General features: G+C 38.3%; 56 protein-coding genes. 52 read left to right on the top strand and 4 right to left on the bottom strand.

All coding sequences use genetic code 11. The features are described from left to right. Positions 1–429: 429 nt before the first annotated feature. Entirely contained in the window at positions 430–1,893 is a 1,464-nt protein-coding gene (locus ACIGXW_RS33510) for a recombinase family protein (RefSeq protein WP_377922773.1), read from the top strand. Between the two features lie 148 nt (positions 1,894–2,041). Here ACIGXW_RS33510 and ACIGXW_RS33505 read toward each other — a convergent pair whose 3' ends face one another. Further along, positions 2,042–2,386 (bottom strand): helix-turn-helix domain-containing protein, encoded by a 345-nt coding sequence (locus ACIGXW_RS33505; protein ID WP_217613554.1) that lies wholly within the window; start codon positions 2,384–2,386, stop codon positions 2,042–2,044. 433 nt (positions 2,387–2,819) lie between these two features. Here ACIGXW_RS33505 and ACIGXW_RS33500 point away from each other — a divergent pair, with 433 nt between their 5' ends. Next, a complete protein-coding gene (locus tag ACIGXW_RS33500) occupies positions 2,820–3,917 on the top strand; it encodes an AimR family lysis-lysogeny pheromone receptor (RefSeq protein WP_399576641.1) in 1,098 nt (365 codons plus the stop codon). A 21-nt stretch (positions 3,918–3,938) separates the two neighbouring features. Further along, entirely contained in the window at positions 3,939–4,112 is a 174-nt protein-coding gene (locus ACIGXW_RS33495; RefSeq protein WP_217613555.1) for a hypothetical protein, read from the top strand. A 22-nt stretch (positions 4,113–4,134) separates the two neighbouring features. Here ACIGXW_RS33495 and ACIGXW_RS33490 read toward each other — a convergent pair whose 3' ends face one another. Further along, positions 4,135–4,473, bottom strand: a complete 339-nt coding sequence (locus ACIGXW_RS33490) for a helix-turn-helix domain-containing protein (RefSeq protein WP_217613556.1) — start codon at positions 4,471–4,473, stop codon at positions 4,135–4,137. 309 nt (positions 4,474–4,782) lie between these two features. Here ACIGXW_RS33490 and ACIGXW_RS33485 point away from each other — a divergent pair, with 309 nt between their 5' ends. The 18 genes from ACIGXW_RS33485 (at position 4,783) to ACIGXW_RS33400 (ending at position 21,982) form a co-directional block, all read left to right on the top strand. Next, a complete protein-coding gene (locus tag ACIGXW_RS33485) occupies positions 4,783–5,070 on the top strand; it encodes a helix-turn-helix transcriptional regulator (RefSeq protein WP_399576640.1) in 288 nt (95 codons plus the stop codon). A 346-nt stretch (positions 5,071–5,416) separates the two neighbouring features. Further along, complete coding sequence (locus tag ACIGXW_RS33480; RefSeq protein WP_377921445.1) at positions 5,417–6,970, top strand: AAA family ATPase; 1,554 nt, start codon at positions 5,417–5,419, stop codon at positions 6,968–6,970. Positions 6,971–6,980: 10 nt separating this feature from the next. Next, positions 6,981–7,286: a hypothetical protein gene (locus ACIGXW_RS33475; protein ID WP_399576639.1), complete on the top strand. Its 306-nt coding sequence runs from the start codon at positions 6,981–6,983 to the stop codon at positions 7,284–7,286. Beyond that, positions 7,286–7,519 (top strand): hypothetical protein, encoded by a 234-nt coding sequence (locus tag ACIGXW_RS33470; RefSeq protein ID WP_000421150.1) that lies wholly within the window; start codon positions 7,286–7,288, stop codon positions 7,517–7,519. The genes ACIGXW_RS33475 and ACIGXW_RS33470 overlap by 1 nt, the downstream gene beginning before the upstream one ends. A 13-nt stretch (positions 7,520–7,532) precedes the next feature. Next, the gene (locus tag ACIGXW_RS33465; RefSeq protein WP_377921442.1) at positions 7,533–8,168 is read left to right on the top strand and encodes a chromosome partitioning protein ParA; all 636 of its coding nucleotides are present in this window, start codon (positions 7,533–7,535) and stop codon (positions 8,166–8,168) included. Between the two features lie 22 nt (positions 8,169–8,190). Then, on the top strand, positions 8,191–8,562 hold the full coding sequence (locus ACIGXW_RS33460) for a hypothetical protein (RefSeq protein WP_399576638.1): 372 nt from the start codon (positions 8,191–8,193) through the stop codon (positions 8,560–8,562). After that, complete coding sequence (locus ACIGXW_RS33455; protein WP_377921439.1) at positions 8,562–9,620, top strand: exonuclease SbcCD subunit D; 1,059 nt, start codon at positions 8,562–8,564, stop codon at positions 9,618–9,620. Before ACIGXW_RS33460 ends, ACIGXW_RS33455 begins: the two co-directional genes overlap by 1 nt. Further along, positions 9,617–9,919, top strand: coding sequence for a hypothetical protein (locus tag ACIGXW_RS33450; RefSeq protein WP_217613564.1), 303 nt, complete (start codon positions 9,617–9,619; stop codon positions 9,917–9,919). The genes ACIGXW_RS33455 and ACIGXW_RS33450 overlap by 4 nt, the downstream gene beginning before the upstream one ends. Further along, the gene (locus ACIGXW_RS33445) at positions 9,912–10,463 is read left to right on the top strand and encodes a hypothetical protein (protein ID WP_377921437.1); all 552 of its coding nucleotides are present in this window, start codon (positions 9,912–9,914) and stop codon (positions 10,461–10,463) included. The genes ACIGXW_RS33450 and ACIGXW_RS33445 overlap by 8 nt, the downstream gene beginning before the upstream one ends. A gap of 9 nt (positions 10,464–10,472) precedes the next feature. Beyond that, entirely contained in the window at positions 10,473–10,991 is a 519-nt protein-coding gene (locus ACIGXW_RS33440; RefSeq protein ID WP_377921436.1) for a hypothetical protein, read from the top strand. Beyond that, positions 10,973–12,652, top strand: a complete 1,680-nt coding sequence (locus ACIGXW_RS33435) for a DEAD/DEAH box helicase (protein WP_377921435.1) — start codon at positions 10,973–10,975, stop codon at positions 12,650–12,652. The genes ACIGXW_RS33440 and ACIGXW_RS33435 overlap by 19 nt, the downstream gene beginning before the upstream one ends. 330 nt (positions 12,653–12,982) lie before the next feature. Continuing rightward, a complete protein-coding gene (locus tag ACIGXW_RS33430) occupies positions 12,983–13,726 on the top strand; it encodes a hypothetical protein (protein ID WP_377921434.1) in 744 nt (247 codons plus the stop codon). Between the two features lie 19 nt (positions 13,727–13,745). Then, positions 13,746–16,832 carry a DNA primase small subunit domain-containing protein gene (locus tag ACIGXW_RS33425; RefSeq protein ID WP_377921433.1) on the top strand — a complete coding sequence of 1,029 codons (3,087 nt, stop codon included), beginning with the start codon at positions 13,746–13,748 and terminating at the stop codon, positions 16,830–16,832. 23 nt (positions 16,833–16,855) lie between these two features. Continuing rightward, a complete protein-coding gene (locus tag ACIGXW_RS33420) occupies positions 16,856–19,282 on the top strand; it encodes a bifunctional 3'-5' exonuclease/DNA polymerase (protein ID WP_377921432.1) in 2,427 nt (808 codons plus the stop codon). Between the two features lie 238 nt (positions 19,283–19,520). Then, complete coding sequence (locus tag ACIGXW_RS33415) at positions 19,521–19,781, top strand: hypothetical protein (protein WP_377921430.1); 261 nt, start codon at positions 19,521–19,523, stop codon at positions 19,779–19,781. A 24-nt stretch (positions 19,782–19,805) separates the two neighbouring features. Next, positions 19,806–20,171, top strand: coding sequence for a hypothetical protein (locus ACIGXW_RS33410; protein WP_377921429.1), 366 nt, complete (start codon positions 19,806–19,808; stop codon positions 20,169–20,171). Positions 20,172–20,644: 473 nt separating this feature from the next. Next, a complete protein-coding gene (locus tag ACIGXW_RS33405) occupies positions 20,645–21,184 on the top strand; it encodes a dUTP diphosphatase (protein WP_377921427.1) in 540 nt (179 codons plus the stop codon). A gap of 12 nt (positions 21,185–21,196) precedes the next feature. Then, positions 21,197–21,982 carry a hypothetical protein gene (locus ACIGXW_RS33400; RefSeq protein WP_377921426.1) on the top strand — a complete coding sequence of 262 codons (786 nt, stop codon included), beginning with the start codon at positions 21,197–21,199 and terminating at the stop codon, positions 21,980–21,982. 320 nt (positions 21,983–22,302) lie between these two features. Here the strand turns inward: ACIGXW_RS33400 and ACIGXW_RS33395 are convergent, their stop codons facing one another. Beyond that, complete coding sequence (locus ACIGXW_RS33395; RefSeq protein ID WP_399576637.1) at positions 22,303–23,919, bottom strand: beta-propeller fold lactonase family protein; 1,617 nt, start codon at positions 23,917–23,919, stop codon at positions 22,303–22,305. Between the two features lie 445 nt (positions 23,920–24,364). On the opposite strand from ACIGXW_RS33395, the gene ACIGXW_RS33390 reads away from it, so the two are divergent. From ACIGXW_RS33390 to ACIGXW_RS33375, 4 genes are all read left to right on the top strand, one after another. Continuing rightward, positions 24,365–25,210: a hypothetical protein gene (locus ACIGXW_RS33390; protein ID WP_399576636.1), complete on the top strand. Its 846-nt coding sequence runs from the start codon at positions 24,365–24,367 to the stop codon at positions 25,208–25,210. 84 nt (positions 25,211–25,294) lie between these two features. Next, complete coding sequence (locus ACIGXW_RS33385) at positions 25,295–25,441, top strand: BC1881 family protein (protein WP_399576635.1); 147 nt, start codon at positions 25,295–25,297, stop codon at positions 25,439–25,441. A 126-nt stretch (positions 25,442–25,567) separates the two neighbouring features. Then, positions 25,568–25,849: an AbrB/MazE/SpoVT family DNA-binding domain-containing protein gene (locus ACIGXW_RS33380; protein WP_377921424.1), complete on the top strand. Its 282-nt coding sequence runs from the start codon at positions 25,568–25,570 to the stop codon at positions 25,847–25,849. A 1-nt stretch (position 25,850) separates the two neighbouring features. Next, positions 25,851–26,048, top strand: coding sequence for a hypothetical protein (locus tag ACIGXW_RS33375; RefSeq protein ID WP_377921423.1), 198 nt, complete (start codon positions 25,851–25,853; stop codon positions 26,046–26,048). A gap of 198 nt (positions 26,049–26,246) precedes the next feature. Here ACIGXW_RS33375 and ACIGXW_RS33370 read toward each other — a convergent pair whose 3' ends face one another. Next, positions 26,247–26,975, bottom strand: coding sequence for a hypothetical protein (locus ACIGXW_RS33370; protein WP_392665803.1), 729 nt, complete (start codon positions 26,973–26,975; stop codon positions 26,247–26,249). Between the two features lie 208 nt (positions 26,976–27,183). Here ACIGXW_RS33370 and ACIGXW_RS33365 point away from each other — a divergent pair, with 208 nt between their 5' ends. The 27 genes from ACIGXW_RS33365 to ACIGXW_RS33235 all read left to right on the top strand — a co-directional run. After that, positions 27,184–28,422, top strand: coding sequence for a hypothetical protein (locus ACIGXW_RS33365; protein ID WP_377921420.1), 1,239 nt, complete (start codon positions 27,184–27,186; stop codon positions 28,420–28,422). Between the two features lie 493 nt (positions 28,423–28,915). Further along, positions 28,916–29,305, top strand: a complete 390-nt coding sequence (locus tag ACIGXW_RS33360; RefSeq protein ID WP_377922676.1) for a hypothetical protein — start codon at positions 28,916–28,918, stop codon at positions 29,303–29,305. Positions 29,306–29,790: 485 nt separating this feature from the next. Then, positions 29,791–30,567: a hypothetical protein gene (locus tag ACIGXW_RS33355; protein WP_377974568.1), complete on the top strand. Its 777-nt coding sequence runs from the start codon at positions 29,791–29,793 to the stop codon at positions 30,565–30,567. A gap of 175 nt (positions 30,568–30,742) precedes the next feature. Next, complete coding sequence (locus tag ACIGXW_RS33350) at positions 30,743–31,303, top strand: recombinase family protein (RefSeq protein WP_377922679.1); 561 nt, start codon at positions 30,743–30,745, stop codon at positions 31,301–31,303. 214 nt (positions 31,304–31,517) lie between these two features. Further along, a complete protein-coding gene (locus tag ACIGXW_RS33345) occupies positions 31,518–32,246 on the top strand; it encodes a serine/threonine protein kinase (RefSeq protein WP_377922680.1) in 729 nt (242 codons plus the stop codon). Between the two features lie 90 nt (positions 32,247–32,336). Then, on the top strand, positions 32,337–32,765 hold the full coding sequence (locus tag ACIGXW_RS33340) for a phBC6A51 family helix-turn-helix protein (protein WP_001086031.1): 429 nt from the start codon (positions 32,337–32,339) through the stop codon (positions 32,763–32,765). Between the two features lie 16 nt (positions 32,766–32,781). Beyond that, positions 32,782–34,497: a phage terminase large subunit gene (gene terL / locus ACIGXW_RS33335; RefSeq protein WP_377922681.1), complete on the top strand. Its 1,716-nt coding sequence runs from the start codon at positions 32,782–32,784 to the stop codon at positions 34,495–34,497. A gap of 43 nt (positions 34,498–34,540) precedes the next feature. After that, the gene (locus ACIGXW_RS33330; protein WP_399576634.1) at positions 34,541–36,031 is read left to right on the top strand and encodes a phage portal protein; all 1,491 of its coding nucleotides are present in this window, start codon (positions 34,541–34,543) and stop codon (positions 36,029–36,031) included. Positions 36,032–36,104: 73 nt separating this feature from the next. Beyond that, positions 36,105–36,872 (top strand): phage scaffolding protein, encoded by a 768-nt coding sequence (locus ACIGXW_RS33325; RefSeq protein ID WP_377922683.1) that lies wholly within the window; start codon positions 36,105–36,107, stop codon positions 36,870–36,872. Positions 36,873–36,931: 59 nt separating this feature from the next. Further along, the gene (locus tag ACIGXW_RS33320; protein ID WP_377922684.1) at positions 36,932–38,056 is read left to right on the top strand and encodes a DUF5309 family protein; all 1,125 of its coding nucleotides are present in this window, start codon (positions 36,932–36,934) and stop codon (positions 38,054–38,056) included. 49 nt (positions 38,057–38,105) lie between these two features. Next, positions 38,106–38,330 (top strand): head fiber protein, encoded by a 225-nt coding sequence (locus ACIGXW_RS33315; RefSeq protein WP_377922685.1) that lies wholly within the window; start codon positions 38,106–38,108, stop codon positions 38,328–38,330. Between the two features lie 29 nt (positions 38,331–38,359). After that, on the top strand, positions 38,360–38,701 hold the full coding sequence (locus ACIGXW_RS33310; RefSeq protein WP_377922687.1) for a hypothetical protein: 342 nt from the start codon (positions 38,360–38,362) through the stop codon (positions 38,699–38,701). A 4-nt stretch (positions 38,702–38,705) separates the two neighbouring features. Beyond that, positions 38,706–39,512 (top strand): hypothetical protein, encoded by an 807-nt coding sequence (locus ACIGXW_RS33305; protein ID WP_377922688.1) that lies wholly within the window; start codon positions 38,706–38,708, stop codon positions 39,510–39,512. Between the two features lie 3 nt (positions 39,513–39,515). After that, positions 39,516–39,890, top strand: a complete 375-nt coding sequence (locus ACIGXW_RS33300; protein WP_377922689.1) for a hypothetical protein — start codon at positions 39,516–39,518, stop codon at positions 39,888–39,890. Beyond that, positions 39,890–40,249 carry a hypothetical protein gene (locus tag ACIGXW_RS33295; protein WP_377922690.1) on the top strand — a complete coding sequence of 120 codons (360 nt, stop codon included), beginning with the start codon at positions 39,890–39,892 and terminating at the stop codon, positions 40,247–40,249. Before ACIGXW_RS33300 ends, ACIGXW_RS33295 begins: the two co-directional genes overlap by 1 nt. 2 nt (positions 40,250–40,251) lie before the next feature. After that, positions 40,252–40,659 carry a hypothetical protein gene (locus ACIGXW_RS33290; protein WP_377922691.1) on the top strand — a complete coding sequence of 136 codons (408 nt, stop codon included), beginning with the start codon at positions 40,252–40,254 and terminating at the stop codon, positions 40,657–40,659. Positions 40,660–40,672: 13 nt separating this feature from the next. Then, entirely contained in the window at positions 40,673–41,188 is a 516-nt protein-coding gene (locus ACIGXW_RS33285; protein ID WP_262787371.1) for a phage major tail protein, TP901-1 family, read from the top strand. A gap of 51 nt (positions 41,189–41,239) precedes the next feature. Continuing rightward, positions 41,240–41,617 carry a tail assembly chaperone gene (locus tag ACIGXW_RS33280; protein ID WP_042512732.1) on the top strand — a complete coding sequence of 126 codons (378 nt, stop codon included), beginning with the start codon at positions 41,240–41,242 and terminating at the stop codon, positions 41,615–41,617. Between the two features lie 41 nt (positions 41,618–41,658). Beyond that, on the top strand, positions 41,659–41,961 hold the full coding sequence (locus ACIGXW_RS33275; RefSeq protein WP_399576633.1) for a hypothetical protein: 303 nt from the start codon (positions 41,659–41,661) through the stop codon (positions 41,959–41,961). A gap of 9 nt (positions 41,962–41,970) precedes the next feature. Beyond that, entirely contained in the window at positions 41,971–45,786 is a 3,816-nt protein-coding gene (locus ACIGXW_RS33270; RefSeq protein WP_399576632.1) for a phage tail tape measure protein, read from the top strand. 14 nt (positions 45,787–45,800) lie between these two features. After that, positions 45,801–47,315 carry a distal tail protein Dit gene (locus ACIGXW_RS33265; protein WP_377922692.1) on the top strand — a complete coding sequence of 505 codons (1,515 nt, stop codon included), beginning with the start codon at positions 45,801–45,803 and terminating at the stop codon, positions 47,313–47,315. Beyond that, positions 47,312–49,237 (top strand): phage tail spike protein, encoded by a 1,926-nt coding sequence (locus ACIGXW_RS33260; protein ID WP_399576631.1) that lies wholly within the window; start codon positions 47,312–47,314, stop codon positions 49,235–49,237. Before ACIGXW_RS33265 ends, ACIGXW_RS33260 begins: the two co-directional genes overlap by 4 nt. Before the next feature lie 23 nt (positions 49,238–49,260). Continuing rightward, entirely contained in the window at positions 49,261–49,536 is a 276-nt protein-coding gene (locus tag ACIGXW_RS33255; protein WP_377922693.1) for an AbrB/MazE/SpoVT family DNA-binding domain-containing protein, read from the top strand. Positions 49,537–49,621: 85 nt separating this feature from the next. Beyond that, entirely contained in the window at positions 49,622–49,915 is a 294-nt protein-coding gene (locus ACIGXW_RS33250; RefSeq protein ID WP_399576630.1) for a hypothetical protein, read from the top strand. A gap of 12 nt (positions 49,916–49,927) precedes the next feature. Then, on the top strand, positions 49,928–50,158 hold the full coding sequence (locus ACIGXW_RS33245) for a phage holin (protein ID WP_377922695.1): 231 nt from the start codon (positions 49,928–49,930) through the stop codon (positions 50,156–50,158). A 17-nt stretch (positions 50,159–50,175) separates the two neighbouring features. Continuing rightward, positions 50,176–51,240, top strand: a complete 1,065-nt coding sequence (locus tag ACIGXW_RS33240; RefSeq protein WP_377922696.1) for an N-acetylmuramoyl-L-alanine amidase — start codon at positions 50,176–50,178, stop codon at positions 51,238–51,240. A gap of 205 nt (positions 51,241–51,445) precedes the next feature. Next, a partial coding sequence (locus tag ACIGXW_RS33235) for a P-loop NTPase fold protein (RefSeq protein WP_399576629.1) occupies positions 51,446–52,104 on the top strand: 659 nt, incomplete at its 3' end.

Raw genomic sequence — 52,104 nt, 5'->3', positions numbered from 1 at the left:
CGTTAGAAAAACATACGAGTTTGCAAGCAGACTTAGATGAGTATGCATGGGAGGTATTAACAGGACTTATTGATGCTTCTAAATAAACTGCAAAACATACAGTATTAAAACCTTAGAACCCTATAGTAATAATACTTATATATTACTACTAATAATATAATATATATAATATATATTTATAAGTTATATAATTTATATTATATATATAAGGTATATTTTTTATAGAGGGGGTTCTTTTTTCTTTTTGTTTTTATTAGTTATTGTTGTGTATTGTTTACCCCCTCCTAAATTTTTGAGATTTATATATTTTTATTTTGACGACTGTAGAAAGTCGTCTTTTTGTATTGGTAATAGATTGCCAGTTTACTCTTGGAGTTATATAATGCAGACATAATATACGTTAGGATACTAATAGAAGGAGTGGTAATTGTGGCGTATGCTGTTTATGTACGTGTATCAAGTGATAAGGATGAACAGGTTTCTTCTGTAGAAAATCAGATTGATATTTGTAGATATTGGTTAGAAAATAATGGTTTTGAATGGGACGAGCATGCTGTGTACTTTGATGATGGTATATCTGGGACGGCCTGGTTAGAGCGGCATGCAATGCAGAGGATCTTAAATAAAGCTAGAAAAAAAGAACTCGACACAGTTATATTTAAATCTATACATCGATTAGCACGTGATTTAAAGGACGCGCTGGAGATTAAGGAGATCCTTTTAGGCCACGGAGTAAGACTAATAACCATTGAGGAGGGTTATGACAGTCATTACGAAGGTAAGAATGATATGAAGTTTGAGATGTATGCGATGTTTGCATCGCAGTTACCTAAGACATTATCTGTTTCTGTAACAGCTGCTTTAGCGGCGAAAGTGCGTAGGGGTGGTTATACTGGTGGGTTTGTCCCATATGGTTATGAAATTGTAGATGATAAATACGCAATTCATGACGAGGAAGCCGCTCTTGTCAGGGAAATATTTGAATTATATTCACAAGGATTTGGCTATATCAAGATTGCAAATACCATAAATGATAAGGGTGCGCGCACAAGGAAAGGGGCGCCTTGGACATTCTCTACATTATGCAAGATGATTAAAAACCCGGCTTACAAAGGCACCTATACAATGCAGAAATATGGGACAGTAAAAGTAAATGGTAGGAAGAAGAAAGTTATAAATCCTAAAGAGAAGTGGGTGATTTTTGAAAATCATCACCCTGCAATAATTAATTATGAATTATGGGATATGGTTAATGATAAGGATCCTAATAAATTCAAAAAAAAACGCCGCGTATCAACATCTAATGAATTAAGGGGTATAACGGTTTGTGCACATTGTGGTACAGCGATGAGTAAGAGAAATAGCATAAACGTAAGTAAGAACGGAAAAGCCACAGAATATTCATATATGATTTGTAATTGGAGCAGAACTACAGCACGTCGAGAATGTGTAAAACATGTGCCGATACACTATAAGGATTTAAGAGCATTAGTGCTGGATAAATTGAAAGAAAAAGAAAGTGTTTTAGAAAAAGAGTTTTATTCGGATGAAAATCGACTACATGTTAAATTGAAAAAACTTAACAAAGATATTAAAGATTTGAAAGTTAAGAAAGAGCGTTTATTAGACTTATATTTAGAAGGCGAAAGAATTGATAAAGATACTTTTACTGTTCGTAACAAAAAACTGGAAAAAGAAATAGAATTAAAAGAACTGGAGATACAGAAAGCAAACAATATCGAAACTCAAATGAAAGAGAAACAAGAAGTAAGGGACGCATTCGCCTTGTTAGAAGAGTCGAAAGACTTAAATAGTGTATTTAAAAAATTAATCAAAAGAATAGAAGTGGCGCAAGATGGGGCTATAGATATCCATTATAGATTCGCAGAATAAATTTATACGCCTTATTGACATACCGCAAGTGCGGTGTATAATTAGGGCATAAAAATAAAAACCGTGAGGACAAGCTATCCTCTCGGTTTTTAGGTTATAGTAGAAAACATTACTGTTGAATATGGAAATGGTTTCTACTACAATCGACTCATAACAACTCTTTTTTCTCATTCAGAAATTGTGTGTAGAAAAGGAGCTGTTTACAGAATTGTTCTCGTTGAGATTCATCCAGGCCTGCGAAAACCGTTTGAATCTCCTCGAGAATGATTTTTAATTGTTCTTCAGATTCTGGGATAGATCTTCCCACAAGTGCATCGATTGATGTGTTAAAGAAATTGGCGATACGATCTAAAGATTTTAAGTCGGGTTCATTAAAGTTGGTCTCTAAGTTACTAACTTGACTACGACTTAATTGGACCATATCTCCAAACTCCGCTTGCGTTAAAGAACGATTTGATCTAAATTTTTTTAAATTTTCTCCAAATGTGCTCATGCCTATATTATAAATAAGGCATTATTTTTAAACTATAAATACCAAGAAATTTGGCTAAAATACAATTCTTGAGAAGTTTTATGGATAAAACTAGAATAACAACTAGAACATTCGTTCTGTTGGTGGTAAAATATTCTTGTGGGGATTCTGGAAGATTTAGAAAAAACTTTCTCAACCTGATTTGAGAAAGACTGAAACGAATGTTCTAAATTTTATGATAAGATGAAAATAATAAAATGAAAGAGCGAAAAGACCCACGGCGTTACAACAGTGCTGCAACACTGTTGTAACGTTTTACCCTAGTGCGCGTAGGTAAAACTTTCCATGAGTCAACATCAAGTATAGCATACTTCAAAAGGTTAAATATCCGTATGGTACGTTTTCTTGTTGAGAAAATATAGGGGCTGTGTCTTGTGTTCTGGGGAGGATGCAGATGGAAGCTTTGATGAATGAAGTGAATAGTACGATTCAATCCAAAAATATAAGTACAAGAAAGTTAGCTAAAGATACAGGTATTAGTAGAACGACTATTACTAATGGTCTTTCATTTGTTACTGGAGAAATGAAATTCGATGTTTTTGAAAAGCTAATTCATTACGTCTACAAAAATCCTTTAGAGCAAACGGGAAGGATCAAAGATTTTATCTTACAGTGTAAAACTAGTCTGAATGTAAGAAAAGCATTGAGTTATTGCCAGGTAGCAGGAGAATATGACCTTATGGATACTCTAATTGAAAAATTTGAAGCGGTGACTAAAGACGAAGAGTTACTAAAGGTTCAAAAAGATGTGCGTAAATATTTGAGTGTATATTCTCTATATAACCATCGAAATATGAATAGAAAAAAGGGACAGATTTTGTTGGAAGAAATCTACGAGACTCGTGTTTCATCAGACTCGGAGTGTCAGGTGTTATTAAATACCTTACTAATGGCAGCTGAATATGATAACCAAAGGTATAGTGCTATGGCATCGTATGCTGAAGTTGCTGATGTACATATCGGTAAGATGGATGATGGTTATATCAAAGACTGTTTACGCATGCAACATATGGAGCGAATCGCGTACACACAGTTACATGCTAATGAAATTGATAACTGTAGAAATACCTGCCTTGCGATTATAGATTCTGAGCTGAATTTCACAGTTGTGAAGGCTACGGCATATTGTTGTTTGGGAGAAAGCTATATCTTTGAAAATCCATTAATGGCAGAGAAATACATTTTAGAAGCTATTAAATGTCTTGAAGGAATAAGCTCACCTAAAGGCACTCAAAAATATAGTTCTTTTAAAACAACACTAGCTTTCTTGTATATTGAATTCGGCTTTAACTTAGAAAAAATAGATTTTGCTTGTATTAGTGATGGTGATTTAGCTTATTATGAATGTTTATACGGGGATAAGAAAAAAGGGTATGAAATTTTGGGTAGGCTGAGGGAAAAAGGTTTATCAGCTTTTCAAATGTACTATCTTTCCAGAATTGAGAATGATACAATATTGTCGAGGGAATCTTTAGAAAAATTCGAAAAATAAAGATGAAGGGGAGAAACTACGTTGAAAAAAGAGACTGCAAAACAAGAAACAAAACGTTTAATTGGGGAATTATTCGGTGCTGAAAAAGTAAGTTGTGATATGAATTACCTGTTGGAAGAGCTGTATAACCAAGGACAAATTACGCCAGAACAGTACAAACAATTTACAGCTATATTGCAACAAAAAAAGGAATAGCATCTGGCTAATCCTTTTTTGTTTATTGCTTTTTTATTTGTATAAGCTGCTTAAATAACGTATTAAAAACCTCTGCTTGCTCTTCTGTAATTTCAACACCGTTAGAATGTAACTTACCCTTGTCTAGAAAATCGGTAACATTAAAGTCCATACTATTTGGGTTATCTGTTCTTCCTAAAATAAAGTCTGTAGTGGAATCCATAATATCTGCTATCTGAACAAGAACTTCGTATTTAGGTCTACGGTAGTTTGTTTCGTAGCCGCCGTATGCTGACTTAGACATGTTTAGTCGTTCTGCAGTTTCTTCTATGATCCAACCTCTTCGGTCACGTAAGAATTTTAAACGTGCTCCAACATCCATTTTGTATCCCCCAAATTCTATTTATATTTTTCAATACTTTTGTTTTATATAAGATAACAAGAAAATATATAGCTTTTTATATTTTTTAATGATTTTGTTTAATTTAAAATTCAAAGAAAATATAAAACTTTTTATATTTTCTTTGATTGTGTTACTTATAAGATACCACTAACTATAGTAAATACGCAATCCGCGGATAAAAAAAGTATAAATAAATTTTCAGAAAGTTATTTACTTTTCCGCGAAGTGCGGATATAATTGAAATCAATTACAAGATTGTGGGGGTGCAACATGAGAAGGTATTGGCTTGTGCAAATTCGAGAAAATCTCGGTCTAATACAGGGAGAAGCCGCTAAGTTGGCGGACATGAGCCGAACTCATTATGCTGACATTGAGACAGGTAGAAGGACACCTAGCCCACGTTTAGCACTGCGTATTGCGATGGTATTAAACTTTCCTTTTGAGTGGTTTTTTATGCCTTCATATCTGCATAACGCGGAAAAAGAAGTGGTAGAAGCGGCTTTACAATTAGATTTTCCTGAAAAGGATATTTTTTTAACTAAATTTCCGCATTTCGCGGAAAAGATAAAAGAGTAGGTTTTTCATTCTAAAGGGGTGTTAAACAATGGGGAAAAAGAAATCTGGCTTATATGTCCGTAACGAGTACTACGGTACAGAGAAAAAAGAAGAGCTGTTTCAAGAAGTATACGAGAAATATCTAGGTGTTAAAGTAACTGTCACAAGAAAGAAGAAAGCGAAAGCAAAGGCAAGCTAATTGATTGAAAGGAGGTGATACACATGCAACGATACGTGTCTTATGCGACTCGTTTAGTAAAAGCAAAAGACGTCAAAGCTGTCTGTTGCGAAAGTAAAAAACACTTCAAGAATGGATCAGAAGAACAAGCGATAAGCACCATGTTAAAGCTAACAGAAAGGAGTGGACGTGTTGGCCATTAATGAAATTTTCGTAGAAGGCTTCCAGTCACATACAAATAGTCATTTCAATTTAGGAACTGGATTGAATGTAATTACAGGACCATCAGATAGTGGTAAAACCTCTATCATACGAGCTGTTCGCTGGGTAGCATTTAATGAACCTCAAGGCGAGGCTTTCGTGAACGAATCAGTCGGACATGCTACGGTAGCAATCCATTTAGATAATGGAATTATTATTTCAAAGCACCGTAGAAAAGGAAAAACATCATACAGAATCCAATCGGATCCAGGTGATGAAGGTAGTGTATTTGAAAAGTCAGAAGTACCAGAGGAAGTAAAACAGTTACTCGGAATCACAAAACAAACATTCGGAGATTTCGTTACAGCTTTAAACTTTGCATTTCAGCTGGAGGCTCCGTTCTTAATAAGTGAAACACCATCATCGGGTGCGAAAGTATTAGGTAAGTTAGCAGGAACAGAAGCTGTAGATCTCGCTGTAAAAAGTGTTTCAAAAGATACATACGCAGCAAGGCAAGAGAGGTTACTAGCTGAAAAAGAAATTGAGAGATTAGCAGGTAGCTTACTCGAGTACTTGAATGTGGATGATAAAGTACAGCAGTTAAAAACAGCTGAAAGCCTAATGGAGCACGTAGAGGAATTGCATAAAAAGAAAGAGGTATTAAAAGAAATATCTCACATGTACACAAGTTGTAAACAAAAGTACATAGCAGCTTGGGAAATTGAAAAACGGCTTGAGGAAGTACCAGTTCTAATACTAATACTTGAGCAAACAGAAAAAGACCAGCAGCGTCTCCAAACACTACTGGACTTACAAAAAAGCTACGAGTCACTGTCCACCGCCAAGAAGACATTGACTGAAACATTAAAACAATTTGATGGATTAGTAGAAGTAAGTAACTTGTTACAAGATTCTACTAAATTTCAAGAAAGATATTCTTTGCTTTCTATCTTATCACAAAACTATGAAAAGTATAGTCAAGCATTACAAGATGTTCGTTTACAGCTAGATAGACTAACTGTAATAGAGACCATGGATGTTGCTGTGGTTGAGGAGGAAGTGAAGAAAACGGATGAGTTAAAGAAGCTCTTTGTACAACATAGCGTGGTTAAGCAGCGTTATGAAAAAGTAAGTAGTGATGTAGAACAATTGTCTGTACCTGCTGCTACGTCGGATCAACTACAAGAATATGAAACAAGTATTACACGTCTAAATCAAATGAGTCTGTTGCTTCAAAAATATGAAATTACGCATACGCAATATACGAAGTATGTGAGTCGTCTGGATCGTTTACATGTTCCAGAGGAAGCAGAAATAAAGGTAACAGAAGCTAAGAACAACGTATCTCGTTTAGCTGAATTAAAAGAGCTACTACGAAAATATATGATCTGGCATCAAAGAGTTCGTCAAAGTACAAGCACATTGGAACTATATGAAAAGCACATTGAAAATTACAAAAAGGAATTGGAAGAGACATGGAACGAGGCTGGTGGAGTTTGTCCGCTATGCGAATCGCCGATGTCTTTTGAACATTCTCATTGAGGGGTGATTCGTGGTGATTGATACAGATAAAGTTAGTGACTTTTTACAAACAGCTGAGAGGCTGAATAATTCGTTAATGGAAGTCAATGAAATTATTGAAGCTTTTGAAGATACATCTAATATTTTAAAAGTCTCACTATTTCATAAAAAATTTAATGAGAATTTACAAGTAAGTGAATCAGAAAGTATAGGAGAAAAGAGTATTGATTTTGCTATCCGACCAACTGTGTTGGCTTGTTTAAGAGATCAAAAGAAGTTTCTTGAATCAGAACTACAAAATTTACTATCAAAACAACTTGAAGGGGGAAATGAGTAATGGAATTAAAACAACGTATTGAAATTGCTAAAGCAAATTTAAAGAAAGCAGAAACAGCAAAAATCCAAGCAGAGGCGGAAAAGTCTTCAGCTGAAAAGCAATTAACGGAAATCGCTGAACAAATGGCGCAGTATGGGGTAACGCCTGAAACAATCCAGGAAGAAATCAATAAGCTTGATACATCAGTTAAAGAAAACCTGGAGCATGTAGAACGACTCATCCCGCAGGTTTAAGGAGGCTATTTTTATGTATGAGCTTCTAAAAGCAAGAGCGGATATTCGTCAGGCAAACGATAAACTGAAAATGAAAATCGGTCAACGTGATTTGTTAGTTAAGCAACAAAAAAGCGCAGAAGCAAGAAAAACAAAAGCTGAGGAGCAACTTGGAGAGTTTGATTTAGTACAAATTCTTCTACAAAAAACAAGTGATTATGCAAGGCAGCAAGCAAAACGTCGTATAGAAGAAATTGTTACGTCAGCTCTTACAGTTGTATTCGATAAAGACTACAGATTCGAAATTGAAATTGCAGTAAAAGGTAATCAACCGGTAGCGGAATACTGGCTCCAGTCTGAAGATGTACGAACGCAATTAAAGCCACCTGATTATGACCGAGGCGGTGGTGTAGCGGACGTAGTTAGTTTAGCGCTCAGATTGGCTGTAGGAGAGATTAGTGGTGTAAGAGGACCATTATTCCTAGATGAAGTTGGAAAGCACGTGAGTCAAGAATACGCACCGAATGTGGCGTACTTTTTGAAGGAATACAGCACGAAATTTAAACGTCAAATCATTTTAGTTACGCACAGTACTCATTTAGCTGAGATAGCTGACGTAGCAATTGGTGTGACTCAAAAACAAGGAAAAAGCATAGTAACTGCTTTATAGAAAGGGAGATTTGGATATGTGTATGAAATGCGAAATTAAAAATGCGTTAAAAGGTGCGTTAGCGAATGCTGCAGGTTTAAAAATTACTGAGGAAGTTATAGGGAAAGCAACAGAAGATCAGTTAAAGGAATTGCAAGTCACAGATGAGGCAGAGAAAGCTATTAAAAAACAACTACAAGCTGAATATAAAGCTGAAATTGCTCCTATTCGTGAAAAGTATATAAAACAAACTGAGGAGCTATTAAAACCAATTTTTGACCGACATGATGCGGCTTGTATAGAAATTCAAAATGCTTTAGGTATCAAAGAAGAAGACGATGTATCAATAGATCTCAAAACAGGTGAAGTTACAAAGGAAGTTATCAGAGAAAAACAATCCAGCACCCCTCACTAATGCGCCATATTGTTGATGGCGGTATTACCTTAGATACAACGTTACGAAGAACACGAAAAAGCAGAGGTGAGAGTATGAGGTTTCTATATTTCGGTGATCCACATATACGAGGTACGAACCCTCGTAACCGTAAGGATAACTACAAAGAGGCATTAATTGCAAAATTACGTGAGATTTTTGCTTTAGCTAAATACAAAGGTGTGACAGCACTTATTCAACCTGGGGATACGTTTGATAGGCCTGAGGTTACGACAAGTGTGTTACTAGAGTTCGCAAGGGTACTGAAAGAGAGTCCAGTTCCAATTTATACAACAGCTGGTAATCATGATATTTACGGATATAATCTTGTAACGTATGAACGGACAAGCCTTAGAGTACTTGAGTTAATTGTTCCGCAACTTACAGTCATTAATGATCCTGGACGAGCTCAAATGTTTCATCAGGATGGGAACCACGTACAGTTAACATTTACACCGTACAGTGATCAAATCGATAAAGCTGGATACGGTTATTCACCAGAAATTATTGAAGATTATGATTCAACCAAAATACACGTATCACACGGGATGTTACTTGATCATGATCCACCTTTTGACCGGTACACAAAAGTACAGGATGTAAAAACGGAGGCGGATCTGGTTTTGTGCGGCCATGACCATACAGGATTCGGTATTTATAACCGGTCGGATGGTAAAGTGTTTGCGAATATCGGTAGTATCACACGTTTATCAGCTTCAGAAGCTGAGATTAATAGACCGATACAAGTACTTCTTATCGATGTGAAGTCACCAGGTGTTTTTGATTTAGAACGTATACCACTTCAAAGTGCAAAGCCCGGTGATGAAGTACTTGACCGTAGTCGGATTGAAGCTGAAAAGAAACGAGCGTATGCAATGGAAGAATTTGCTTCCTTAATTCAAACAGAAACAGGAGAAGATGTGCTGGTTGATATTAATACGATTGTTGAGAGTATCGCTAAAACAGAGAGTATTAATTCTGACGTGGTCGAAATAGCTCTTACGAAAATCGCAGAAGCGAAGGAGGGATTACGAGCATGATTGTAAACAAACCGCAGTTTGATGAGAACGAACTAGGAGAAGGTACGGCGGTACAGGTCACAAGTGGTAACCCGTTTGGACGCCCTAACTATAGTAATAATAAACATAATTGGAATGCTGTAGTAGTAGAGTTTTCACCGCTGATGATAAGTGTAGCTGGTTACAACAAAGAGGAACATGATCGAGTAGAAACGATGAACATAACAATTGAGTCAATTGTTAAAGAGCACGTGACGCTTAAAAAGTTAGTAGTAGAACTACCAAAAATTCAATGTGAGGTGGGACTAGAAAATGACTGAATTAAATAATGAAATTCGTAGTTTACAAGAGGAGCATGGGGAAGAAAAGCTACTTGCAGCGGCAACAAAGATTTTAGGTAAGAAAGTACCGACTGACTATGTTCGAGTATTAGATCCACTTGAATTACAAGCATCCTTACAACAAATTGATGCTGCAGTACAGGATGTTCTTGAAAAAGGTAAAGCACGTGAAGAAGCTTATGGGAAAAAAGCAGATCTAATTAAGCAAAAAGTGAAGCTGAAAACTGCAGTAGAGCTAAAAGAAGCAGAGGCATTTATGCAAATTCAAGGTGAGGGACGTAACCAATACGCTTATGTGAATGATCAAAAAGTAGCTCTCACGAATGATACATTACGTGATGCGTATCGTCAGCACTATAGCAAAGAAGAGCGTCAACAACTTACAGAAGTAGAGCAAGAACTCTCAGCAATTGATATTAAAATTTATCAAACAAAAGATGCTTGGGAAACGGCGAAAGAGTCGGCTGATCTTGTAAAAGCAAAGACTTATGTACAAGCAAATCTATTGAAGTTTTTGGCGTAGGAGGTACCAATGGATCCAAAACAAACGGCACTGAGAAATAAACAACGCGAACGTCAGCAACGTGGGGATGATTTCCAAGCTGAAATTAGAAGGAGCTGGAGAGAAACCCCGAGTGTATGGCGTATGAGAATAGCAGATGGTGCAGGTGCAACTCGTCCAGGTGACGAGATTGTACTAACACCGGAAGTAAATATATTAGCTGAGATGAAGCGTACAGAGAGTAGTAGATTTTCACTAGATTATATGAGACCGAATCAGATTCTCGGATTACGAGACTTTGATCAAGTTATTGATAGAAATTTAGGCTTAGTGTTTATCAGTTTTCTAAATGAGAGTAAAGGACTTGATGAAGCATATGCCTTTAGACTCCTTACAGCTCTTATTCATATGAAAAAACGAAATGTGAACCATATAAAACTTGAAGAGTTTCAAAATCAGACGGTTCCCTGTGTACCACTTCCAAGACTTACATACCGCGAACCTTCTTATGATTTATCGGGGGTGCTTACTTGCTACAAATCTTTGTAAAACACAACATCCGAATAAGAGGCGCTAGTACACCTCTTAAGGCAGCGATTACTAAGGAACTGACATTTGATAATCCAGCGTATGCGAAGGCGAAAAAACAGCGTAGACCTACATGGGGTGTACAGGCAAAGCTTGAGTTATTTGTATATGACAGAGGTGATATTGTTACGCCTCGCGGTTTCTTGTCAAAGCTGGAAGAAGTGTTGAAAAACTTAGGGTACGACCCAAGTAAAGTGATTACGTCACAGGTTTCATGCGGACGTGACGTGAGTTTTGGAGAATGGAATACTGACTTTGTTTTAAAAGAAGACCAGACACCAATGGTACAAGTGCTTATGAAAGAAAACGGAATAGGTGTAGCGCCGGCAGGGTCAGGTAAAACAGTTATGGGTATGCGCTACATTTATGAAAAAGGGAAAGCCGCATTATGGCTTACACACACAAAGGACTTGATGTATCAATCTTCAAATCGAGCTAAGGCTACAATACCTGGTATCGGTCGTATCGGCTTTTTCGGTGACGGTGTACATGATTGGGGAGACGGTAAACTAATCGTTGCTACAGTGCAAACCTTACAGAGAAACCCGCATTTAATCGATGCTCTAAACGATTTTATCGGGACGGTAGTAGTAGATGAAGCCCATCATTTTCCCGCGATACAATTCATTGAAACAGCTGGAAAATTAACAGCTGAGAATATGATTGGTCTCACAGCAACACCTTCTCGAAAAGATGGATTGGAAATATATATGTACAACGGTGTAGGTCCAAAAGTGTACGAGATTAGCAGAGATGGAATGTACGAGGCTGGAAGATTAATAAAACCGACAGTGAAATTCGTATATACAGAGTTTAATTACGAAACGGCAAGTAACCGTAACGAGATTGATAGTGTGGATGCGGGTGGAGAAGATCTCGATTATACAGATTTAATCCGTCACCTTATTTCAGATAAGAAACGAGCGAAGTTAGTTGCTGAGAACATCGTTGATTCTGCTAGTTTAGGACCATCTATCGTTATTACAGAATCCGTTCGTTACTGTTTTGTACTCGAGGAACTTGTAAAACAAATGGCTAAAAAGAAGTTCGGTATCGATGTAAGAACAGCTGTAGTGCACGGCGGAATCAGTCGTTACACCTGGAGAAAAGCGAAAAATGAAAACCATGCACAGCAGCTTATCGATAGTGGTCATGCAGTAGATAAAAAGCAAGGTAAATATGGTTGGCAAGTAAAGGTTGCCCAGTATTCAGAAAAAGAAATTCGTGAATGGCAGGTTACTAAACAACAACGTAAAGACATTTTAGAAGCTTGTGACCGAAAAGAAGTAGACATTTTATTTGCTACTCAGTTAGCACGTGAAGGACTGGACATGCAGCATTTAGCAGTTGGTCACATGGTAATGCCGAAACGCGGTGACTCTCGTGAGAGTAATAGTGGTTCATCGGTAGAGCAAGAAATTGGACGTATTATGCGTCCTGATCGGAACAATCCAAATAAAGAAGCGCACTGGTTCGATTACGTTGACTACAACGTTGGAGTGTTTAAGGACCAATATCACAGTCGCAGGAAAGTATACAGTCGCATCGGATTAACTGTACCGAGAAAGCCGAAAACAGAGCGCGATACAGTAGCTAGTTTCTTAAATGATATGCCTTGGTGAAAGGGGTGATAACGATGGAAAAGTTCGAATTTGTAGGTGCACTTTATGAAATCACGGAACTAATTGCTTCAGCGAAAGAGGTGAAGTAAGTGGGTTTGAAAGACGCAGGGCAAAAATAGTGAGAAAAGTAATAAGGATATTTGCAAGAGGATCCGGTAAAAGTTTATATCTTCAACGAGGAATACCGATGTTGGTCGAAATTCCCGAATATGATTCGAAAGATTACAAGAGTTCGTATAACAGAAAAGTAACCTATCGAAAAAAGAAAAGCCAAGCAAAACGAAAAGCTTGGAAAAAACATGGCCTACAAGGGCGCAGGAGGAAAAAATAATGACACAAGATACAAATCAAAATGAAGTAGTGGTACAAAATAACGCGGTGGCAAAAACAAATAGTGGAAGCAATTATATTTCAGCTATTTTAGAAGAAACAAAGCAAGGATTCGTTGAGGCGAATAACGGTCTTGACATGGATTTCGTTCGTATGGGCGAGTGGTTAACAGTTAACAAGAAAGGTAACTTCGTAGAAAAAGATGATGAAAATGTAATGTACGGTGACAATATCGATGTAGTAATCGGATACGGTGAGCAACGTTGGTCTGTATGGGGTAAACAAGATTCGCCTGAAGATGGTCAGTTGATCGTAGCGGAAAAAACAAAAGAAGAAGCGGAAGTGGTATTCAATCAATGGTTAGCTGAAAATCCACAGGCTGAGGAACGTTATGAATTAGATGATATTCAGCTTCGCTATATGGCATCTGTAGTACCTGTATCAACGTTAAGCCCGGACGATTTCCCGCGTATCTACTTAATGAGCTTCAGTCCAACAGACACTATCATCTTTGGTCGTTTTGCGATGAGTGTATATACAGGTAAATATAAAGCTCTTGGTGTTCCATCTAAATTAGGTGTCAATAAAATTGTTACGCGTTTAGTAACAACAGAACGTAAGAGTCGTACAAATGCGAGTCAACAATGGATTGGTATCGACTTCCAGCCGGTAGGTGTATTTAAACCGGAAGATTACGGAATTAACGTAGAAGAAACAGAACAAGCAGAAAAAGCTTCAGAATAAATAAGGAGGGCGTCTACAAATGGCAAAAAAGAAAGATAAAACAAGTGAGTATCAATATGTAGACGCATGGTACAGCAATCAGAACGGTAGAAGCATTCCGTGGAAACGAATTCCATCTTCTGAAGTGAAGCAATTCCAAACGGGAGAGGCATTCAATTTCAATTGCTTTGCTACAGTTCAACGATTTGCGAACGACACAAAAGTAAAGGGGGAGGCATTTATTGCTCCCCTATATTTTGACCTTGACCATGCGGAAGATCCATCAGTCAGCCAAAAAGATGCGGTAAAACTGGTGGAGTTTTTTACAAAAGAAATGGACATTCGTGAATCGGATATGTGGATTTACTTTTCTGGATCAAAAGGATTCCACATCTTAATAAGCTCCGATGCGCTCGGTATTGAACCGAGAAACGACCTTCATAAAATCTTCAAACATATGGCTGGGTACTTAGTCCATCGATTAGGTCTCACGTCACTAGATCTTGTGGTGTATACAGAAAAACGGATGATTCGTTTGCCGAACAGTATGCATCAAAAAACGAATCTTTTTAAAACAGAAATTAGTGTAAATGAATTAAATAAATTAACGCTGGAAGAAATAAAAGATTTAGCAAAATCGCCAAGACATCCTGATGATTTACCTTATACGGCAGAAGAACGTAAAAAGGCAATGAAATATAGACCCCGTACAGGGTACTTATTAATAAATAAGACAGAAGAATATGAGCAAGCTGCAGCAACAAGTGCTCGTAAATATTCGAAAGAGGAATTCCAATTCAAGAAAGACAAACCACCAGCATGTGTAGTCGATATTTTAAATGGTGGATGGAAAAAAGACGGTGACCGAAACCAAGCAACAGTACAGCTCGCATGCTATTTCAAAGACGCGGGTTACACACGAGAAGAAACAATGAAAGAGCTGGAAGAATGGGTACTAAAATTCACTTCTGAAAGTAATGAATATGGTAAACAACAACGTGTGGCAAATACGCGAAGTGTGGTTGATGCGGTATACAGCGGTGATAATACATACAAATTTGGTTGTGCGTTTATCCGCTCATTACACGGTGAAAAGAAACCAGGTAGCAAAGATTATGAACGTGTAGCATGTGCCGGCGATATGTGTCACTGCATTAAGAGAAATGCTGAGGAAGAGGAAAATGCGAAGCTACTCCATTTAGCAGAGACAGGTAATGCAGATCTCACTGGAAAGCTTGTAAAAACTCGTGTCATGGTTGCAGGTAAAAAACATACGCCTTACATCATTCCGAAAAACATTGAGTACCATTGCTGGGGCAGAGAAAGTTGTAAAAAAGTACATTGTCCTCTATATGACATCCATACGCATACAGGATACAAAGACCTGGGCGTAAGTGATCGTGAAGTCATTCAAATGACTGGTGTAGGTGACGATAACATCAAAGGTATTTTACGAGAAATATCAGGCATTCCAAATTGCCCGAAATATAATACCGACATTTTAGAAAATATGAACGTGGAAGAATTACTTGTCATCCCGATGGCTGAAGAAGACGACGAAAAACAAGAGCAGCATAAAGGGAATTATGTACTACGAAAAGTGTACGCCGTAAATGGATTAAACGTAAGTGAGAACAAGTACTACGAATTAACTGGTTATGTATACCCGCATCCAAAGAATCAGGAGTCCACATTACTTGTTAAGAGTGCGACACCGCTTCAAGATGTGGTTGAAAGCTTTGAGCTGAATGAACAAGTAAAAGAGGATTTAGCAACATTTCAGCCGGCAGATTATACAGCAGAATCGATTGAACAGAAATTAGGAGCAATTTGTAACGATTTAACGTACAACGTAACACACATCGTAGAACGTGATGAAACATTGCTTGCAGTATTGCTAACACTTCATAGTGTTTTACGTTTTAAAGTACCGTGGGATTTGAACCCGTTACGTGGTTGGGTGGAATTAAAAATAGTAGGTGATACAGGTACTGGTAAGTCGGCGCTCATTGAAAAGGTAATGAAATATGCAGGACTTGGAACACGAGTGAATGCGGAAAGTACTTCTCGTACAGGTCTAACGTACAAGATGGAACAATCAGGTGCTCAAGGTGCATGGTACATCGTTTGGGGTGCATGGCCACTCGCTGATAAAGAAATGATTTGGATTGATGAGGATACAGGTATTACGAAAGATGATTATGGTGAAATGACACTTGCTCGCTCTGACGGGAAGTTAGAAGTAAAACGAGCTGTAACAGCTGAAACACCTTGCCGTGTACGTGCCATCATGTCAGGGAACGTACCGAAAGGGAAACGACTTGCTGATTACTCTCAAGGTGCTGAAAGCTTAAAAGATATTTTCAATAACGAAGATATACGCCGCTTTGACTTTGCAGTCTTTATGAGAGCGAGTGACGTGGATCCTGAATTGTACAACCAAACACTTGCTACGTATCCGTCAATTATTCAGAAAGATACATTGAAAAATAATATCTTATACGCTTGGTCACGTAAGCCGGAGGACGTGCTGTTTACAGACGGTACGATTGACAAAGTGCTGGAAGTTGCGACAGACCTTGCAAAAGTATACGGGAATGCAAATGACATACCGCTTGTTTCTCCTTCAGATCAACGGAATAAAGTGGCGCGGTTAGCAGTAGCACTTGCAGCTCTTACACATTCAGTTGATGAATCAGGGGAAAGAATTCAAGTTTGGCCAGGACACGTTGAATTTATTGGGGAGTATTTAAAAGCGTTATACAACGCTCCAGGTTGCGGCTTAAATTACTATGCTCGTTTAGCAATAAAAGAGGAAGAAATGACTGAAGAAAGATATCAGAAGTTTACAGCAGACCTTAAAAAAATCGATACGTTAACAGGTGAAATGAAATTCTATGAATTTATCAAGCTATTCGCTCAGCAGAAGTACTTGCGACTTGGTGATGTGGAAGCCATGCTTTCCATCGATAAAGAAGAAGCGAAAGCAATCGTAAATCAATTAGCGAAAATGAGGATGATCCTTTTAACAAGTGGCGGCTATCGAAAAACACCACGCTTTAATGCATACATTTCGTACTGCATGAAGAAAGGTCTCTTTGATCATATACAAGATGAGTACTACTAATTATATGGACAAGCATTATAAATATGACTGGAAGTGAAAATATGAAACTCGGAAGTTTATTCGGAAGACCGAAAACGTTAGCTAGTAGTAAAAAACAGGTACCGGTAAAAGAATCAAAACTAGCAGTAGAAATGGAGAAAAAGAAGAAGCCGGGACAATTCGATATTGTTTGGCCAAAAGTAGAACCGCAGCAAGTGAAAGACTATCAAGCTATTCTTACAGTCTCAGATTTAAAGGAATACTTAGAGCGTTGTATGCAAACAGGTAAAGTGGGATTCGACTGGGAGACCGCAGCAAGTGAAGAAATTAGAGCTCATTATAAAAAGGCATTTGAAGATATAGAAGAAGCATGTGCTACAGGTATTATCGATGAGGAAGTAGCGGAAAAACGAAGAGAGAGTCTAGAAAAAGCGTATTTAAAAACACCGCTTGATCCGTGGAAAGGTGAAATTTGTACGGTGTCATTATCAGCAGCAGCTCATGAATCTCGCGTTGTTCCCATCTCACATAAAGTTGGCCAAGTATTCGAACCAAGTATGGATAGGGATGAAGCTAGAAAAGTTGTACTAGATTTACTTGATGAGTACTTATTCAAAAATGAAAATGTATTAAAAATCGCGGTTAATTTATCTTTTGAAACGAAATACGCGGCAAAGTACGGTAAGTACATTTTAGGAAAAGTAGCAGATCCACTGATTATGTGGGTGCGATGCTTACAAATTGTGGCGCCTCAAAAGATTAATAATCCGAAAAAGCCTACAAGTGGATGGGGATTAAAACCTGCTACAAAACACTTATTTGGTGTAACAATGAACGACTTTACAGCTCTTTTAAAGAAGTACAAGGTTGATTTCTTTGATGAGATTGACGCAAGTAAAGGTGAAGGTTTACTGTATTCGGCTGAAGATGCGGATTACGCTGTGCAGCACTACGAATACTGGTCTCAAATTGCGTCCCAGATTCCGCGATACGAGGAATGGCTGCATAAAATTGAAATGCCATTTACACGTGTTATCGGTCTTATGGAGTACTGGGGAATGAATTGGGATCCAAACCTTGCAACTCAAAAGAAGCAAGAAGCTGAAATTATGCAGGAACAAGCTGCTGAACGTATTAAACAAATCGCAAAAGAAACGTTCAACGTGGACATAAACACTGGGAAGTCAGGTAAGACGAACGAAGTAAAAAGTTTAATGTTTGATTACTTAAAAATACCGGTGGCTAAGTACGGAAAAACGGGTGCAAGTCTTGATCAAGAGGCACTTATCGATATGGCATTTATGCTCGAGAACAAGCTGAATGACATCGATGAGGAAAAGTACCTCAGCATTCCATTACCTGAAAATTGGGAAAGTATTAATCCGGAAACGGATCCTACATTAGACAAGTTAGAGCGCGGAGCAATTCGTATAGCGAAACGTGAGTCGCACCCCTATAAAGAACAAGCACTGGAAGTTATCGATCAGCTGAAGAAAATACAAAAATACACGACACTACTTTCTTCACACATCGTAGGTCGTGAAAAGTACTTGAATTTTATGAGCGGACGGATTCATGCAGGGTACAGCCCATTTACGGAAACAGGACGTTTGAATAGTTTTAATCCGAATGGACAAAACGTACCAAGACCTGATAATGACGAATTTAAGATAAGGAATTTCTTTGTACCTAAACCAGGAAAGATATTGTTCTTCATTGACTTCTCAGGTTTCGAGCTTCGCTTAATGGCATGGAAATCAGGCGACGAAGTCATGACGGAGTTATTCAATACAGGCGGGGATATGCACCGTAGAACAGCATCTGTAATGACTGGGAAACCTGAAGATGAAATTGTAAAGAAAGAACGTACAGATGCCAAAGCGGGCAACTTCGGTATTTCATATGGAGGTACAGAACACGCTTTACAGTTCACATTTAAAACAAAGTACTTGATTCGTAAAACGTTAGACGAATGTGCACAGATTGTAAATGCCGTTAAAACAGCCTACAAACGTATACCGGAATATCAACGCAAAATTGTATTAGAAGCACGTGAGCAAGGATACGTACAAACAATCTATGGATATATGAGATTACTACCTGGCATTAACAGTGCAAATAGAAGGGACCGTGGCTCAGCTGAAAGACAAGCAGCGAATACACCGGTACAAGGTAGTGCAGCGGACATTATGAAGAAAGTACAAAATGAAATTTACGAATCTATCGGTAAACAAGAAGGGGTACTTGCTCATGGTAGTGCTGATATGATCGCACAAATTCACGATGAGATTATTTTTGAGATAGATGATGACCCGGAAATTGTAGCGGCAGTAGAAAAACAAATTAAACAAGTTATGGAGCAACCTCCAGTACCAGGATTTCCAGTTCCGATTGAAGCAGAAGGAAGCGTAGGGTATCGATGGGGCGAGAAAATGAGCGTTGAGTCCTGGCTTAAACAAAGGGAGGAATAGCATGTGGGAAGAGGAGAGGGACCACGTAAATCGATGTTTTCAAAGCGTCATGCAACGGCATTACCACGTGTAAAGCCAGCGAGAATTGTAGGTAGCATTGCTGGAGAACCGTACAACATGGTTTGGGTAGTAAGTTCATTAAGAAAAGATAAAAAGACTGGAGTAGTAGATCCAGTACCACAGGATCCATACGCAGAATCGTTATTCAAAAGTTGTTTTAAAAAATGGAGGGAAAACGATGGACGAGAATTTAAATCGTCAACAGCGCCGCGCGAGTGAACGTGAACGAAAGAAGACAAGGGAGAGACAAAGCTTTCATCGCGGAGAAGTACAGCAAGTCTCCCTTTTATCTTATAAAGATGGACAGACATTAGCCTTACGAGCAGTAAAAGAAGTATTGGGACTAGGTTCAGTTCGGTTAGAGCGTGTACAGAAGCGCTTGGAAGAACTAGAAAACGAGAATTTCAATGAACTATTTTTAGAACATTTAAGAAAATAAAACTAAGAGAAAGGGAGTGTAATTGTGGGTGGTAGACAACAAGGAAAGGGGTACGAGAATCGAAAAAGTGATCGGAAGATGGAAAGATTAAAACGTGAAATGATGAAACAAAAAAGAACAGTAGCAAAAGGTGAACCACGAAAGGCGGTAATTCATTTGAACAATTCGGAGCAACAGTTAAAAGATGTGATGCAAGAAAATCGTGATTTGCAGTTAGAAGTTGATTTGTACAAGTCTCGTGTACGTATAAATGAAAACTTTGTTGAGCGTGTTACGAAAGAGAATACAAAGTTACGTTTAAAAGTTAAAAATCTACGAAAGAAATTCCTTGCATTAGTAGTTTCTTATATGGTTGTGGCGGTAATTGTAAGCCTCGTAGTAGTTGGATAAGAAAGGAGCGATTGATATGTCTGTAGTAAAGGACAACGAGTTCTGGAAAGAAGTGTATTACTACATGGAAGAGCACAATTGCTATAAGAGCGAGGCTGTAGAAGTAGTTAGTAAAAGATACATGGATAAGGAGTGGAACCATGCGATGTGACCATTGTGGTTTACAAAATGATAAAGTTTACAATCAACTTTTAACGGGTGTACTAAACGCGTTACAGGAAATAAAGAAAGAGATACAACGTCTTGATGTAGAAAACTCAGTGACGTTTAAAAAAATGTATAAAGACCGTTTCGACGGTAAGATTTACGCGATTGTACATTACATGGATACAACAAAAACCCTGTATAACGCAAAGTTTGATACAAGTAACGAATTCTTCTTTGAGAATTTTAAACATAGCCATATAGATTATCAGAATTTGGACGGGTATATCAAATTATTAAAAAATGTTATTAGATAGGAGGGAAAAATAATGAACATCGTCCATTTATTCCAGCTTCAAAAAAACCTTGATAACAAAGTTGTGCAAAAACATGGTTTACAAAACGTGCCATTGTTTCAAGAAAAGAAATTATCATTTCGTGATGAATTAAGCGAGTTACTTCATGTGTGGCGTGGTCATAAGTTCTGGAGCGAAAATGATAAACCGATTACGAAAGCTGTACGTAATGAGGGTCAAATGATGGAAGAGGATAAGGAGTACTACAATCCGTTGTTAGAGGAATTTGTAGACGCACTCCACTTTGCATTATCGATTGGATTAGAACGTGAATGGAACAAATATATCGATGTGTTTGTAGTACGTACAGACAAAGGGCACTCGAAAGCAGAAATTATCGATGTATTTAACGATTTATATGAAAACAAATTGTGGACTGCAGCACACTATATGACGTTGATGAATGACTTAGCATACTTAGGTGCAGCACTTGGATTTTCGGCTACTGAAATCCACAACGCGTATATCGAAAAGAATAAAATCAATCATGATCGTCAGGCATCTGGGTACTAAAAGGGAGGCGAAATGGTGGCAAGATACACGTTATGGAAGACAGAAGAATTGGCGTATTTGGAACAATATTGGGGAATGTACAGCATCAAGCATATGGCTAAAAAGTTTGGACGGTCGGTTGATGCTGTCAAATTAAAAGCGCAACGTATAGGTTTAGGTGATGCTCGATTGCATTTTGATGGTATTACTATTGTGCAGCTTTCTGAGGTTATAGGTGTCGATTATAACTGTATTAAAGGCTGGAGCAATCGCTTCGGTTTCCCTATAAAGCTTAAGTTGTTTTCAACAGAACAAAAAGTAAAAGTTGTGTATTACCGTGATTTGTGGAAGTGGTTAAAAACACATAAACATGTAGTGGATTTTTCTAGAATTGAACCAGGAATTTTTGGCCCCGAACCCGATTGGATGACAGAGAAACGTAATGCGGATTTAGTGGCCAAAAAGAAACGCGGGAAACCATGGAGCGAAGACGATGATTTGTTGCTTAAAAGCTTAGTAAATGCATACTGCTATACTTATCCAGAAATCGCAGCACGCTTACAACGTACCGAGGGTTCTGTGAAACGTAGATTAATGGAATTGAAAATTAAAGCTAGACCTGTACGTATAGGGAACCATACAAAATATACACAGGAAGAAGTGAAAAAAATTGTGGACTTGTATGACCGTGGCTACAGTATAGATGTGATTGCAGAAAGGTTAGGGAAAAGTGCGCTAGGTGTTCGAGGGAAGATGGAAAGAATGGGATATCGGTTTAAAGGAAAGGTCCCTATACCACCTAAAGAGATTTTAGTTTGAAAACATAAAAAAAGGCTAGGATGATTTCTCCTAGCACTCAAGCATAAGTCGCATGGAAAGCAAGTATTGTGCAAATCGGGTGTTTGCAAGTTCATTATATAACGTTTATCGGGTGTATAGGTTGAATCACCGTAATCTTTACGTAGGTTTTACATGATATTGAAGTTTTTGATAAAGACCAAATTTGAATTTTATTAGAAAGAATGAGAGATGGGGGGGTGGGGATTTAAAAAGGTTCAATTCATCAATTAGAAAAGAACCTTTTAGATAAATGTATTATGGATAATAAAGCATTAATTTTAAGGGGTTTATAAATACATTCAAATGAAATCAGGTGTAATCGCTATACCAAAAGGCACATTTCCGACAGATATAGGAGCTCCAATGATAATGTTAGTAGAAGTGTTGATAACGGATACTGTATTGTCATTTGAATTTGTAACATAAGCTCGGGTACCAACAGGTGTAATGGCTATACCCAAAGGGTCATTTCCGACAGATATAGGAGCTCCAATGACAGTGTTAGTAGAAGTGTTGATAACAGATACTGTATTGTCACTTGAATTTGTAATATAAGCAAAACTACCATTAGGTGTAAAGGCTATAGCAAAAGGGTCATTTCCGACAGATATAGGAGCTCCAATGATAGTGTTAGTAGAAGTGTCGATAACGAATACTGTATTGCCTCCTGAACTTGGAACATAAGCAAAACCACCATTAGGTGTAATGGCTATACCCAAAGGGTTAAATCCGAGAAATATGGGAGCTCCAATGGTAGTGTTAGTAGAAGTGTCGATAACGGATACTGTTTTGCCAAGAAAATTTGCAACATAAGCCCGAGTACCATCAGGTGTAATGGCTATAGCAAAAGGTTCAGTTCCGACAGATATAGGAGCCCCAATGATAGTGTTAGTAGAAGTGTCGATAACGGATACCGTATCGCTGCTTCGATTTGCAACATAAGCCCGAGTACCATCAGGTGTAATCGCTATGCTAGAAGGGCCACCTTCGACAGGTATAGGAGTTCCAGTGATAGTATTAGTAGCGGTGTTAATAACGGATACTGTACCGTCTCCACGATTCGCAACATAAGCCCGAGTACCATCAGGTGTAATCGCTATGGAAATAGGGTTATTTCCGACAGGTATAGGAGTTCCAGTGATAGTATTAGTAGCGGTGTTAATAATGGATACTGTATTGTCATTTAAATTTGTAATATAAGCAAGAAAAATGGAAGTAATTGAAGCGATATTACATATAGCAATAACACGTGTTCCATTTTCAGAACTAAAACGAATGCTTCCATTACCTACATTCAAAACTTGACCTTGGATAGGATCGCAGCAACCGGAGAGCAGTAGGGAAACCATACGCCCTATACAATGCTGGAGTGTGGTTTCAATGTCTTGGAAACAAGGTTCTGATGTTTGATTTCCGGTAGGCCCAGTGGGGCCAGTAATTCCTTGTAATCCGGTAGGTCCAGTAGATCCTTGAACACCAGAGGGTCCTTGCAATCCAGTAGGTCCTAGAGCACCCGTATTACCTTGAGTTCCAGTAGCGCCAGTAGGCCCTTGAATACCCGCTGGTCCTTGCAGCCCGGTAGGTCCTTGCAGCCCGGTAGGTCCTTGCAGCCCGGTAGGTCCTTGCAGCCCGGTAGGTCCTTGCAGCCCGGTAGGTCCTTGCAGCCCGGTAGGTCCTTGAATACCTGCTGGTCCTTGTAATCCAGAGGATCCTTGCAACCCAGTAGGTCCTTGAGCGCCCGTGTTACCTTGAGGTCCGGTAGCACCAGTAGGTCCGGTGGGCCCAGTAAGTATTTGTGCGGAAGGAATCGGTGAAAATGTAGGACCAATGGAATTTGGATCCAGTGCTGCACCGTATAAAATCTCAGGTGAATTCCATTCTTCTTTAGACATATGTTCACCTCCAAAAAAATCCATTCTTATTTAATAGATGCATAGTATGTGTTGAATATGAAATGATTTTGATTTTAAAAAGTGGTTATAAAACTTAATACAATAGTCCTTTGAAAGAAAGGAGTATTTAATACTATGAAACCCGTAAAAGCGAAATGTGAGGCATGTGAGCGCGTGTTTCGTGTCCAGATGCTCACAGCACGATTACCGAACCGTGTGGACAAGCATTACTTTATCTGTCCAGGCTGTAAAACGGAATTTGTAAGTTATTATTCGAATCGTGAAATGAGACAGCTGCAGAAAGAAATTTCGAAATTGCACCGAGAATTCAATAAATGTTATACGAAGAAGCAATTTGAGGCGAACCAGGAAAAAATCGATAAAAAAGAATTAGAGTTTAAGTGGCTACGAGATAAATTGCAAATGGAGATTGAAAATGATTTACCAAACTAAAGGAGGACAATGTTATATGAGTATACCGAAACAATTGATGATTGGTAGTGTTCCGTACGATGTAGAAGTGGTGAACGGCTGGATTGATGAAAGGGAAAATGGCGAAGTAAGAATTGCTGAAGTAACGTATCAAGAACAACATATCAAGGTTTCGGATAACGTAACAAAGCATGAAGGAAAAATGAAAAACGTACTCCATGAAGCGATTCACGCGATGCTGTATGAATATGGGTTCGACCGTTTAAATAAAGAAGCTAATGTCGATGCGTTAACTACAGTCTTTTTCGATTTTATTGAAAATAACATCCGTGGCGGTACTTCCAGCTTTGTAGGGTATGAATATCTAGTGCTTACATCTTCTGAAAAGAAAGTGGAGAAAGAGGATAATCTATTATTTATCAATACAGCAGCTGAACTTGTAGAAACTATTAATCGACATGAACCAAAAGTGGACGTGTCAGCATTAGGAACTGCAATGGCGCAAGCCGAGGTTCACAAAACTATTGATTTACAGGCAGTTACGCCTGAGAAAATTCGTGATGCTGTTAAAGATACCGTGAAAAATCGAAATCGTAAACTACCAATCGTAGACGTAAATCGTATCTCGTTCCCTATGGAAGACGTTGTTAAGATTACTAAGCAAAAGGTTAGACCTTGTACACCAGATTCAGTGAAAAAAGAAGAGGCGGATCCAATTTATTGGAGAACAGGTATTAAGTATGACGATGAGGGGAAACCGAAATACCGTACACGTTACGAGTGCTGTATGTGTGGGAATCGCGGGAATCAATATGAATACAAGGAGTACAAATTCACAAAATGCCATAAATGTAGCACAAAAAAGGATAGAACATGCAACTAAAAAAGGATTCCCTGAACGTGATTCATTCGGTAATTTTTACGTAGCTAATAATGAATACAGTGTTATTTTGGAAGGAGAATGAATATGAAGAATGTACCTACAAAAGTCATCAGTGAAGAGCTGGAAACACGTGAAGGTGTTACAAAAGTACAAGTAAGCCCTCATGAGAAAATTGAAGTAGCTGGTGTTACGGTTGAGGGTCCAGCAGTGATTCTGATTAATAAGGATTAGGACTGATTGGATGGAACTTATATACGAATATCCGATTTGGACAACTTGGTTTATCTGCGTAATATTCTTTGGTTTAGCGAATGTGATAGAAACAATTAAAAAGTAAGAAAAAGGAGCTGGAGAGAAATGAAATCAACAGGTATCATTCGTAACATTGATCCATTAGGACGAATTGTAGTTCCAATGGAATTACGTCGTACATTAGGTATTCAGGAAAAAGATCCAATGGAGATTTTTGTAGATGGTGAATCTATTATTCTAAAAAAATATAATGCTAATGGTTCTTGCCAAATTACAGGTGAAGTTTCTGACCAAAATATCGAATTAGCTGGTGGGAAACTCGTACTGAGTCCTGAGGGAGTCGACCAAGTTTTAACGGAACTCGAATCACATTTGAAGGGGCGATAAGATGAGCGAACCGAATAAGCAATATACAAATATCGAACTGGAAATGATTTTGGACAATTTCGTAAAGGCATTGCCGATACAAATACGAATGCAGCGTGAAATGTCTAAATTGATTAAAGCACGTTTTGACGCACTCGTTTCAGAAGGTTTTACGGAGCAACAAGCACTGGAAATCGTAAAATCACGAGGTATTGAGTGAAAGGTTCGGAAGCAATTTTACGAGCGATGCACCAGGTAGGAGGAGAAATCCCAGCTACGCAGTTTGATACGTGGCTGGGACAACTCTCTCAGTTAGGACTACTGGAGCAAGTCACGAAAGATGATAAGCATGTTTATTACTACCAGCTTACGGTTAACGCAAGACGGTTTTTAGTGAAGAAGGGAGTGAAGTAGTTGATCACTTTGTGAATATTATTTCTGCACCATCTTGTTGAGGCTCAATGTTATACAAAGTACCATCACTTTCTAAAAAGTAAAACGCAGAAGAAAGTTTACTTTCCAAAGTGGATAAGTGCACACAATAAAGTTTGTCGTTAATACCGTTATAATGGACCGCTTGCTCTCTAAAAATTTTCTGACATTCTTCTGCAATATATTCGTGTAAGTTAGGATGATTTAGTGTTTGTTCGTTTATAATATCTAAAATGTTTTGAATTTTGGGTCTGACAGACTCTCTTACTGCAGTGTTAGCACCAATTAACACAACATTTCTAACCTCGTTATGTACGGTGAACTCTTCAAAACAATCTTCTGCAAGGTTAGATAGTAAGGTGTATTTATTCTGTATACAGTCGAGCTCACCTATAAGAATATGGCCTACTGGCTCTGGAATGTCCCGTCTGGCAAGATGAAGAAGATTAACATGTTTATATAAATCTAAAATACAATCACGTTTATCATATATTGTAAATTTATTGTCTTTATTATACAAAGTCCGTCTTAAAATTTGTGAAGCGTAAAACGTAGATTCAAATCCGGATATACCTAAAATATTTGTAGGTGTAACCATTGTGATTTTACGTCGGTATTCATTATTAACGTCATCTGTGTTTTCGATTTGTGCCCTTGTATCACTTGCCATTAAGATGCTATTAGGTAATAGAATGCCTGCACCCTCTCCAATCAATTTAATTTTATAAGCCTATTTTATATTATAACAGGATTGAAGCAATTGAATGTGGAGCGAGCCTTTATAAGCATTAATGAATAAGGTGCTTAATCGGTTAATGAGTGGAATGATTGATTTTAATATAAATCAAGAAAGAGGGTACTATATGCAGGAATATATTTGCTTAAGTTAGAGGGTAGAAAACGTATTTTAGGAGGTATTTAATATGGATTTTGGAATTAATGAAGAGCTACGTCTCATTGGTGGTGGTAATTGGCCACCAAGACAGGAATTCGAGGGTGACAACGTTTTACACGTTATGTGTCCTGTGTATTTAGAGCGTGGTGTTAATGGAATTCGAGGCTCAACCTATATTGGGACTGGCGTGGTTGGTGATGGTAAAACTGGTGTTGTTGGTAATGGTGAAATTGGTGTTGTTGGAAATACTACTGACACCAATGGTAATACGCCTCTTGCAGGAGTTGTTGGTAATGGTCCAAGCGGTGTTGTTGGAAATAGTGTAGGGGCAAGTCCGAATTCAATGACCCTTAATGCCGGTGTTGTTGGTAATGGTGACATAGGGGTTGCTGGGAATGGAGAATCCATGGGAGTTTACGCTAGCGGTAACATTGGGGTTAAGGGTGAGAGTGAAACTTTTGTAGGAGTTCAGGGTGCAGGTAAACAAATTGGAGTTCAGGGTGTAGGAGAAACTGGCTTATGGGGTGCTGGCGGACCGACGGGAGTATATGGACTTGGTGGAGAAGTAGGAATTTTTGGGGAAATTGGAGGAAGTGGAGATCAAGTAGACGGAATTGGAGTCAAAGGTAAAGGTGGTGGTAGTACTAAAGGTATAGGAGTCGAAGGTACAGCAGGTGGTATAGGAGTACAGGGTACTGGAGATACTGGTGTTTCTGGATTTGGTGGTATAGGTGTATTGGGTAAGGCAAATGGATCGATGCGTGCTATAGGACATGATTCCCCAGCTATAGGAGTAAAGGGTTCTGCGATAATGGGAATTGGTATATATGGAGAAGCTAGTTTTGGATTTGGATATGGGGTTTTTTGCAATGGGAAATTTGCTGCAACGGGTACGAAATCGGCATTAGTTCCACATCCAGATGGCTCACATCGTACACTGTACTGTATGGAAAGTCCTGAAAGCTGGTTCGAAGACTTTGGAACAGGAGAATTGGTGAAAGGAGAAGCTACGATTCATCTTGATCAGGATTTTGTACCACTTATTCAGAATGGTCATTATCATGTCTTTTTAACGCCTGAGGGCGATTCGAATGGATTATATATTAGTCATAAATCACTGACAAGTTTTGAAGTTCGAGAGCAGCAAAATGGGAGTAATACTATACGCTTTAGTTATCGCATAGTTTCTAAGAGAAAAGACGTAACATCACCTCGTTTGGAAAAAGTAAAGCTTCATGAAGAGCTATTAAATGCTCCTAAGTCTTAAAAGCTGGATTTTTTTGACGACTTGTAATAAAGGATTCGTATAAAGATTTATAAGAACCTGTTTTTAAGAATAGAACTAATTAAAAACAGGTTCTTGATAGAAGAAAAAATAATGTGAGATTCATGTAACCTAAGGTGAGCGGGTAAACAAAGACCAGATTCTCCTAGCTGGAAAGTCAGTGTTACGTGGATATGAGACAACAGTGGCGTGGCACGCGTTTCGGGATTGCAGTCAATTAAGCGGAAATAAAAATATATAAAAGAAAAAGTTTTAGGAGGGGGTCTAATACACTACAGTACTTAAAAAAGAAAAACAAAATAAAAAAGAACCCCCCCTTAAAAAAATATACCTTATATATATAATATAAATATATAACTAATAATTATATATTATATATATAGTATTATTTATTAATAGTTATATAGTATGTAATACTATTAATGGTTTAAGGTTTTGTTTAGGGGTTTGATTTTCTGAGTCAGGAGGTTCGGAGATGACCAGAATTGATGGCTATGTTTCAAAGAAGACAATACGACTATGGCTGGAGAATTACGAATCACTGGCTGTAGGTGACCGTTTTCCTGAGGCCCCGCCTAGTTTTACGGGTCCTAATGCACAGGACGGGAAAAGTGATGGGAGACTGAATAAGATTGTGCTGGATCAGGCGATTAAACAATTACCGAAGAACATGCGGTATATTGTTATAGCGCGGTACGTGGTGAAGATTCCGAGGAAACGCATACTGCATAAGCTGAACATACATGCCAATGAATACTATAAGTACTGTGATAAAGCTGTAGATACGCTCTATCGGATTATCAATGGTGATATGGTCGGCATGAACCAGCTAATAAAAAAAGTTGAACAGGACTTGACAAAGTAGGGTTTTTCTAGGTACAATTTATGCTAGGATAGGTATTCTGTGTACATATCCTCCATATATTCATAATGTCAAAAGCCAGGGACCACGTCATAGGTATCCTGGCTTTTTCTATGCCCGTTGGATTGAACTGACTGTGGCGTATATAGTAGGTAGAAACTAAGGTGACTACTGTAATAGTTATCTAACTATCGGCAACACGAAAGGTGAAACCGATAGGTATTTTTATCAGCCGAGCTCGCTGAGGGAGAAGGGCCTTTGAAACTCAGGGGGCTTTCTTCATCCTCATTGATTTTGTAAAAATAAAAAATTTGTGATTAATTGACGAATGAAAAGCTAATACGTATTCATACGAAATTAATTTGTGCATATATTATAAACAATAGCATAGTAAATCGCGGGCGAGAGGGCTCTTAATCAAAAGATTGGAGCCCTTCGAGCTCCTCCTTTTGGTTAAGGCCTTTTTGTTAATCAAAAGGAGGCTTATCATGATGGAAGAAGTAAATCTTGAATCATCGGTAACAGGTAGAATGTTGAGAATTAGTGGGGATGACATAGTAGAATATGCGTGTCCTTTAAATGATTGCATCAAAGAGTGGGAAATAAAAGCGGTACAACGTGGGAGTAAGATAGAAGTCCGAGATAAGTCGGGTGGAATTATTAAAGAGATACACGGTGCTAAACGTAAGAAAGCCACTCAAATTTTAAAAACTTACAGTGAAAGAAATATGGATATAAATAAAAAAGGTAAAGAATTGGCGATGCAAGTTGTTTATCCTCTTCTTTTTAAAGGTAGAGAATTTCATATAAGGGTCATTAACCCTGAAAATGGTGAACAAGATTTAGTAATGGACAGAGATGTAGTAGCAGATTACGAAGCTGAAGTTTATCCGGATAAGGGTGCAGTAGATTACAAATTCGGACGTGGAGATCACTTCCTTATTCAGGAGCGTGTGATTGAACATAATCCGAATTTCGAAAGAACTGTCACAATATCGGTAACATATCCAAATAATAAATATGCATGTGAGTGGTATAAGCTCAATGGTCTCTCGTATTTTGTTTGGGTATATTATTCTCCAGTGAATAAATGTTTGGTAGATTATATTGTAGTGCATCATCCCCACAGAATTCGAGATCTTATACGAGCAGGAACAATTAAAGCTGATAAGCGCGATAATAAAAAGACAGGTCAAATATTTTATTCAATACCAATTTCAGAATTGGAGAAACATAATCTCATTTGTATGCGAATGGCTCATTGAACTTAAAAACATCGTCCTTATGGGCGGTGTTTTTATATTTTTTAAATAACGCTTTTAAATATCGGTTTCATAACTTAAAGGTTTTGACACTACGCTATAGGTGTGATAGTATCAAGGTATCAAACGGTGTCTTAACTTAGTGTCATTAGTTAGACCTGAAATGGAGCTGATATGAATGAAGTACGGATATGCGAGGGTAAGTACGGTTCACCAAGACTTAGAAGCACAGATCCAAACGTTGGAGAAGGAAAGTTGCGATACGATTTATTCAGAGAAGTTCACGGGAACAAAAGCCGATCGACCTAAGTTTAAGGAGTTGTTATCGATACTGGAGTCAGGTGATACGTTGGTAGTTACTAAGCTGGATCGCTTTGCTCGTTCAACTGTAGATGCGATACAGACTGTGAGAGAACTGTTTGAAAAAGGTGTGAAGGTTCATGTGCTAAACATGGGACTGATAGAGGATACACCTACAGGGAGACTGGTCTTTAATGTAATGAGCGCGTTCGCTGAGTTTGAACGTGACATGATTGTTGAACGAACACAAGAAGGTAAAGCTATCGCTAAACAACGTGCAGACTTCAGAGAAGGTAGACCGAAGAAGTTTAACAAGAAACAAATTGAGCATGCATTAGGCTTATTAGATAAGCATTCATATACGCAAGTAGAAGAAATGACTGGAATAAGTAAAAGTACATTAATACGAGCAAAAAAGAAAAAAGAGTCGGAAGAATAATTCCGGCTTTTTCTTTTTGGTCACAAAAAATTCAATCCCCCGGGGGAGGGCAATTTTGATTAAGGGCTGGCAGACGCCCGTAACGTTCCGCCATGATTTTGAAACTCAGGTAGTGGGATTTTAGTGAAAATTTAAAAGAATGCGTAACTTCTATGGTATACTTAACAGGACTTAACTTACATTTTCTGTAGGAAATGAGATGGGAGGAAGAAGCGTGAATACATACGAAGAGAAATATGCGAAAACAAAAGAGAAGCAGTTAGTTTTGTGGAAAGAAATGGTTCATAGGGTATTTGGTGAAAACCAAAATGATTTAATTAAAATTACTGACCGCAACCAGATAATTGAAATTTTAAATGCGGTTGGTACAGATGAAGCGGATAATCATACCTTTTTACCTACAAGTGGTGGCTTAGATTTACATGGAGCCACAGCATCACATGAAGAAGGTCGTATAGAGTTAACATTTGAAGGCCGTACTACATATATAGTAAACCCCGACTCATTGACTTTTCACCAAGTAGGGGAAGACCCTGAATGGTGGTATTTTAGACTAAATACTAAGCCTTTTAAAGCTAGTGGTGTCTATGAAGAAACAACTTCAGTGGAACAAGTATTTGAATCAGAACTTGATAAGGAAGTATCATGGTCTATGAGCTATTATGGAGAAGAAGTTCTAGAACTTGAAGCTGGTGTGTATGTAGATTATGCTGTTCGGGAGATTGGCCATCTAGGTTACGACGAGTATGGAAATTCAATTCCACTTCCTGATAGTGCACGTACTGTACATAGAGGGATTAATGGCGGTTCTTACGCTATTTTTTCTAAATATGCACTATACAATCGAGTTAGTTCAACGTATGATGCTAGACACAATAAAGTAAGTGATGATGAATTTCGAGTTTATATTAACAATATAGTAAATTCATTAAATAAAAAATAAACGCTATGTTATGAAAATATTAATAGTTTCAAGGCAATCGATACTAAATCGGTTGCCTTTTTTTATTTCACGAAGAAAGGGAGCGAAACAATGGCTAAGTTAGACGAATTAAAGCAGAAACTCACGGCTAAACAAATTCAAGCAGCGTACTTACTTGTAGAAAACGAGTTGATGGAATCGAATAACGAGGAAAAAAGAACCCAAGACGAAATGGCGAATGAACTCGGCATTAATCGGACAACGCTTTGGGAGTGGCGAACTAAGAATCAAGACTTTATTGCATTCAAGAGCGAAGTGGCTGACAGTTTCCTTGCAGAGAAGCGAGAGCAGGTCTATAGCAAGTTAATGCAGTTAATCTTAGGACCGCAACCAAGTGTAAAAGCGATGCAATTGTACATGCAGCGATTCGGTTTACTGACTGACAAGAAAGTAATCGAGGGTGATCTAGGAAATGCGACTCGTACTAATGCCGAAATCGAAGAACAGCTTGAGAAATTAAAAAAATTAACAGGCGAATAAAAGGAGGACGGGCTACATGGCATATATAGACGGTAAATGGTTAGCCCGTCAAGAACGTCAGGAGCGTATCAATCTTGTAGCAGAAAGGGCAAAGAAATTACAGGAGTTGTACGAAACTGGCGAGGCTACAGAATATTACATGGATACACTACTTGCTGACATCGATGAGCTAGAAAAGTTAAAAAGGGTGCATCGCGGGGAACATGACATGCTGTATTTCATGTATGAGTATTTCTCTGAAGAAGGGAATCCCGGTAATCCGGATAACTTAATTCCAGCTGGAGTAACGATGGATGACGCTGCAGAATTTCACCAAACGTTATGTGGGCTATTAGATGACATCACAACAGGTAGGGAGAAAAAGAAAAAAGTAGCCTGGAGTGTAGGACGTGGCCACGCGAAAACAGCTTATCTGAGTAACGGTTATTTGTGTCATCAAGTCGTGTATCGATTAAAGCAGTACATTGTTTTGATTTCTGAGACATCCGATGTAGCTGGTGACTTTATATCATGGGCGCGTGATCAGTTAAAGTACAACGAGAAATTACGTGAAGACTTCGGCATTTTGCTTCATGAACAAAAGAGCCGAAATGAAGTAGATAACGATAAAGAATTCGTGACTTTAACGAACACGAAAGTCGAAGCAAAAGGTATCGGGACACAGGTACGTGGATTACGTCACGGTTCAAAAAGGGTTCAGCTTTATATTTTGGATGATTTGGAGAGTAAAGAAAATACCGCGACAGTTGATTTGATTGCAAAAAACAAACGATGGTTCAAGGAAGAGTTGCTACCAGGTTTGAGTCGTCAAGAAGGTGCTTGTATTTACATGGGTACCATCGTTTGTTACGACAGTTTATTGCATCATGTTATTAAAAACCGTCGTGATTTCGTATCAAGATCGTTCCCAGCAATTTTGAAATGGTCAGAGCGTGAAGATTTATGGCAAAAATGGCGTGAGATTCGTCAGGTAGATGAAGAGGGTGCTTCTGATAAAGCTCGGGAATTTTATGAGCAGAACAAAGAAGAAATGCTCCGGGGGACAAAAACATTATGGCCGTCACATTTCCCTTACATCGATTTGATGGAAATTAGGGAAGATGACGGAACAAAAGCGTTTAATCAGGAGTACTTATGCAACCCGACTGATGAGGAAAGACAGATATTTAAACCTAAATATTTCACGTACTGTACTGAAAGTGATCTAAAAGATAAACAACTTTTGTATTATGGTGCGGTTGACTTTGCAATGGGGAAAGAAAAAGGTGACTACAGCGTAGTAGTTACACTTGCGAAAAACGTAGAAACAGGTACTTGTTACGTGATTGATATTTTTATGGAACGTGTGCATCCAAATACATTGTTAGAAAAGGCTGTAGAATACACGCTGGCATATCAATATGAATCAATCGCAGTAGAGGCACAACAAGCGCAGGAGTGGTTTGCTGAGAAAGTTGCTGAAGCGTTGCAAAAGAAAGGTTATCCTTCATCGACTCGCTTAAAACAAATTAAGCAACGTACACGAAAAGCACTACGTATTGAGTCATTATTACCGGATATACAGAGCGGTAAATTACGTTTTATGAAACATTTACGTGCTTTATTGGAGCAATTTGAAATGTATCCGATGCATCCACATGATGATGGTCCGGATGCGGTTCAAATGGCTTTTTCTATTGCGTATAAACGTGCAAGACGTAAAGCAGGAACGACAGGAAATTCAAGATATTAAGAAGGGAGGGGCTTGAATGAGAGTACAAGGGGATCGGAATTTTATGAATCCGGTGGAAATTGTAATGCCAGTTCGTACCGCGCTTGGTGATTCTGAGTGGACACGAATGATGGCTGAGGTTCGGTTATATGAACGGTATGACGGTGACTTAAATGTATGGTCTGATTACAAAAAGCCTGACAATCTAGATTATGAACCTACGAAAATACAACTTGATTATCCTCAAAAAATCGTAAACATGATTGCTGCATGGCAATTTGAAAAAGAACCAAAAGTAACAGTTCCTCCTGATGTAATAGATGATCCAGCGCTTATGATTCAATCAGGTTATGAACCTAGCGAAGAACAGCAAACCGAAAATAGTAGAGCGAAAGCAAAAGAACGGTTATTGACATGGGTTTGGGATGACAACCGAATGCATGAAAAGTTACTTGCAGCAGCAAAAGATCGTGCTATATCAAAAACTGGTGTGTATGCTCGTATTCACTATGATAAACGTCGAGGTGAATTTAAAATTATTTGGCATCCATCAACAGAAGTCATTGCAAAGTATAACGAATGGGATATAGATCAGCTGGAAGAAATTCATTTTATTGCGTGGCTTGATGAAGAACAAACAAAAATGTGGAAGCTATCGTATTACTTAGTTTGGCATGAAGAAGCCGGTGTGTACGACTGCGAAATTGAAGAGGCAGTATACAACGGTGACTTAGAAAAACAAGAGGATAGGGTTGAACGCTCATCAATGGGTATCGATTTTATTCCTGTTGTACCTGTACCGACTGAAAAACTAAGTAAACGTACGACAGGTTACAGCGAGCTTGAAAAAACGATAAAACTGTCTGATGAAATCGATAAAAAAATGTCTGATTACTCGGACGCATTACGTTTTGAAATGTTTGCTATTACGTTGTTAACGAATGTAGATGAGGATCCGAAGAATCCACTTCAAGTTGCGCCTGGTGCGAAATGGGATTTAGGTGACGGCGCTGAAGATGCAGGTGAGCCTAGCGCTAAAAAGTTGGAAAGTGGATTCCGATTTAAAGAAACCATTGAAGCCTATTTGGATCGATTGCAGAAACGTCTACATGAAAAAGCTGAGGTACCAATGGTGAATACCGCTGATATGAATACGGGCGGTATAAACGATATGGCTGTACAGCTTTTATTCAGTAATATCATTTCGAAAACGCAACGCTCATGGGTTATATGGCAATCACGCCTACAAACCTTAAATGAGTATATTTTGCGTTATATGAAAGCGAGGCAGGATGACCCAAAATTCAAATACGATAAAGAGATGTTAGCAAAAGTAGATAATTATTATGTTAGCAAGATTATTTTCGGTTTACCGTTGCCACAAGATCAAAAAGCGCTCATCGAACAGCTAGGAGATGAAATTTCTAACGAAATCGAATCAATTAAAGGTGCGATTACGAGAAGTGGTAAAGAAAATGCGGAGCAGAAATTCATGGAGATTATGCAAGAGCGGATGTTAAAACGACAGTCTCAGGATCCGTATAACGAAAAGTAATACTTGCCTTACGAAATGGCGCTATAAACTTTCGGAAATTATAGCCGACAGGCTTAAAATGGAGGATTTGCTAATGGAATACGCAAAACAAGCTACAGCATTAAAGTATTTTGTAGAAAAAGTACAAAAAACACCTAAGTTCCCACTTCGATTAAACCTTCAGTTTTTCTCTGATGGTGGTTCTGGTGATGATCCAAACAAAAAGCCTGGTGGTAATGATGACCCACCAAAAACTTTTACGCAAGAGGAGTTAGATGAAATTGTTAAGAAACGCTTAGAACGTGAACGTAACAAGTCAGCAGAACAGTATGGCGACTACGATGACGTAAAAGCAAAGTTAGCAGAATACGAAAAAGCTGAAGAAGAGCGTAAAAAGCAAGAAATGACGGAAATTGAACGTTTGCAGGCTGAAAAAGAAGAAGCCGATAAAAAGGCATTAGAGGCTTCCGAAGCAGCACAAAAAGCACAAGAAAAAGCAAATGCGCGTATTTTGAATACAGAAATTAAGAGTATTGCACGTGCTTTAGATGCAAATGATCCAGGGGATGTATTGGCTCTTTTAGATAAGTCGTCCATTACACTCGATGAGGACGGTAATTATCAGGGAGTTGAAGAGGCTGTTAATGTATTAAAAGAAAGTAAACCTTGGATGTTTAAGAAAGTTGTGGGGGCAGATGCGGCTGGTGGTGCGAATCCGGGAACAAATCCGAGAGCGAATGAAATTCTTGCTCTAGAAAAAGAGCTGGAAGAAGCGAAAGCAAAGGCGTTAAAAGACTCAAAGTTTGCGGGAGAAGTAACACGAATTTATAACAAGTTACTAGAAGCGAAAGCAAAGAAATAATCACTCGTTGGCTAAAGTCAGCGATTTTTTAATTTAAAAAATTTGAGGAGGCTACAAATATGCCAGTACCAACTACGTACGATTTTCAACAACAAGTAAGACAAATGCAAGCGAATGTGGATTTAATTTTAACGAAAGCACCTGTTCTTTTCGGGTTAATTGGGGTAGGCGAAGGGTTAACACAAACGAAATTTGAATGGCAAAATGATTACTTAAACTCAGATACAGGTATTGTGAAAACTGCAGCAGCTGTTGGTGCTACTGACCTGGTTTTAGAAAAGGGTGAAGCTCGTAAATTCACTGAAAATGCACTTGTACAAAATGGTTTAGAAGTGCTACGTGTAGTAAGTGTTGATGAAAACGCGGATAAAATCACTGTGCAACGTGGTTACGACGGCACGACAGCGGAAGCAATTACAGCCGGTGGAGAATTGAAAGTTATCGCAAGACCGCGACCAGAAGGTGAAGACGCATTCCGTAAGAATGAAATTAACGATCGTCTGGTGTCACATAACTTCTCGCAAATCTTTTCAAGATACGCATCTGTTTCACGTACACAGCAACAAGTGAACACATACGGCGTATCAAACGAATTAGATTACCAAGTAAACTTGCGTTTACAAGAGATGATTCGTGAAGCGAACACATCTTTAATTTATGGCCGTAGATATGCGGGCACTCCAGCGCAACCACGTACTACAGGTGGTTTATTCGCATTTGCGGGTTCTGAAGGTTCTCATAAGCAAGACTTTAAAGGGAACGAAATTGCTGCAAAGCCTTTAAACGATGCTGTAGAACAAGTATTTACGCGAGGCGGTTCAGCAAATACAATCTTATGTGGACCAAATATCGCACGACAAATTACAAAGCTTGGTGGCGATACAATTCGTACTACACGCCAAGATACTACGGCAGGTTACCAAATCTTATCGTTTGTATCTGATTTACCAGGTGGAGCGATTTCTAGTGTGGTAGTTGATTTAAATATGCCTAAAGATCGTGCTTTACTTCTTGATACAGAAAAAGTTAAGGCTCGTTACTTAACTCCGATTTATGATCAAGATGCTACACCGAATGGTGCGGATTACTTCTCTCGTGTCATTCGTGGAGAATTCGGATTTGAAATCAAGAATGCGAAAGAATCTATCGCTATTCTTGAGAATGTTTCTAAAACAATGGCTTAAAAGGTAGCGTTTTAGCTACCTTTTTTGCATTTTGAAAGGAGTTTTAAATATGCCTATTTCTGAAAATCAGGCACAACGGTTAAACAGATCGATGCCAATTGCGAATGACGTTAAATTAGGTACAGTTATTAAAGAACTACAAGAAAAAACAGCTCAATTACCTAAAAAAGCTGATAAACAGGCGGATAGTACTGCAAGTGATGTGGCTGGTGTAGTGAAAGACCTAAATGCACTGATTGCGAAGCTAAAAGCTGCAGGAATCATGAGCTCTTAATAAAATTACAGTGACGGAGGTGGCGCCAAATGAAGGTGTCGGAAAGGCTGGAGAGTCGGTTAGCAAAAGTTCCAAAAGTAACTCCGGAAGACATCGGAAATTGGCTCGCTGAAGCCGAAGCTGAGTCAGAGTTAACCGAAGAAGTAAACGCAAATGCTGTTTTTTATCTGACACTATCGTTTGCTTATGAGTCGATTGCAGCAGACGCAGCACGTTATTTTTCTTATACAGATGGTGAGGAGTCGGTTGATAAATCGATGATCTTTGCTAACTATAAGAAGTTATCAGCAGATGCGCTTAAAAAGTACAGGAAGTATAGACGGGGCAAAGGTACTCATCAAACATTTGCTAAGCGAGCAGATGGGAGATGATTACATGAGCGATTCTCAACAAGAAATGGATTCAGCACTTGATACCATTTCTGAAGAGTTTAAGGAAGAGCATGAAAAACAGGTTTCTGATACCGTTAAGGCCATTATCTTAATACGTTTGTTTTTAGTTGATTTGTTGAATGACTACCAAAAGGATGGGGTCATAAAACGTGGTAGGTTGAATGCTTTACTACGAGATCTTTCTGTTTATGAAAAAGAATTTCGTAAACAATCGGAGCAGTCATATCACATATTGATTGAAAATACGTCGAAATGGACCACATCAAAATTATCAGAAGCGGGTTTGGATGTGAAATCTATAGCAGCAGTGAATAAGCAAATTATTCAAGGAGCTATAAAAAGACCTGGAGAAGACGGTTTAATTTTATCGGATCGTGTATGGAATTTATCAGGAGATATGAAGGATCGCCTGAGTGGTGTAATTCGTCCAGCTGTACTAAAAGGCGAAAGTATCAGTATGATTTCTCAAAAAATTAAAGAAGTACACGACAACGAGAAATGGAAGATTGAGCGGGTCGCTATTTCTGAGAGTAACAATACGTATCGTGCAGCGACTATACAAAATGGTTTAGAAAGTGAAATCGTGGCAGGTTATCAAATTATTGATAATGGTCATCGTCACAGAAACCATTCACGGCACATATGTTATAAGTTAGCGAGACGTGATGCGTACGGTTTAGGTGCTGGGAAGTACCCGAAAAACATTCCAGAAAGCCTTATGAATCAATTAGTAAGCCCACATCCACAATGTTCTTCTCGACTGACTTACTTAATAAGCGAGGAGGTGTAGCAATTGCTTACTGAGGATGACATTAGAGAAATTCGTGAAAATCGTGAAATGATTGAGCAGGGGCGTAGAGAACCTGCGATTTTGCATATTAAAGGAGTTTCTGAGATAGATCCAATTACAGGTGAAGAAATACAAAGTGAACCTCGAAAAGAAACTGTTCAATTAGTTTGGAAGAAATTCACTTCAGTGGAAAAGACGAAGTTTGCTGGTCTTGATGTTAAAAAAGGGGAGGCGCTTGTTACATTTCCCCTTAATATGGATTTGGAGAACATTGAAAAAATTGAACGAAAAGGGGGTTTTTACGTTATCGAACTTATCGATGAAAGAGGGCTTGGTGGTGTGAATCGTAGAGAGGTAATTGTAAAGAGGGTGATTTGATGAAGGTTAAAGTTGTGGTTAAAGGACAAGCTGCTGTGTTAAAAGCGCATAATCCCAATAGGTACAAAAAACCAATCGAACAAACCGTAGAAAAACACACACGTCTACAGGCTAACCAAGCCTCTAATCGCGCTCCGATATTATTTGGCCCTTTATCTCAAAGTATCCCTGCAAGTGTGAAGATGATAGTAGGTGCAAAAATTATTGGAACATATGGATCTCCTCTTATATACGCGGCAGTACAAGAATTTACGCACAAAACCAAAAAAGGTTTTATGTGTAAAACAGCTTTTGAAGGTGAGAAACCGTTTGTAGATGATGTAAACAAAACTGTTCAACGTGTAACGAAGGGGCATTAGTTATGTTAAACGATGTAATATACTCACTTAAAAAAGCCCTGGACGTATTTGCACCTACTACATGGATTTATGATGGTGTTTCTGTATCGGGAAACACTAAACCTTTCATTACCATTGAGGACTTGTCAGGAACAATTAACAGGTATTCTAAAGAGAATTTCTCACGTAATCATCTGATTCAAGTTGGTGTATATGCAGAAAAAGTTTTTGATAGGAACGATTTGCAAGATAGAATAATTGACCGATTCGAAAAGGGTTCAATTGACTTGTATGACACAGGCAAAAAGAATCCGGAGCGAATCGGTTTTTTTTATGCAGAAGTAAAGAATTTTAAACCGCTGTCTCAAAAAGACGTTGAGGTTTTAACAGCGAAACATTTGAGTTTTATAACTATAACAATCAGAAATTAAAGGGGGAGTAAGAATGGCAGATGTAGCGAAAAGTAATGCTCCAGAGTTTAAAGGTGCGGAAACACTTTATTTAATTGATATCCCACAAGCTGACGGGAAAACTACAAAAACGGTTCGATTTTATAACCAAACATCGGGTTCCCGATCAATCGAAGCTGGAGAAATTGAGTTGAAAACAAAGGATAAAAGCGGATCTGATTACGGCGATGTAACACAATCCGCAAGTATTGAAGGTATTTGTACAGAAGGTGACGAGGGTCTTGATTATGTAGAAGAGGCCATTATTAATAAAATTTTAGTAAGAATTCATGAAGTTAACCTACGTAGTGCGACGGCTTCTTCATATAAAGTTAAATCAGGAACATACATGTTGAATAGCTTAGAGCTTTCTCATGAAAATGAGGAGTACTCAAAGTATTCTATCGGTTTAAAATTAAATGGGAAAATTTCTAAAGGCACAATTAGTACAGTACCTAACGGCGCACCAACTGGTGACGTGGCTACACCTTCTACACCTGAAACAAAGTGAGCAATCTAGCTCGCTTTTTTATTTTAAATAAAAACTTGGAGGTATTTAATAATGGCTGAAAAATCATATACACGTTTTGTAGTTAATGGAGAAGAATTTGAACTGAAATTTTGTCTAGAAGCAATTCGATTGCTAGATGAAAATGGCGGACCGATGCAATTTGTTTCTCAAACGATGCAAGGAGGAATTACAAACTTCGTTGATGTAATCTACTATGCGTTAATTCATACCGCAAAAGGTATTACATATGATGCGGTACAAAAAGAGATTGAAAAATTATTTAATGATCAAAAGCTAGATCTTGATGAAATTCTAAAGTACAACAAAGCGGTTGTGCTAAATAGTTTTTTCTTCCAGAAAACAGTGAAGAAACTTCTAGCGACGATGACAGCGGAACAACAGAAGTCGTTCGAGAACCTGTACGCATAAATATTGATGAATTGCAAGGTGAGTGTTTTCGTTTTTTTAATATGACCACCTTGCAATCTTGGCGTATCAGTCTCAAAGAATACCACATTATGCTCAATGGATATAAGGAACAACTACTTGATAAGTACGAATTTGCAAGTGTACAAGCTTTGTTTAATCGAAATGCTCAAAGTGACAAAATCAAGTCATTAGCGGATATATATACCCGTCCAGAAAATGTTCGTGATATTGAAAAACAAGCAAATGAACGGAAAGAAGTAGTTGAAAAAATTCAAAGAAACGAATCGTTCTTTGATCAAATAGAATCGATGATTAGAAGTCAAATACAAGAAGAGGAAGGGTAGGTGAGGTGAATGAGCCAGAACAAGGTAGAAACTCAGGTGATTGCGGATATATCTAATTTAATAAGTAACCTTGGACAAGCTACACAAGCATGGAATACGTTTTTTCAACAGATTAGTAGACCACCTCCTATCCCACCGGCTCCACAACCGCCGTCACCTCCACCATTACCGCCAGCGCCACCAGCACCACCGCCTCCTGATTATTCAGGGTGGCGTGCTAGATTTCAAGAAGTAGGTAATCAAGCAATTGAAATGGGCCGACGTGTACAGCAAACAGGACAAACAATGCAAAATGCATTTGGTCCTGCAGCTACAGCGTCGGCCTTTGCTTTAGGGAGTATGATTCAAAAGTCACGAGAATTTGAATCGCAAACTCGTAAAGCGGCAGTTTTAACTGCAGGCGACTACGGTCAAGTAAAGAAAGCGATTCTTGATATGGCAAAGGACTCTGTGTATTCAACAGGGCAGGTAGCAGCGGCTTTTGCTGAAATGGGTGCGAAAGGTTTCGATTCGGCTCAGGCAACGTCCGCATTACCTGGTGTGTTGAGTGCAGCGGCTGCATCAGGCGAAGACCTGGGGATGGTTGCTGATACGATTACGTCAGCTTTAAACTCATTTGGTATGGAGGCAAGTCAAAGTACACATGTTGCTGATGTTCTAGCAACAGCCGCAAACGCAACGGCTGCAGGTGTAGGGGATATGCAATACGCTTTTAAATATGCGGCGGGTCCAGCTGCTCAATTAGGCATATCGATGGAAGAATTAGCGGCTTCTGTTGGTATTATGTCAAATAGCGGTATTAAAGGGGAGACCGCTGGTACAGCATTACGTGCATCTTTACTACGTTTAGTTAAACCGCCAAAAGCAGCGGCAAATGAGTTAAAACGGCTTGGCGTATCTATTACGGATCAACACGGTAATATGAAACCATTGTCTCAAATTATTGGTGAATTAAAAACGGGAATGGAAGGTATGACAAGTGCACAAAAAGGTGCGGCGTTAGCAACAATATTTGGTACAGAAGCTGTATCAGGTATGATGGCACTCGTAGCAGCGGGACCTGAAAAGATTGATGCTTTAACACAATCCTTAGTGAAGTCGGATGGTGCGTCTAAAAAAGCTGCGGACTCCATGCTTGAAGGATGGGCCGGAGCACTGACGAAAATGGAATCCACTCTTGATGCTGCGGCACGTGCATTTACTGACGCATTAGCTCCTGCATTAATGGCCGTAGCTGGAGTAGTTGAAACCTTGGCAAACGCGTTTATGAAATTACCAGCTCCTGTGCAGACGGTAATTGCCTCCGTAGCGGCATTTACTACGGCTTTTTTAGTTGTAGCTACGGTTGCGGGTATTGTTATTAACGCGATTGGTGGAGCGATTATCACCTTCGGTCAACTTATGCTATGGATGTCGGGAACATCAAAAGCAGCGGTGATGCTACGGTCAGCTTTTACAGCATTAAGAGCCGGATTCGCGTTATTGTTAGGACCAGTCGGCGCTGTTATCGCGATTCTGGCTTTAGTAGGGGTAGCACTAGTTCAACTTTATAAGCATAACGAGACTTTCCGAAATGCCGTGAATAGTGCTTGGGAATCAATAAAAAGTGGGACAGTATCAGCTATCGAATCTATGAAGTCGGCACTAGATTCTTTAGGAACTTACCTTGGAACGGTACCTGCAAAATTTTCGGCGATGGGTAGTACTATAGGTACAGCCTTTGACGCAGCGATTGCTGTTATACAGTCAAAATTCATGTCAATTGGACAAAGTATAAGTGGAACATTTTCTTCCGCGATTTCCGGCTTAAGGTCGGCCTTTTCTGGGATAGGTTCTGCTATTTCACCAGTGATTGAATTTATAAAAATGTCATTTTCTTCTATCAGAAACACAATAGCAACCTTAGCACCGTTGATTGTACGATTAGGATTAACATTTTTAGGGGTTTCGGGACCTGTCGGTTGGGTAATAGCGATTGTAGCATCATTGGGGGCTACAATTTTTAAATTAATAAACACAAACGACCAAGTAAAATCAGCATTTATGTCAGCTTGGCAATCGATACAGCAGATTTTTTCTAATGTGATTTCGGCTATTTTACCGGTTGTTCAGTCAATGGCACAGGGGATTATGCAAGCTTTTGCGCCTCTAGCACCAGAGTTTCAAAAAACAGGTCAAGTTATAGCGGAAAGCTTTGCTACATTAGGCCCTGCGTTTGCGGAGTTAGGTGCGGCCTTTGGTGAGCTTGGTGCTACAATTGCAAGTCTTTTTGGTGAAATTGTACAAAGTGTAGTACCTTTAGCAGCTGAATTATTTACCGGATTTGGACAGGTCATACAACAAGTCATGCCTATGGTTACGGAGCTTATCCGTATGTTCGCTGATACAACTATAGAAATTATGCCGTTAATCAGTGAAGGGATTCAATTTTTATCTCAAATGTTTACAGATTTTGCGACTACAGTTTTACCGATATTCCTTCAAGCTTTTCAAACTGCATTCCCTATTATTTTACAGGTAATTCAGGCTGCGTTTAGCATAGCAGGAATGCTGATTCAAGGATTTGGAGAGGTTCTTTCAATCATAGCGACGTCAGTGATTCCGGTAATTCTTCAGGCGGTGCAAGCGGTCTTCCCGGTAATAGCTGGGATTATTGCCGCTGCGATTTCCATTGCGATTCCGATAATTCAATTATTAGGTCAGGTAATCTCAACTATAGCGACTACGGTTATTCCTTTGATTTTACAAATTGTCCAGGCAGTTTTCCCGGTAATAGTTTCGATAATTCAAGCGGCGATTCCCGTAGCCACTGCGATTCTTGAAGGGTTAGCCACAATCATAAAAGGCGTAGTGATCCCGGCGATTCAATTTATTTTGTCGATAGTCCAAGCGGTTTTTCCGGCAATTATGGGCGTCATAACCTCAGCAATTGGGATAATCACCAACATAATAAAGTTATTCACTTCAGTTTTAAAAGGAGATTGGAGTGGGGCCTGGAACGCGGTGAAGGGCATTACATCGAGCGTGATGTCATTGATTGGAAATATAATCCAAGGAGCGATAAGTTTAATTTCTGCGGTCGTGACTAGTGGACTAAATCTAGTGAAATCTATTTTCTCTAGTGTTCTATCAGCTGTAGGTTCTTTAGTAAGTTCGATTTTTTCAGGTATAGGTTCGGTCATTTCATCAACGATGTCTGCAGCAGGTAGCATTATTTCTTCAATGTGGAATGCAGCAAAGTCAGCGACATCGAGTATCCTAAATTCTATCTATAGCACAGTGACGCAAATTTTCAATAATGTGAAGTCATTCTTAAGTGGAATTGATTTAGGAAGCATAGGACGAAATATGATGCAAGGGCTTTTAAATGGTATAAGCTCAATGGCTGGAGCAATTTGGAATAAAATTACGGACATTGGAAATGGGATCAAAGATAAAATTTCTGGTCTGTTATCGATTCACTCGCCAAGTCGTTGGTTCAGGGATTTTATTGGTATCAATATGATGAAAGGCTGGATCAATGGTATTGACGCAATGAAAGGCGCCGTACAAAGAACAACAGAACAAATGACTGAATGGATGAAACCGGAGACGTTAAATGTAGAAACTGTATATGGAATGCCAAGAGGATTAGGTGTATATCAAACGGCAATGAAACAAACAAGCTCAGGAAATGAAGAGGTAGACACTGTTTCAAATTCTAAAGCTAGAAATAAGCAACCAGCAAATATTAACATACAGCTTGGTAAACAGGAATTTACGAGATTCGTTGACGATATTACAGGGGAACAAGAAGCAATTAAAAAACGTAAAGGGGTATTTTAAAGGAGGGCGGTAGATTGCTAATTTTTAATGGGATAAATTTAGAAGAATATTTTAATGAAAAATACAAAAAAGGATTCTTTATGATTAACGATATAAGAGGTCGTGGGATTTTAAGTGATGAAATTAACCAGTTAAAGGTATCTCACCGTCCCGGTTCATATTATTTAAGTAAACGGACTCCCGAGAGAGTGTTAGAAGTAGATTTCTCTCTAAAGGGAATCTCTCTTTTTGACTTAAGGAAACGCATCGATGAATTAAACGCCTTATTAAGTACTAATGCTCCTGTAGAAATATCGTTTACAGACGAGCCCAGCTTAGTATACTACGGAATTAAAGAATCTGTTGAAGAAACACTGGAAAAATCTAATATTCATCAAGCTACGATAACCATTATATGTCCAATGCCTTATAAATTAGGAGCAACTAAAACAAGTGAATTTGTTCAAAATTGGTCTACTGAAACAACAGCATACTTAGAGAATAAAGGAAGTGTGGAAGCACCCCCAATAATTGAAATGACGGTAAAAAAACCAAGTACTTTTTTAGATGTTTGGTTTGGCGAATATCCTAACGGACGTGACTATTTCCGTATTGGATCAACCTTATCTATCAATGATAACCCTGTGCAAGAAGATGAGCGTGTGTTATGGAGTGAAATGAATAATATCGTTGGTTGGACTGACGCTGGACAAATCGGAACCATTAAAAGTACAGGTAGATTTAATGTCAATGCTGGTAAAGATGCATTTGAAGTTGGTGAATGGGGAGACCAAAAGAATTTAGAATTCACGGGCCCTATATGGAAACGTTCGATACCTGGTGGACCTCTTACAGACTTTAAGGCTGAAATATTCGTTACTTTAATAGCTAAAAACTATTGGGAAATGGGCCGAGTTAGTATGTTTTTATTGGACGAACAAGGCGATTTAGTAGCCGATGTCAACATGAATGACCTTTATTGGACTGCTAAACAAACACATGCTTATGCGCGCATTGGAGACGTTTCGCAACCAAATAACACAAGAAAGCTATTTGACTCTGGAGGTAATGGTAATACAGCATTTAATGATTTCTATGGGCGTATGGCAATCGCTCGCCGTGGTAAAAAGTGGTCTGTTTACTTTGCTAGATTTCGAGATGGAACAGAGATAGACGACTATAAGGCGGTGGAATTTTTCACAGACGATGAAAAAAATCCAATGACAGTGACTGGTAGAAAAGTAGCTCAAGTAGCTATTGGTATTCAACGATGGTCTACTAGTGACCCTACTAACCTGATGAGAATAAATGATTTGAAGGTTTGGAAGATTAATAAAGTACCTGACCAAAGTAAGCCATACTTAGTAGATACTGGCGACAAAGTTGTAATTGATACAGAAAGAAGCCTTGTTACGATTAATGGGAAAAATGCTATTAATATTAAAGATATATTTAGTGAGTTCCCGACTATAATCAGAGGACATAATCGAATTGATATTATGCCGCCAGATGTTACAGCGACAATTAGTTTCAGGGAGAGGTATCGATGAGAGCACCAAGCGGAACACTTCATGTTGTTGATTTTAAAACCAATCAGGTTGTCTCGGCGATTCAATCAAAAGATTATTGGGACGATAAAAGGCATTGGGAAATTAAAAATAATGTTGATATGCTGGATTTTACTGTCTTTGATGGAACTGATCACGCAGCTACACTGATGCAGCAAAATTTAGTGTTAAAAGTAGTGAGAGACGGTCGTATCGTCCCCTATGTTATAGATGATACTCAAAAAAGTTCTGATGGTCGTTCATTGACGGTGTATGCTTCAGGCGAATGGATATTACTGAAAAAGGAAGGGATTATTAAACCGCAAAAAATTCAGAGCAAGACTGTAAATGAATTTATCGATATGGCGCTTGTCGGGACAAAGTGGAGACGTGGCATTACAGAATATGCTGGCTTCCACACAATGTCTATTGATGAATTTATTGACCCGCTTAAATTTCTTAAAGATATTGCTTCACTTTTCGATTTAGAAATTGTTTATCGAGCTGAAGTTGTCGGTTCTCGAATTGTTGGCCGGTATGTAGATATGGTAAAAAGTCGAGGTAGAGATACTGGAAAAGAGGTTACATTAGGGAAAGATTTAAACGGTATTGTACGAAGAGAAAACTCTCAAAACATCTGTACAGCTCTTGTTGGATTTGTAAGAGGAGAAGAGGGGAAATTAGTAACAGTAGAGAGCATTAACGGTGGTTTTCCTTATATTATTGATCACGAGGCATTTCAACGTTGGAATGAGAATGGTCAGCATAAATTCGGCTTTTATACACCTGAAACTGAAGATCAAAATATGACGCCGGAACGCCTAAAGACGCTTATGAAAATGGAATTAAAAAAGCGTGTGAATTCCTCTGTTCAGTATGAAGTTGATGCAATTGCCATCGATAAAGTATTTGGCCTGAGACATGAGGAAACCACGGAGGGTGACATTATAAGAATTAAAGATACAGGTTTTACACCTAAATTGTATCTTGTGGCCAGGGCAATTGCGGGTGATGAGTCATTTACAAATCCATCTTCAAACAAATATGTATTTGGGGATTTTATAGAAGTCATTGATACGAGAGAAGAAATGCAAAAGTTATACAATAAAATTAGAAATTCTCTGTGGGATAAAGCAAGTAATGAGGCTTTGAAACTACTTGAAAAACAATTAGAAGAAACATCTAGTGGTTTTGACGATAGATTAATTGCTATGAAAACAAGTCTTGAACAAACCGACTACTCCATTGCTTTAAATGCACAGGCTGTTAATGCGAAGATGGAAAAGTTATCATCCGCATTAGAAGTAAATGCAAGAGAAATAAAGGCGAAAGTTGGAAAAAACGACATTGCTTCTGAATTAAATATAAATCCACAAAGTGTACTTATAAAGTCAGAACTAATTGATCTAGTCGGTAAAGTAAAAGCTGAATGGTTAATGGCTGGCTTGTTAATGGGTATGACCATTAAAACAAGTAATACCAGCGAATATTTGCATATGGAAAACCAAGTTTTACGTTTTGTAAATCAAGGGACAGATAAGATTGTAATAGGCTTCGAGAATGAATGGAAAAGTCGAACCTCAAATCCTTATATTGTATTAGGTCAAGGTTCTGGAAATGGTAGAAACTTTGGTAGTATCTACAAAGATAATGATGGAGTGTACTACCGATATGTAGATAATAATGGTGCTGAGAGCAACATTCGTTTAACAGCCCAAGGGAACATTGGTATTACGGCTCAAGATGGAATCTGGGTTACATCTAAAAGAGTTAATTTTACAGCTCCAATTGAAACACCCGCAATTAAGTTTAACTCTTTTGGTTCAACGCCGAGTTCTCAGCAAGGAGTAGTATGGGTAGGACACGGTTATAACGGATTCGGACCTTACTTCTATAATAATGGCTGGATTCCATTAAAGTATTAATAATTTAAAAAGGAGTAATTATTATGAGTAAATTTTTAGGTGTATTAGCAAATATAACCTCAGAAGGAACACTTCAATTACCGCTAGATATGTTAGAAACAGCAGGTATCAAGCCTAATTCAAAGGTAGAAATATTTTCTGATACCTCTAATTTGTTCATCCGTACTGCAGAGAAATTTTGTGATATTTGTGGTGGGAATACAAATACAACACGAATTGGTAACCAAGAAATTTGTAAAGATTGTTTAGATAGAATTGCACAAGCTTCACAAGAACGACAAAACACGGTTTCTGAATAAGTGAGTAAAGGTAATAAGAAATTTAATTACTTTAACAAAATGGAGCAGCTGTAGCTGGTCTTTTTTATTTTTTATAAATGAAGGGGTGGCGGAGGTGGATCAAAGGGAGTATGAACGTATTGCGAAACTAGAAGTACAACTGCAATCTATGAATGCTGCAGTTATACGAATAGAGGAAAAGCTAGATTACAATCAAAAGAATTACATGCAGCGTACTGAAATAGACGAGATGTTCAAGTTTCGTGATCGAGAAATACGTGATTTAAAGCTTGCACAAGAAAAGCTAGACAGTAACAAAAAAGCTCATATATCGATATGGATTTCAGGACTGTCATTGGCAGTCCTTTTATTATTTAACATTTTAAATTTCCTAAAATAAGGAGCTGTTCGTATGAGAAATTTCGATAACGCGTCAATTACACGTTTTACGATACTAATCATTGCAGTAATAAATAGCGTACTAAATCTTACAGGCTATCAAACAATCAGCAATGAATTGGCCAATAATATTGTGGCCGTAATCACTGGAGCGTACACGTTGTATATGGCATGGAAAAACAACTACTTATCAAATAAAGGTATGCAGCAAAAAGAGGTGCTTGAAAAACACAATTTGAAATAAAAAGGGGACGGTGGCTGATGAAACACTCTTTGAAATTTGTAGTCGCGTTATTTACGATTCTCGTTCTTACTGTGTCTTTTACTATTTGTGCTTTTGCTGACAGAGTATTACTGATACCAGACTTACCGAAGCAAGGTTATCGATATGGAGTAGGGGCGTATGAAGGGGTCGTAGCACATTCCACCGCCACACCGGAGGCGCCTGCAATTAACATTCAAAAATATGAGACTCGTACTTGGAGAAATGCGTTTGTTCACTATGCTGTAGATTGGGACGAGGTTATTCAAATCGCAGATACGAATTACATTGCATATGGTGCTGGACCGGGAGCAAATAAAAGCTTTGTACATGTAGAGCTTTGCGAAACAGCAAACTATGAGAAGTTCAAGCGTTCCTATGATAAATATGTAAAGTTAATAGCTAAAATCCTACGTGATCGAGGGCTATCTGTAGAAAAAGGATTATGGACTCACTACGATGTAACGAAATATCTTGGTGGGACAGATCATGAAGATCCACTTGATTACTTAAAGTCTCATGGTGTTTCAGAAGCTCAATTTAGAGCAGATATACAACGTTCATACAATAATTCTAATGTGGATGTTTCTGTTCCTGAGAAGCCTTCTAAACCAGCAGAAGTACCAACAGCTGTAACGGATGGTATTGCTTATATTGAAGGATACAATGTTAACTTAAGAAAAGGACCGGGTACGAGCTATTCTAAGATTCGTCAATTAAATAAACCAGAATCATATATCGTGTGGGGCGAAAAGGATAGTTGGTTAAATCTTGGTGGAGAGCAATGGATTAAGAACGATCCATCTTACGTTAAATTTAGTAAAAAAAGTACGGTGGATTCTTCTATTGTAGGAAAACGTGTTGTTTCAAAGGTTAACAATCTACGTTTTTATGACACTCCATCCTGGCAGGATAAAGATGTTGCTGGTTCTGTAAATGCAGGATTAGGATTTTCGATAGATGCGAAAGTAACTGTCAATGGATCGTCACAATATAAAGTACGCAATAGCAAAGCTAAAACATACTATGTAACAGCAAATTCAGCCTATGTGTATGTGAAGTAGAAAGAGGGCCTGCTCAACTATGAGTAGGCCCTCTTTTTTATATAGTAATCTAACTAATTTATCGAATTTAAACCCTTTATATGAAACACGTCTTTTTAAAGAGCAAAATGTGTCACAACAAAAATTATAAAATCTCTTGAAAAATATTGATATAATGTTAATAGAATACAAAATGCATATAGCTATAAATTAGGAGGAGTGTTCTATGTCAACATTACTGAGTGAATCTGAGAAGTATACAGCTGATGGTGTATTAGATTACATAAACAGGAAAAACACAAGTTATGCCATCTTATTAAATGGAGAATGGGGAAGTGGGAAAACTTATTTTTGGGAAAATGTATTAAAAAAAGAGATAAAAAAAATAAATGAAAAAATCATATATGTATCATTATACGGTGTTAATAGTATAGAGGAAATCAACAAAAAGATTTTCTTAGGTAAATGGGAAAAACTTGAGAAAGTTACTGAAAATAAAATTGTAGGGGGAGTTACGGAAATAGCAAAAGCTATATTAGGAAGTGCGAAAAACATGGAACTTCCATTTATAAAAGGCATAGAAGCTCCTAACATAGATTATCGAAAGTTTCTTGATTTTACTGAAACGGTTTTGTGTTTTGATGATATAGAAAGAGCGAGTATAGACATTAATGAGGTATTAGGATATATAAATAATTTTGTGGAACATGATGGTATAAAGGTTATTTTGATTGCCAATGAAAATGAAATAGTAGCAAAATTAAATGATAAAAATGCTGAACTTAAGATGTTAACAACGTGTTTTTATACGGATAAAAAAGGGGAATTCAATCAGGAAGTTAGCTCTGATTCAGACCAAGAACAGACATCTATAAATGATTTAAT

It is taken from the genome of Streptomyces sp. NPDC053079 (assembly GCF_044546695.1).
Lineage (GTDB): Bacteria > Actinomycetota > Actinomycetes > Streptomycetales > Streptomycetaceae > Streptomyces.
The sequence above is the reverse complement of the archived record's forward strand: the minus strand, read 5'-3'. Positions and strand labels throughout refer to the sequence as shown.

What these genes read in the sequence shown, in the direction of transcription:
- ACIGXW_RS33385 (WP_399576635.1), top strand. Translation starts at nt 25,295, where the DNA reads ATGAAGAATGTACCTACAAAAGTCATCAGTGAAGAGCTGGAAACACGT.
- ACIGXW_RS33420 (WP_377921432.1), top strand. Translation starts at nt 16,856, where the DNA reads ATGACTGGAAGTGAAAATATGAAACTCGGAAGTTTATTCGGAAGACCG.
- ACIGXW_RS33375 (WP_377921423.1), top strand. Translation starts at nt 25,851, where the DNA reads ATGAGCGAACCGAATAAGCAATATACAAATATCGAACTGGAAATGATT.
- ACIGXW_RS33355 (WP_377974568.1), top strand. Translation starts at nt 29,791, where the DNA reads ATGATGGAAGAAGTAAATCTTGAATCATCGGTAACAGGTAGAATGTTG.
- ACIGXW_RS33275 (WP_399576633.1), top strand. Translation starts at nt 41,659, where the DNA reads ATGACCACCTTGCAATCTTGGCGTATCAGTCTCAAAGAATACCACATT.
- ACIGXW_RS33315 (WP_377922685.1), top strand. Translation starts at nt 38,106, where the DNA reads ATGCCTATTTCTGAAAATCAGGCACAACGGTTAAACAGATCGATGCCA.
- ACIGXW_RS33255 (WP_377922693.1), top strand. Translation starts at nt 49,261, where the DNA reads ATGAGTAAATTTTTAGGTGTATTAGCAAATATAACCTCAGAAGGAACA.
- ACIGXW_RS33290 (WP_377922691.1), top strand. Translation starts at nt 40,252, where the DNA reads ATGTTAAACGATGTAATATACTCACTTAAAAAAGCCCTGGACGTATTT.
- ACIGXW_RS33455 (WP_377921439.1), top strand. Translation starts at nt 8,562, where the DNA reads ATGCGCCATATTGTTGATGGCGGTATTACCTTAGATACAACGTTACGA.
- ACIGXW_RS33270 (WP_399576632.1), top strand. Translation starts at nt 41,971, where the DNA reads ATGAGCCAGAACAAGGTAGAAACTCAGGTGATTGCGGATATATCTAAT.
- ACIGXW_RS33305 (WP_377922688.1), top strand. Translation starts at nt 38,706, where the DNA reads ATGAGCGATTCTCAACAAGAAATGGATTCAGCACTTGATACCATTTCT.
- ACIGXW_RS33465 (WP_377921442.1), top strand. Translation starts at nt 7,533, where the DNA reads ATGTATGAGCTTCTAAAAGCAAGAGCGGATATTCGTCAGGCAAACGAT.
- ACIGXW_RS33360 (WP_377922676.1), top strand. Translation starts at nt 28,916, where the DNA reads ATGACCAGAATTGATGGCTATGTTTCAAAGAAGACAATACGACTATGG.
- ACIGXW_RS33240 (WP_377922696.1), top strand. Translation starts at nt 50,176, where the DNA reads ATGAAACACTCTTTGAAATTTGTAGTCGCGTTATTTACGATTCTCGTT.
- ACIGXW_RS33500 (WP_399576641.1), top strand. Translation starts at nt 2,820, where the DNA reads ATGGAAGCTTTGATGAATGAAGTGAATAGTACGATTCAATCCAAAAAT.
- ACIGXW_RS33425 (WP_377921433.1), top strand. Translation starts at nt 13,746, where the DNA reads ATGGCAAAAAAGAAAGATAAAACAAGTGAGTATCAATATGTAGACGCA.
- ACIGXW_RS33450 (WP_217613564.1), top strand. Translation starts at nt 9,617, where the DNA reads ATGATTGTAAACAAACCGCAGTTTGATGAGAACGAACTAGGAGAAGGT.
- ACIGXW_RS33415 (WP_377921430.1), top strand. Translation starts at nt 19,521, where the DNA reads ATGGACGAGAATTTAAATCGTCAACAGCGCCGCGCGAGTGAACGTGAA.
- ACIGXW_RS33320 (WP_377922684.1), top strand. Translation starts at nt 36,932, where the DNA reads ATGCCAGTACCAACTACGTACGATTTTCAACAACAAGTAAGACAAATG.
- ACIGXW_RS33380 (WP_377921424.1), top strand. Translation starts at nt 25,568, where the DNA reads ATGAAATCAACAGGTATCATTCGTAACATTGATCCATTAGGACGAATT.
- ACIGXW_RS33330 (WP_399576634.1), top strand. Translation starts at nt 34,541, where the DNA reads ATGAATCCGGTGGAAATTGTAATGCCAGTTCGTACCGCGCTTGGTGAT.
- ACIGXW_RS33445 (WP_377921437.1), top strand. Translation starts at nt 9,912, where the DNA reads ATGACTGAATTAAATAATGAAATTCGTAGTTTACAAGAGGAGCATGGG.
- ACIGXW_RS33505 (WP_217613554.1), bottom strand. Translation starts at nt 2,386, where the DNA reads ATGAGCACATTTGGAGAAAATTTAAAAAAATTTAGATCAAATCGTTCT.
- ACIGXW_RS33440 (WP_377921436.1), top strand. Translation starts at nt 10,473, where the DNA reads ATGGATCCAAAACAAACGGCACTGAGAAATAAACAACGCGAACGTCAG.
- ACIGXW_RS33470 (WP_000421150.1), top strand. Translation starts at nt 7,286, where the DNA reads ATGGAATTAAAACAACGTATTGAAATTGCTAAAGCAAATTTAAAGAAA.
- ACIGXW_RS33365 (WP_377921420.1), top strand. Translation starts at nt 27,184, where the DNA reads ATGGATTTTGGAATTAATGAAGAGCTACGTCTCATTGGTGGTGGTAAT.
- ACIGXW_RS33395 (WP_399576637.1), bottom strand. Translation starts at nt 23,919, where the DNA reads ATGGATTTTTTTGGAGGTGAACATATGTCTAAAGAAGAATGGAATTCA.
- ACIGXW_RS33245 (WP_377922695.1), top strand. Translation starts at nt 49,928, where the DNA reads ATGAGAAATTTCGATAACGCGTCAATTACACGTTTTACGATACTAATC.
- ACIGXW_RS33430 (WP_377921434.1), top strand. Translation starts at nt 12,983, where the DNA reads ATGACACAAGATACAAATCAAAATGAAGTAGTGGTACAAAATAACGCG.
- ACIGXW_RS33490 (WP_217613556.1), bottom strand. Translation starts at nt 4,473, where the DNA reads ATGGATGTTGGAGCACGTTTAAAATTCTTACGTGACCGAAGAGGTTGG.
- ACIGXW_RS33295 (WP_377922690.1), top strand. Translation starts at nt 39,890, where the DNA reads ATGAAGGTTAAAGTTGTGGTTAAAGGACAAGCTGCTGTGTTAAAAGCG.
- ACIGXW_RS33350 (WP_377922679.1), top strand. Translation starts at nt 30,743, where the DNA reads ATGAAGTACGGATATGCGAGGGTAAGTACGGTTCACCAAGACTTAGAA.
- ACIGXW_RS33390 (WP_399576636.1), top strand. Translation starts at nt 24,365, where the DNA reads ATGAGTATACCGAAACAATTGATGATTGGTAGTGTTCCGTACGATGTA.
- ACIGXW_RS33325 (WP_377922683.1), top strand. Translation starts at nt 36,105, where the DNA reads ATGGAATACGCAAAACAAGCTACAGCATTAAAGTATTTTGTAGAAAAA.
- ACIGXW_RS33400 (WP_377921426.1), top strand. Translation starts at nt 21,197, where the DNA reads ATGGTGGCAAGATACACGTTATGGAAGACAGAAGAATTGGCGTATTTG.
- ACIGXW_RS33310 (WP_377922687.1), top strand. Translation starts at nt 38,360, where the DNA reads ATGAAGGTGTCGGAAAGGCTGGAGAGTCGGTTAGCAAAAGTTCCAAAA.
- ACIGXW_RS33460 (WP_399576638.1), top strand. Translation starts at nt 8,191, where the DNA reads ATGAAATGCGAAATTAAAAATGCGTTAAAAGGTGCGTTAGCGAATGCT.
- ACIGXW_RS33260 (WP_399576631.1), top strand. Translation starts at nt 47,312, where the DNA reads ATGAGAGCACCAAGCGGAACACTTCATGTTGTTGATTTTAAAACCAAT.
- ACIGXW_RS33280 (WP_042512732.1), top strand. Translation starts at nt 41,240, where the DNA reads ATGGCTGAAAAATCATATACACGTTTTGTAGTTAATGGAGAAGAATTT.
- ACIGXW_RS33405 (WP_377921427.1), top strand. Translation starts at nt 20,645, where the DNA reads ATGAACATCGTCCATTTATTCCAGCTTCAAAAAAACCTTGATAACAAA.
- terL (WP_377922681.1), top strand. Translation starts at nt 32,782, where the DNA reads ATGGCATATATAGACGGTAAATGGTTAGCCCGTCAAGAACGTCAGGAG.
- ACIGXW_RS33340 (WP_001086031.1), top strand. Translation starts at nt 32,337, where the DNA reads ATGGCTAAGTTAGACGAATTAAAGCAGAAACTCACGGCTAAACAAATT.
- ACIGXW_RS33285 (WP_262787371.1), top strand. Translation starts at nt 40,673, where the DNA reads ATGGCAGATGTAGCGAAAAGTAATGCTCCAGAGTTTAAAGGTGCGGAA.